Origin of the sequence: Brevundimonas sp. (assembly GCF_013912005.1) — a bacterium.
Lineage (GTDB): Bacteria > Pseudomonadota > Alphaproteobacteria > Caulobacterales > Caulobacteraceae > Brevundimonas.
The window spans coordinates 1-56,322 of sequence record NZ_JACESB010000006.1 but is presented as its reverse complement, the minus strand read 5'-3'; the positions used below and the strand labels follow the sequence as shown (position 1 = coordinate 56,322).

The 56,322-nt window shown below is 68.6% G+C and carries 50 protein-coding genes, 1 tRNA gene and 2 rRNA genes (1 of these 53 only partly in view); 18 read left to right on the top strand and 35 right to left on the bottom strand.

Annotated elements, in window-relative coordinates; all coding sequences use genetic code 11:
• Positions 1-525, top strand: partial view of a FecR domain-containing protein gene (locus tag H2038_RS06335; RefSeq protein ID WP_292110518.1) — the 3' portion only. Its footprint begins 477 nt before the window's first position; the window shows 525 of its 1,002 coding nt (coding positions 478-1,002); the start codon falls outside the window, past its left edge; its stop codon occupies positions 523-525.
• A 78-nt stretch (positions 526-603) separates the two neighbouring features.
• A complete protein-coding gene (locus H2038_RS06330) occupies positions 604-3,582 on the top strand; it encodes a TonB-dependent receptor (RefSeq protein ID WP_292110515.1) in 2,979 nt (992 codons plus the stop codon).
• A gap of 1,023 nt (positions 3,583-4,605) precedes the next feature.
• Here H2038_RS06330 and H2038_RS06325 read toward each other — a convergent pair.
• The 4 genes from H2038_RS06325 to H2038_RS06310 all read right to left on the bottom strand — a co-directional run bounded on the left by H2038_RS06325 (position 4,606) and on the right by H2038_RS06310 (position 8,763).
• A complete protein-coding gene (locus H2038_RS06325) occupies positions 4,606-4,857 on the bottom strand; it encodes a cysteine peptidase family C39 domain-containing protein (RefSeq protein WP_092312250.1) in 252 nt (83 codons plus the stop codon).
• Between the two features lie 573 nt (positions 4,858-5,430).
• Positions 5,431-6,390, bottom strand: a complete 960-nt coding sequence (locus tag H2038_RS06320; protein WP_292110511.1) for a hypothetical protein — start codon at positions 6,388-6,390, stop codon at positions 5,431-5,433.
• Between the two features lie 23 nt (positions 6,391-6,413).
• Positions 6,414-7,352, bottom strand: coding sequence for a hypothetical protein (locus tag H2038_RS06315; protein WP_292110509.1), 939 nt, complete (start codon positions 7,350-7,352; stop codon positions 6,414-6,416).
• 136 nt (positions 7,353-7,488) lie between these two features.
• Positions 7,489-8,763, bottom strand: coding sequence for a hypothetical protein (locus tag H2038_RS06310; RefSeq protein WP_092312244.1), 1,275 nt, complete (start codon positions 8,761-8,763; stop codon positions 7,489-7,491).
• A 92-nt stretch (positions 8,764-8,855) separates the two neighbouring features.
• Between H2038_RS06310 and H2038_RS06305 the strand changes: the two genes are divergently transcribed.
• From H2038_RS06305 to H2038_RS06285, 5 genes are all read left to right on the top strand, one after another.
• Positions 8,856-10,037 carry an acetate/propionate family kinase gene (locus H2038_RS06305; protein ID WP_292110505.1) on the top strand — a complete coding sequence of 394 codons (1,182 nt, stop codon included), beginning with the start codon at positions 8,856-8,858 and terminating at the stop codon, positions 10,035-10,037.
• 165 nt (positions 10,038-10,202) lie between these two features.
• Positions 10,203-10,433 carry a DUF2933 domain-containing protein gene (locus H2038_RS06300; RefSeq protein ID WP_092312238.1) on the top strand — a complete coding sequence of 77 codons (231 nt, stop codon included), beginning with the start codon at positions 10,203-10,205 and terminating at the stop codon, positions 10,431-10,433.
• The gene (locus H2038_RS06295; RefSeq protein ID WP_292110500.1) at positions 10,430-11,077 is read left to right on the top strand and encodes an isoprenylcysteine carboxylmethyltransferase family protein; all 648 of its coding nucleotides are present in this window, start codon (positions 10,430-10,432) and stop codon (positions 11,075-11,077) included. Before H2038_RS06300 ends, H2038_RS06295 begins: the two co-directional genes overlap by 4 nt.
• 24 nt (positions 11,078-11,101) lie before the next feature.
• Complete coding sequence (locus H2038_RS06290) at positions 11,102-13,486, top strand: cation-translocating P-type ATPase (protein ID WP_092312231.1); 2,385 nt, start codon at positions 11,102-11,104, stop codon at positions 13,484-13,486.
• Positions 13,467-13,769, top strand: a complete 303-nt coding sequence (locus H2038_RS06285) for a hypothetical protein (RefSeq protein ID WP_092312228.1) — start codon at positions 13,467-13,469, stop codon at positions 13,767-13,769. Before H2038_RS06290 ends, H2038_RS06285 begins: the two co-directional genes overlap by 20 nt.
• Before the next feature lie 8 nt (positions 13,770-13,777).
• Here H2038_RS06285 and H2038_RS06280 read toward each other — a convergent pair whose 3' ends face one another.
• From H2038_RS06280 to H2038_RS06225, 12 genes are all read right to left on the bottom strand, one after another.
• Positions 13,778-15,295, bottom strand: coding sequence for a thymidine phosphorylase family protein (locus H2038_RS06280; RefSeq protein ID WP_292110494.1), 1,518 nt, complete (start codon positions 15,293-15,295; stop codon positions 13,778-13,780).
• The gene (locus H2038_RS06275; protein ID WP_092312222.1) at positions 15,292-16,650 is read right to left on the bottom strand and encodes an MBL fold metallo-hydrolase; all 1,359 of its coding nucleotides are present in this window, start codon (positions 16,648-16,650) and stop codon (positions 15,292-15,294) included. Before H2038_RS06275 ends, H2038_RS06280 begins: the two co-directional genes overlap by 4 nt.
• Positions 16,651-16,652: 2 nt before the next feature.
• Positions 16,653-19,034: a xylulose 5-phosphate 3-epimerase gene (locus H2038_RS06270; RefSeq protein WP_092312219.1), complete on the bottom strand. Its 2,382-nt coding sequence runs from the start codon at positions 19,032-19,034 to the stop codon at positions 16,653-16,655.
• A 118-nt stretch (positions 19,035-19,152) separates the two neighbouring features.
• Positions 19,153-19,464: a hypothetical protein gene (locus H2038_RS06265; protein ID WP_292110488.1), complete on the bottom strand. Its 312-nt coding sequence runs from the start codon at positions 19,462-19,464 to the stop codon at positions 19,153-19,155.
• Between the two features lie 75 nt (positions 19,465-19,539).
• Positions 19,540-20,532 (bottom strand): ribose-phosphate pyrophosphokinase, encoded by a 993-nt coding sequence (locus H2038_RS06260; RefSeq protein WP_177221892.1) that lies wholly within the window; start codon positions 20,530-20,532, stop codon positions 19,540-19,542.
• Positions 20,533-20,641: 109 nt separating this feature from the next.
• Positions 20,642-21,745 carry an ABC transporter permease gene (locus tag H2038_RS06255; protein WP_092312210.1) on the bottom strand — a complete coding sequence of 368 codons (1,104 nt, stop codon included), beginning with the start codon at positions 21,743-21,745 and terminating at the stop codon, positions 20,642-20,644.
• A 2-nt stretch (positions 21,746-21,747) separates the two neighbouring features.
• Positions 21,748-22,845 carry an ABC transporter permease gene (locus H2038_RS06250; protein WP_092312207.1) on the bottom strand — a complete coding sequence of 366 codons (1,098 nt, stop codon included), beginning with the start codon at positions 22,843-22,845 and terminating at the stop codon, positions 21,748-21,750.
• On the bottom strand, positions 22,842-24,539 hold the full coding sequence (locus H2038_RS06245; RefSeq protein WP_092312204.1) for an ATP-binding cassette domain-containing protein: 1,698 nt from the start codon (positions 24,537-24,539) through the stop codon (positions 22,842-22,844). The genes H2038_RS06250 and H2038_RS06245 overlap by 4 nt, the downstream gene beginning before the upstream one ends.
• A gap of 2 nt (positions 24,540-24,541) precedes the next feature.
• Complete coding sequence (locus H2038_RS06240; RefSeq protein WP_092312201.1) at positions 24,542-25,513, bottom strand: efflux RND transporter periplasmic adaptor subunit; 972 nt, start codon at positions 25,511-25,513, stop codon at positions 24,542-24,544.
• Between the two features lie 76 nt (positions 25,514-25,589).
• Positions 25,590-28,739, bottom strand: a complete 3,150-nt coding sequence (locus H2038_RS06235) for an efflux RND transporter permease subunit (protein ID WP_092312198.1) — start codon at positions 28,737-28,739, stop codon at positions 25,590-25,592.
• Positions 28,739-30,028 carry an efflux RND transporter periplasmic adaptor subunit gene (locus H2038_RS06230; RefSeq protein WP_177221891.1) on the bottom strand — a complete coding sequence of 430 codons (1,290 nt, stop codon included), beginning with the start codon at positions 30,026-30,028 and terminating at the stop codon, positions 28,739-28,741. The genes H2038_RS06235 and H2038_RS06230 overlap by 1 nt, the downstream gene beginning before the upstream one ends.
• On the bottom strand, positions 30,025-31,329 hold the full coding sequence (locus H2038_RS06225; protein WP_092312195.1) for a TolC family protein: 1,305 nt from the start codon (positions 31,327-31,329) through the stop codon (positions 30,025-30,027). The genes H2038_RS06230 and H2038_RS06225 overlap by 4 nt, the downstream gene beginning before the upstream one ends.
• Positions 31,330-31,690: 361 nt before the next feature.
• Between H2038_RS06225 and H2038_RS06220 the strand changes: the two genes are divergently transcribed.
• A complete protein-coding gene (locus tag H2038_RS06220) occupies positions 31,691-31,822 on the top strand; it encodes a hypothetical protein (RefSeq protein ID WP_281246056.1) in 132 nt (43 codons plus the stop codon).
• A 157-nt stretch (positions 31,823-31,979) separates the two neighbouring features.
• Here the strand turns inward: H2038_RS06220 and H2038_RS06215 are convergent, their stop codons facing one another.
• The 7 genes from H2038_RS06215 to H2038_RS06185 all read right to left on the bottom strand — a co-directional run bounded on the left by H2038_RS06215 (position 31,980) and on the right by H2038_RS06185 (position 37,309).
• Positions 31,980-32,378 carry a copper resistance CopC family protein gene (locus tag H2038_RS06215; protein ID WP_092312189.1) on the bottom strand — a complete coding sequence of 133 codons (399 nt, stop codon included), beginning with the start codon at positions 32,376-32,378 and terminating at the stop codon, positions 31,980-31,982.
• 12 nt (positions 32,379-32,390) lie between these two features.
• The gene (locus tag H2038_RS06210; RefSeq protein ID WP_092312186.1) at positions 32,391-32,708 is read right to left on the bottom strand and encodes a hypothetical protein; all 318 of its coding nucleotides are present in this window, start codon (positions 32,706-32,708) and stop codon (positions 32,391-32,393) included.
• A gap of 18 nt (positions 32,709-32,726) precedes the next feature.
• Positions 32,727-34,109: a copper resistance protein B gene (locus H2038_RS06205; RefSeq protein WP_245777268.1), complete on the bottom strand. Its 1,383-nt coding sequence runs from the start codon at positions 34,107-34,109 to the stop codon at positions 32,727-32,729.
• A complete protein-coding gene (locus H2038_RS06200; protein WP_092312183.1) occupies positions 34,106-35,893 on the bottom strand; it encodes a copper resistance system multicopper oxidase in 1,788 nt (595 codons plus the stop codon). Before H2038_RS06200 ends, H2038_RS06205 begins: the two co-directional genes overlap by 4 nt.
• Positions 35,894-36,029: 136 nt before the next feature.
• Positions 36,030-36,596: an RNA polymerase sigma factor gene (locus tag H2038_RS06195; RefSeq protein ID WP_092312180.1), complete on the bottom strand. Its 567-nt coding sequence runs from the start codon at positions 36,594-36,596 to the stop codon at positions 36,030-36,032.
• Between the two features lie 6 nt (positions 36,597-36,602).
• Entirely contained in the window at positions 36,603-37,043 is a 441-nt protein-coding gene (locus H2038_RS06190) for a periplasmic heavy metal sensor (RefSeq protein ID WP_092312177.1), read from the bottom strand.
• Positions 37,043-37,309, bottom strand: a complete 267-nt coding sequence (locus H2038_RS06185; RefSeq protein WP_092312174.1) for a hypothetical protein — start codon at positions 37,307-37,309, stop codon at positions 37,043-37,045. The genes H2038_RS06190 and H2038_RS06185 overlap by 1 nt, the downstream gene beginning before the upstream one ends.
• A 128-nt stretch (positions 37,310-37,437) precedes the next feature.
• On the opposite strand from H2038_RS06185, the gene H2038_RS06180 reads away from it, so the two are divergent.
• The 5 genes from H2038_RS06180 to H2038_RS06160 all read left to right on the top strand — a co-directional run bounded on the left by H2038_RS06180 (position 37,438) and on the right by H2038_RS06160 (position 41,000).
• Entirely contained in the window at positions 37,438-38,073 is a 636-nt protein-coding gene (locus H2038_RS06180) for a DUF2231 domain-containing protein (RefSeq protein WP_245777267.1), read from the top strand.
• Positions 38,048-39,208: an acyltransferase gene (locus H2038_RS06175; RefSeq protein WP_292110463.1), complete on the top strand. Its 1,161-nt coding sequence runs from the start codon at positions 38,048-38,050 to the stop codon at positions 39,206-39,208. Before H2038_RS06180 ends, H2038_RS06175 begins: the two co-directional genes overlap by 26 nt.
• The gene (locus H2038_RS06170) at positions 39,208-39,705 is read left to right on the top strand and encodes an SgcJ/EcaC family oxidoreductase (RefSeq protein ID WP_092312168.1); all 498 of its coding nucleotides are present in this window, start codon (positions 39,208-39,210) and stop codon (positions 39,703-39,705) included. Before H2038_RS06175 ends, H2038_RS06170 begins: the two co-directional genes overlap by 1 nt.
• A gap of 81 nt (positions 39,706-39,786) precedes the next feature.
• Positions 39,787-40,266 (top strand): DUF411 domain-containing protein, encoded by a 480-nt coding sequence (locus tag H2038_RS06165; protein WP_092312165.1) that lies wholly within the window; start codon positions 39,787-39,789, stop codon positions 40,264-40,266.
• An 8-nt stretch (positions 40,267-40,274) separates the two neighbouring features.
• On the top strand, positions 40,275-41,000 hold the full coding sequence (locus tag H2038_RS06160; protein ID WP_245777266.1) for a PepSY-associated TM helix domain-containing protein: 726 nt from the start codon (positions 40,275-40,277) through the stop codon (positions 40,998-41,000).
• Between the two features lie 37 nt (positions 41,001-41,037).
• Here H2038_RS06160 and H2038_RS06155 read toward each other — a convergent pair whose 3' ends face one another.
• From H2038_RS06155 to H2038_RS06140, 4 genes are all read right to left on the bottom strand, one after another.
• Positions 41,038-41,517 carry a DUF305 domain-containing protein gene (locus H2038_RS06155; protein ID WP_292110458.1) on the bottom strand — a complete coding sequence of 160 codons (480 nt, stop codon included), beginning with the start codon at positions 41,515-41,517 and terminating at the stop codon, positions 41,038-41,040.
• Between the two features lie 29 nt (positions 41,518-41,546).
• The gene (locus tag H2038_RS06150) at positions 41,547-42,194 is read right to left on the bottom strand and encodes a DUF305 domain-containing protein (RefSeq protein ID WP_092312162.1); all 648 of its coding nucleotides are present in this window, start codon (positions 42,192-42,194) and stop codon (positions 41,547-41,549) included.
• 361 nt (positions 42,195-42,555) lie between these two features.
• Positions 42,556-42,792, bottom strand: a complete 237-nt coding sequence (locus H2038_RS06145) for a helix-turn-helix transcriptional regulator (RefSeq protein WP_092312159.1) — start codon at positions 42,790-42,792, stop codon at positions 42,556-42,558.
• A gap of 11 nt (positions 42,793-42,803) precedes the next feature.
• Entirely contained in the window at positions 42,804-43,106 is a 303-nt protein-coding gene (locus H2038_RS06140; RefSeq protein ID WP_177221890.1) for a heavy-metal-associated domain-containing protein, read from the bottom strand.
• Between the two features lie 135 nt (positions 43,107-43,241).
• Here H2038_RS06140 and H2038_RS06135 point away from each other — a divergent pair, with 135 nt between their 5' ends.
• From H2038_RS06135 to cueR, 3 genes are all read left to right on the top strand, one after another.
• Positions 43,242-43,778 (top strand): DUF305 domain-containing protein, encoded by a 537-nt coding sequence (locus H2038_RS06135; protein ID WP_292110451.1) that lies wholly within the window; start codon positions 43,242-43,244, stop codon positions 43,776-43,778.
• Between the two features lie 77 nt (positions 43,779-43,855).
• Positions 43,856-46,339, top strand: a complete 2,484-nt coding sequence (locus H2038_RS06130) for a heavy metal translocating P-type ATPase (RefSeq protein WP_092313794.1) — start codon at positions 43,856-43,858, stop codon at positions 46,337-46,339.
• Positions 46,336-46,764, top strand: a complete 429-nt coding sequence (gene cueR, locus H2038_RS06125; protein ID WP_092313791.1) for a Cu(I)-responsive transcriptional regulator — start codon at positions 46,336-46,338, stop codon at positions 46,762-46,764. The genes H2038_RS06130 and cueR overlap by 4 nt, the downstream gene beginning before the upstream one ends.
• Positions 46,765-47,013: 249 nt before the next feature.
• Here cueR and H2038_RS06120 read toward each other — a convergent pair whose 3' ends face one another.
• The 5 genes from H2038_RS06120 to H2038_RS06100 all read right to left on the bottom strand — a co-directional run bounded on the left by H2038_RS06120 (position 47,014) and on the right by H2038_RS06100 (position 53,178).
• A complete protein-coding gene (locus H2038_RS06120) occupies positions 47,014-49,269 on the bottom strand; it encodes an AAA family ATPase (RefSeq protein ID WP_292110444.1) in 2,256 nt (751 codons plus the stop codon).
• A 185-nt stretch (positions 49,270-49,454) separates the two neighbouring features.
• On the bottom strand, positions 49,455-50,180 hold the full coding sequence (locus H2038_RS06115) for a GIY-YIG nuclease family protein (protein WP_292110441.1): 726 nt from the start codon (positions 50,178-50,180) through the stop codon (positions 49,455-49,457).
• Complete coding sequence (dcm, locus tag H2038_RS06110) at positions 50,181-51,344, bottom strand: DNA cytosine methyltransferase (protein WP_292110438.1); 1,164 nt, start codon at positions 51,342-51,344, stop codon at positions 50,181-50,183. It abuts the gene before it with no gap.
• Between the two features lie 786 nt (positions 51,345-52,130).
• The gene (locus H2038_RS06105; RefSeq protein ID WP_177221863.1) at positions 52,131-52,298 is read right to left on the bottom strand and encodes a hypothetical protein; all 168 of its coding nucleotides are present in this window, start codon (positions 52,296-52,298) and stop codon (positions 52,131-52,133) included.
• Positions 52,299-52,347: 49 nt separating this feature from the next.
• On the bottom strand, positions 52,348-53,178 hold the full coding sequence (locus H2038_RS06100) for a hypothetical protein (RefSeq protein ID WP_092310775.1): 831 nt from the start codon (positions 53,176-53,178) through the stop codon (positions 52,348-52,350).
• On the opposite strand from H2038_RS06100, the gene H2038_RS14865 reads away from it, so the two are divergent.
• Both H2038_RS14865 and H2038_RS14860 read left to right on the top strand, forming a co-directional pair.
• Positions 53,110-53,463: a helix-turn-helix transcriptional regulator gene (locus H2038_RS14865; RefSeq protein WP_366926486.1), complete on the top strand. Its 354-nt coding sequence runs from the start codon at positions 53,110-53,112 to the stop codon at positions 53,461-53,463. The genes H2038_RS06100 and H2038_RS14865 overlap by 69 nt on opposite strands.
• Positions 53,464-53,942: 479 nt before the next feature.
• Positions 53,943-55,571: a recombinase family protein gene (locus H2038_RS14860; RefSeq protein WP_366926487.1), complete on the top strand. Its 1,629-nt coding sequence runs from the start codon at positions 53,943-53,945 to the stop codon at positions 55,569-55,571.
• On the opposite strand, the gene H2038_RS06080 is transcribed toward H2038_RS14860, so the two are convergent.
• From H2038_RS06080 to H2038_RS06070, 3 genes are all read right to left on the bottom strand, one after another.
• Positions 55,528-55,604: transfer RNA gene (locus H2038_RS06080), tRNA-Met, on the bottom strand. The two genes, H2038_RS14860 and H2038_RS06080, sit on opposite strands and share 44 nt — an antisense overlap.
• Positions 55,605-55,663: 59 nt before the next feature.
• Positions 55,664-55,778 (bottom strand): 5S ribosomal RNA (gene rrf, locus H2038_RS06075).
• 83 nt (positions 55,779-55,861) lie between these two features.
• Positions 55,862-56,322: ribosomal RNA gene (locus H2038_RS06070) — 23S ribosomal RNA — on the bottom strand; the annotation flags it as partial.

Here is a 56,322-nt window from a genome sequence, read left to right as displayed (position 1 = left end):
CTGGAACGCGGCGCGGCCTATTTCGAGGTGGCGCATGACGCGGCCGTCCCCTTCCAGGTCGCCCTGGCGGACCAGCGGGTGATCGTGACCGGCACCCGCTTCGTCACTGCGCTCACCGACGCGGGCGGCGAGGTGTTCCTGCTGGAGGGCCGGGTGTCCGTCAGCGCCAGGGACGCCGGCGATCCCGACGCCCTGGCCGGCGCGGTTCGCCTGCTCCCCGGCCAGAGGCTGCGGCTGACCGCCGACGGCCCGGGCCGGCCGGAACAGGTCGACGTCGAGACCCCGACCGCGTGGCGCAAGCGCCGGCTGGTGTTCCGCGACGCCCCCCTGTCCGAGGTGGTCGCCGCCGCCGGCCGCTACGCCGACCGGCCGCTGGTGGTCGCCGACGCCCGGCTGGCCCGCACCCGGGTGACCGCGGTCCTGCCGCTGACCGGGCAGGGAACCCTGGTCGAGCGGATGGACCGGCTGCTGCCGATATCGGTCGAGACCACGACGGACGGACGAACCCTGATCCGCGCCGAATAGGCGCTATCGCAGAGCTGTCACGCCACGACGCTAAGGGATCGGGCTGCTCCCGCCGCCGTCTCGACTGGGTATCGCCGCGTGAAACCGCTTGCACCATCGCTGCCGGTCGGCGTGGCGGCGGCGTTCGGCCTGGCGTTGGCGGCCTCGCCGGCTGCGGCCCAGGACGCCGACCTGCGCAACCTCGACATCCCGGCCCAAGACGCCTCCGCGGCCCTGGTCGAGCTGTGCCTCGCCGCCGACTGCGAACTGGTGTTCCTGGGGCCGCGCCCCGGGCTGCGCACGCGCGCCGTGCGCGGACGGATGTCGTGGCGGACGGCGGTGCGGCGCATGCTGCAGGGATCGGACCTGCGCTACCGCTTCGTCGGCCCGCGCGGGGTGCGGGTCTGGGCGGAGGTCCGGGCCGCGCCCCCGCCTGCGCCTCCGCCGGCCCCGCCGGAGGCGGAGCCGACCGAACTGGAGCCGGTGGTGGTGCTCGGCCGGTTCTCCGAACAGATCGACGAAGCCGTGCGCCGCAAGCGGGAGGCCGACGTCATCTCGGACGGGGTTTCAGCGGCCCGGATCGGCGAGGCGCCCGCCGCCAATCTCGCCGAGGCCCTGCAGCGCGTCCCCGGCGTCGCCATCGAGCGCGAGGTGGGCGAGGGACAGTTCGTCAGCGTCCGGGGTCTGGGGCCCCTGTTCCAGTCGGTCACCCTGAACGGCGCGCCCGTGGCCTTCAACGAGAACATCCGCAACTCGACCCAGAGCGGCCGTCAATTCCGCTTCCGCGCCCTGTCCGCCGATCTTCTGGCCGGGGCCCGCCTGACCAAGTCCGCGACGCCCGACCTGATCGACGGCGGCATCGGCGCCAATATCGACATCGAGACCGTCGGCGGGCTCGACGGCGAGCCGTTCCTGACCGTGCGCGCCGGCGCCGGTCTCGAACGGCGCACGGGACGGCTCGGGCCGGACGTTTCCGTCGCGGGACGGCTGGTCTCCGCCGACGGCGAGCGCGGCGTGGTCGCGGGGGTGGCGCAGGAGGAGCGGTCGGTGCTCTACGACCGCTTCCAGATCCAGCGCTACCGGGATCTGGCGCTCGAGGGCGTCACGGTGGCCGCGCCGAACGACGTGCGCACCACGGTGGAGCGCGAGGATCGTCGCCGGCGCAGCGCCTTCCTAGGCGCCGACTGGCGCCTGTCTCCGACCCTGTCGCTGGATGTCGACGCCCTGGCCTCGACCTTCGACAACGCGATCCGCGAGGACCGGCTGGTGTTCGGCCTCGGCGAGCGGCTGCAGGCGCCGGGCGCCTCGGCCCGGGTGCGGGACGGGGTGGTGGTGGCCGGAGCGGTCGCGGACGGCGAGATCGACAACAACACCGAGTTCTCGGACCAGTCCCACCTGAACCTGGCGGCGTCCGTCGGCGCCGTCTGGCGCCGGGGGAACTGGCGGATCACGCCGCGGCTCAGCGGCTCGCTGGCCCGCTCCGTGCTCGACACGCCGCTGCAGCGCATATCCGCCACGTCCGCATCCGACGTCGCCTGGGCCTTCGACCTGGGAGACGCCGCAACCCGCCGGCGGGCGGCCCGCCTGTCGACCGGTTTCGACCTGCTGGACCCGGCCCTTCTCGGACCGCCGCGCCTCCACGTCCGGGCGGTGGAGTCCCGGGACGACGACGTGACGGCGAGGCTCGACGCCCGGCGACCGCTTCAGGGCCGGGGGCCCGGCGGCCTGTCGGCGGTGCAGGTCGGGTTCCAGATCAGCGACCGCAACCGGGACTACCAGCGGCGCGACCGGGAAGCGGCGCTGCGGCCCGGCTTCGATCCCGCCGCCGGCGCCTATGCCGCCGCCACGCCCGACGCCGTGTTCGAACGGCTGCTGACGGTCCGGCCCGGCCCCTGGATCACCGCCGGATCAGACTGGTTCGAGACCGCCTTCGTCATTCCCGGCGAGTTCGACGGAGTGTCGCCCCGCCCCCGGGATCTGGCCCCGACCGGAGCGGACCTTCAGAACTCCTATCGCGTCGGCGAACGGATCGCGGCGGCCTATGTCCGCCTCGACGTGGCCGGAGAGCTCGGGGGCCGGCCGACCTTCGGAAATCTCGGCGTGCGGCTGGTCGACGTCCGGACGGCGGTGGAGGGCTCCATCCTCGGCGTCGACGCCGACGGCGTCCTCGAGGTCCGGCCGGCCGGACACGCCGGTTCGCACCGGGTCTGGCTGCCCAGCGCCAACCTGGCCATCGAGCTGGACGAGGACCGGCTGCTGCGGCTGGCGGTCTCGCGCACGATCACCCGCCCGTCGCTGGCCGACCTGAGGTCCGCCACCGTGCCGGCCAGCACCCTGGTGCGGGCCATCTTCGATCGCGGCCAGGCGGAGATCGACGATCCCGCCCCCGGCACCATCTTCACCGGCGTGGGGGGCAATCCGGCGCTCCGGCCCTATCGGTCGACCAACTATGACCTGTCGTGGGAGTGGAGCTTCCCCCGCGGGGCCCTCAGCGTGGCGGCGTTTCACAAGTCGATCGACGACTTCATCCTGACGGTCGAGGCGCCCGAGGCCCTGGTGTTCGAGACCCGGGCCGGCGCGGCGGTGACCGCCGAGGTGATGATGTCGCGGCCGCGCAACGTCGGCCATGCGCGGACCACGGGGCTGGAGCTCGGTTTCAACCACCGCCTTCCGTCCGGTCTGGGCCTGTGGGCCAGCGCCACCTGGACCCGCGCCAGCGCCACCGACCGGACCAGCGGCGCGCGGCGCGAGCTGGCGGGGGTCTCCGACCTCGCCTGGTCGCTCAATCCCTATTTCGAGCGCGGCCCGTTCGAACTGGCGCTGTCCTGGTCCTGGCGCTCCGCCTTCCGGTCGGAGGCCGACATGCAGGGCGGCGGCGTCAGTTCGTTCGTGGTCGCCCCCGCCGGATATCTCGACGCCCAGGCCACCTGGGACATCGGCCCCGCGGCGCAGCTGGTCGTCGGCGCGACCAATCTGACCGACGCCACGGACATGGCCTGGGAGGGCGACCGCAGCCGGCTGCTGCAGCTGGGCCGCGCCGGACGCAGCTTCAGCCTCGGCCTGCGCTGGCGCCTGTGACCGACGCCGGAGGGCCGGCCGGATGGCGGAGAGCGCCGGCGGCCGGGAAGCCCTCCCGGAGCAGCGTCAGCGCGCCCGCGGCTGACGCCGGGGCCGGTGCGCAGGCCCGATCGGGACGATGACATGCTCCGACAGGCGCGCCGCAAGGTCGAGCCGGGCCGCCCAACGCAAAATCGCCGCCCTGGGGGACCAGGACGGCGATGAGACTGCGATATTGGGTGCGGGAGCTCGCACTGGTCACCATAGTATATCTGGGACCGTGGACGTTCCCGCGTGATGGGGAGCTCCGCTAGGCACCGCTTCCAGCGTTGCCGGCAAGGCGGAAAGACGCCATTCCTAGGCACGCTGGAAGCCGAACTCTACCGCCATACTTCTCGCTTGTCTGGGGCGACTTCAGGGACGCATCATGCGCAGGCAGTTCTGGTCGCGGTTGGGTCACCGTCCAGGGCGGCTGGAAGGCCCGGCTTTCCGCAACTCGAAATGATAGCGAGGCGCAGCGTGATTGAAACTGAGTCAAACATTCACGCTCCGTCTAACGCAGGGCGCTCGGTCACAGGTGTCCTCGCGACCAAAGATGACCTGGTGCGCATCGGCGACAAAATCGAATGGCTGACAAAATGGGCCATAGCTATTTGTGCCATGAGTTTGGCCGCGTGGACCGCGATAGCAGCTCAGCTGGTCGAACTCGCGGTCAGCTAACCGGGGCCATTCCTTGGCGGCGCGAAGCAGTACTGCTCCGCGCCAGGAGCGGTCATTCCCTGAGCGCCAAAAACACGACATCCAGATTGGCAGCCCCGCAGTCAAAATCGCGAAGCAGGACCCTACGGCCGCGGCTGATGAGCTGCGGCCCAAGCGCGGCGACGGGCTTCCGCTTCATCAGCGGTCTGGCCGCAAGCGCCGGCCGGACCACCCTTCCGCCAGCCGCCCGAGAGGCAGCCGCTGCGCCGGCTCGCCCGGCCGCTGGATCAGGACTTCGTCGTCCCGCACCGCTGCGATCAGGAAGAAGTTCCCGGACGCGTCCCGTCAGATGGCCGGCAGCGGGAGATCGAGAAGCCGCTCGACATCAACAGACGCCGACTTGGCGCGAGCCCCCAGACGTCTGGCCAGCCCGACGAGGTCAGCCTCGTCAGCCGGCTCGCCGTGGCCGAGCGAATGCCTCAGCTGTTCGGGAGCAGCAGGCATCTGGTGGAACGCCAGCAGCATGGCCAGACAGGCGAGGCCGGAATCCGCCTGACCGACGACCGTGCCGATGTCGGCGCTGCTCTGGTCCGTCACCTAAGCCCCCACTCGCCTTCTGCGAGTACCACGGAAAACACCGCGAGCAAGAGGCGAAGAGCCTCCATTGTCTGCGGCCAGACCATGTTGCCCTTATCGGCCGATTACAGGAATCCGCAACCGGACACGGCGAAGGTCAGAAGGCCGTCAGGAGCAGACCCACTGGATTTAGGCTCCGGCGCCTGCCCGACGTCATCAACGAAAGCCCCTCGCCGGAGGGCGCTCCCGCATGCCCGCCGCCCCTCACTCCCACTCGATCACTTGAAATTAAATAACTATTTGTTTTATCGGGATTTTCTTGTCGACAGCCTGGCTCAGGCCGATCAGAAGACCGGAAAAATCTAACGCCATTGAAAAGACTAGTGAAAACGGATGAAATAAAAAGTCGGTGATCCGGACATCTTTCGCGACCTATTGACAACGCCGGAGACCCTATCAGCAGCACATTCATAGCTGTTTACTTCGGTCGCAAGGTCGATTTCCGGGGTCCCCGGCCTCGCTTGTAGCACGGCTGACACTACAGTGAGTCTAGGCTTGCTATCAGCCCTGCTGGCCCACTGCGCCTTCGCGCATCTACGACCACACCTCCAATGGCGAGAGTGAAATAGCCCGCCGGGCTTCCAGGTCCGTCATGAACTCGGTCCAGCGGTCCCTGCCCATCCGCACCGAACTGTAGCCCGCGGCCATGGCGGAGAAGCGGGACAGCACGATCGCCAGATCGTCGATGAAGCCATCGACCAGGGTCGAGACAGACCTGCCGTAGGCGAGATAGATGGCGTCCCGATAGTTGGCCTTGCCGCGATAGCGGGACGCCTCGTGGAGGAAGCAGATGCTCTTTCGGACGAAGGCGGCGTCGCGCAGTTCCCGGGCGGCCTTGGTGCGAAAGTCCTCGACCTCCAAGGCTTTGAAGGCCGGGGAACTCCGGACCCGCTGCTCCTGGTTCCATCGTTCCCAGGCCGCGGTGCCGGACAGGTACTCCGCACTACACCCCCAAGCCTGTTCGAGCGTTGTTGGCGTGATGGTCAACGAATACTGTCCGCGCGATCGGGGCGCCGCCAGTTCTGCGTCGGCGTCGGTCTTCTTCACACTGCTCAGTCGATCGGCGAAGGGCGGCATCGCCAGCTTGGGGTTGGCGAACTGCCGGTCCCACTGCAGGGCCGTCATCGCGTGAGTCTCCGGAAAGGACCCGTCTGCGGCCGCGATCATCGCCGAGGCCGCGCCGTAGACGCCATAGTACCAGGTCACGATGCCGACCCGGGCGACATCGGCCTTGTTCGGGACCGCCGTCAGGGCACGCAGGGCCGCGAGCTGATTGAGAGAGAAAAGGAGTTGCTCGAAGACCGAGTTAAGTTGCGGCTCGGCCAGGTCGCGTCGCTGGACGCGCTGGTAGAAGGTCCGCGCGTTCTGGAAATCCACCCCAAGTTCCGTAGTCAGGATCGCCAGGGCCTTCATCCAGTTGAGAGTCGACGGCAGCGCGAAAACCGCGTCGGGGATGTCCTTGGGCGTCTCCGTCAGCGTCCCGTGCTCGCGCATCCGAGCATAGAGCGAGGGCGCACTCACCAGCGGCCTTCCCGGATTTCGACATCGAACCCGTGGGTCACCGAGCCGAAGGTCCGCAGCGCGTCCCTTCTCGCCGTGTCGAGTTCAGCTGCCGCCGCCTCAGTTACCATGAATACGGGGCAGTCCTCCTGGCCGCAGTCGCAATGCCGCACGCCACCGTCGGCCAGCCGGGCCCTGAACAGCTCGCGCGTGAGGTCGAGCTTCTCGACGACGGTCGCCAACGTTGCCCGGACGGCGGCCGACCGGATGTGATGGCGTGACGGGATGCGCCGCACCTCAAGCCCTTCCCGCGTTCGCCACACGCCGGTGTTGAGCGCTTCGATGGTGTCGCTGATCGCCTGTTGGAAGGCCGGCAACTGGCTTTCACCCTGGAAGGGCGTGCGGAAGACGGGACGATCGAACACCGCCGCCATCAGCTGCAGTGCGTCATCGTCAGTCAGGTCCGGGAAATCGCCAATGAACCGGCGTAAATCCTCAGCGCCGTCGGGGAACGCCACGCCTTCCACGAACCGCCGCAACAGGAACTCGGCGTCATGGCGCAGATGCTCCTCGAACTCGCCGCCCGACCAGGCGTCGGCGTGCGTTACGCCGAGCGACCGGCCAAAGATTCTGACGTGGTCCCGTCGCTCCGACGAGATGTTGGCGCGACAGATGAAGCGTATGGCGTCGGGCTTTCCGGTCGGGGCATCGGCGGGCCGCCGCATGTCCCGTTCGGCCTTGGTCTTGGTGAGGCTGCTGCGATTGACGCACTGCACGACGGTTCGGCGATTAGGTTCATCATCGAAGACCTGCGTCCCGATGATGTCGCGGCCCAAGTCACTCCCTGTCTGGCCGTGCCAGGCGACATCGACCCAGCCCGCCCGCAGCAGGTAGGCGAAGACCAGGCGCTCGAAATCCACGCCGCCGAAGTCTTCGAAATGGATCGGCTTGACCACTGTTGTCGGCATCGCACTCACCCGTCTGGAAAGACGGGCGAGGCTCGGACACCTCGCCGATGATGGCAACTGGGAGTTGCCGCAACGGTCGACTTAAGGGCTGGGCTTACCGCCCGCATCCCCTCCGTCGCCGCCCCTACGCCGCATAGACCGGCGCGAAACCGCCGCCGGGAGTCCTGAAGTTGGTGGTCTGGCCCTGATAGAGGCGGGCGGCGGCAAGAAGGGGCCTGGCTCGGTAGGTGTAGAGGCGGACGTCCAGCTTCAGAGACCGCACCTCGCCGTCCACGCGGAGCCGGCGCTCACCGGGCGGGGCAACCTCCTGGGCGATGTAGCCGCCCTTGCTCACATGCGCCCAAACCCCGCGGGTGATCTTGTCGCCACGGTAGACCGCCTTGCCGCCGTGCCCGCCCGCGGGCTTGAAGAAGAACTGCTTGCGGTCGGCCCACATCGCTTCAGCGTTTTCCTTGGTCACGAGAATGGTTCTCGGAATCGCCGCCAGCGCCCGCTCGTGTCGATCCGGAAGCGCCAACGCGCGCACAGCCGCCGGGTCGGAAAGCAGCACCAGGTTCCGCTTGTCGGCCAGCAGAGCGTGATTTCGGGCGTTCGGCGTCACCACCACCGCCCCATCGAGGTAGGCGTCACGAAACGGTCGGTGGTCTTCCGCCTCGAAAGCGAAATCCACGAGCCGGTTGTAGACCAGGTCGATCGCACGACCCCGGTGCGACAGCCGGCCGCCGGCGTGGTCGAACTCCGTCGGATCGGCGATCACCGCCTCGACCCCGCGCCGTTCGAACAGCGACTTCGCCAGCAGGAACTCCGGATAGAGGTACTGCTCCGTCGGCCTGTCGTCGACAATGGCGATCAGGCCGGGCTGCCCAGCCCTCCCTTGCGACGCCCATTCGTCGAGGAACATGCGCCAGACCGCCGCCTCGAACGCTCCGGACCCGTCAACCGGAAAGGCCTCTCTCACCTCGCGACAGCAAGCGCTCTGCGCCCGCGCCAGGATGGCGTTGAGGAAGGCGCCGCCGGCGTTGGTGTTGATCTCGATGAGCCGCGGCCCGTCGTCGCCCAGATGGAAGTCGTACCCCATGAAGGCGCCGCGAGGGCCAAAATCCCGCCGAGCGATCTCGGGCGCCCAGCTCAGCACCTGCTCCTGGTAGCTTGGGGTCTCGGCCGCCGCTTCCAAGGCCTCCACGACCACGGTCATAGCCGCGAGGTCCTCTTTGGAGACGAAGACGGGCGCGTTCGAGAATAGATGCGGACGCTCGGAAAGCAGGGCGTCGATCAATTGCGGATCTGAGGTTTCGCGGCGAAGGGCGGTCTCGAGCGCCGGCCGTTCGAGCGTGATGCAGAAACACGCCCGATTGAGCACCTCGTCCCGGCTCGGCCGACCGGCGTCGTCGTGCGTCATGCGACGTCCTCTTCCCTGTCTTCACAAACCCCGGCCCAGGAACGAACCTGCTTGTCCGGGTTCGTAAACCGAGCCGTCGAGTCGGAGCGACAGTGGCTGGTCTGATCCTCGCCATCAATGCCGGTTCATCCAGCCTGAAGTGCGCCCTCCATGACGAGCTCGGCGAACGGCGGGTCTGGAGCGCCTCCGTCGCTGGACTGGCCGGCGAACCGCGCCTGAGCGTCCGGCGGGAAGACGCGACAGAGTCTCGGCACGAGCCGCTCTCAGGCGGGCCGATGTCGGCCTCGCGAGCTCTGGACCTGCTGCTCGAGCGCCTGCGCGCCGCGAAGCGGCTCGGAGAGATCACGGCGGTCGGGCACCGGATCGTGCATGGCGGTCGGGACTATTTCGAACCCACCCCGTTGGACGGACGGGTGCTGGCGAACCTGCGGCGGCTTGCGCCGCTGGCCCCAGCGCATCAAGAGGTCAATATCGCCTGCGTCGAGACGGCCATGGCGGCGATCCCCGGCGTTCCGCACCTGGGATGCTTCGATACGGCCTTCCATCACTCCCAGCCCCGGCTTGCGCGCCTCTACGCCCTGCCCCGCGCCCTCAGCGGCGACGGCGTGATGAGCTACGGCTTTCACGGCTTGTCTTTCGCCTGGATCGCGCAGGCGCTGCAGACGGTCCTCGGCGAGCAGGCGGGCGGCCGGACCATCGTCGCCCACTTGGGCTCCGGAGCTAGCCTCTGCGCGCTCCATGACGGGCGCAGTATGGCCACGACCATGGGGATGACGCCCCTGGATGGGCTGCCGATGAGCACCCGCAGCGGCGCGCTTGATCCGGGCGTGGTCCTGCATCTGATTAGCGATCGGGGCCTGTCGCCCGACGCGGTCGCCGATCTGCTCGCCCACCACTCCGGCCTGCTGGGCGTCTCCGGCCTTTCCGGGGACATGGAGGTCCTGCTGGACAGCGGCGCCTCGGAAGCCCGCGAGGCGGTGGACCTGTTCGTCTACCGCGCCGGTCGCGCCATCGGCTCCCTCGCCGCCGCGCTGGGCGGCCTGGACACCCTGGTGTTCACCGCCGGCATCGGAGAGAACTCGCCGGAGATCCGGCGGCGGATCTGCGCGGCCGCGGGCTGGCTCGGCGTCCGCCTGGACGAGGCCCGGAACACCGCAGGCGACCGACGCATCAGCGCCGGAGACTCGGCCGTCAATGTGCTTGTGCTCCCCACAGACGAACAGTCGATGATCGCCCGCCTTGCCGGCGACTGGCTCCGTCGAAACCGAGGGTGAATTCCGCTTCCGCCAGGGGCCGCGGCGGGGGCAATTTCGGTTTGCGTCAGATCAAGGCGGCCCGTGGGGTCCCGGTTCAGCCTGCGTCGAGGGAGGTGCCGCTGCGGACACCCTGGCGAGGGGCTCACCGTTTCGCTGCGTATCCTTTGGAGGGAGGGCCTTGAGATGAGGACGAACCTGGGACTGGCGGCGAAGGTCGTGATCGGGCTCTTCGCCCTGACGCTCCTGGCCCTGCTGGCCTTCGAACATCGAATGCACCTGCTGGGATGGGCGCCTCTGCTGCTGCTCCTCCTCTGTCCGCTCATGCACTTCACGATGCATGGGCGACATGGCTCGCACGGGGGCCATGCACAGGCCCCCCGCGCTCAAGACCCCGACAGCGGGCGCGCACCATGACCCAGACACCCCAAGCCTACGGCCTCTGGTCCCTGGTGATCGTCAATTCCGTCCTCTTCATTTTCTTCGCGCTCAGCTTCTTCAAGCCGCGGACGAGCCTCGACTGGCGGGCGTTCGGCGCCTTCAGCGCCTTCATCGTGGCGCTCTTCACCGAGATGTACGGCTTTCCGCTCACCATCTACCTGCTGTCGGGCTGGCTGCAGACGCGGTTCCCGGGCGTCGATTGGCTGTCGCACGATGCAGGCCACCTGCTGGAGATGACCATCGGCTGGAAGGCCAACCCCCACTTCGGCCCGTTCCACATCCTCAGTTTCGTCTTCATCGGCGGGGGCTTCTGGCTGATTTCGACCGCCTGGTCCGTGCTCTACCGGGCCCAGAAGGAGGGCGTGCTGGCGTCCACCGGCCCCTACTCGCGGATGCGTCATCCTCAGTACGTCGGCTTCGTGCTGGTGATGTTCGGCTTCCTGTTGCAGTGGCCGACCCTCCTGACCCTGATCATGTTCCCGATCCTGGTCGTGACCTACTGGCGGCTGGCGTTGGCCGAGGAGAAGGCCGTGCTGGCGGAGTTCGGCGACGCCTACCGCCGCTACAAGGCCGTCACGCCGGCGTTTCTACCTCGACTGGGCGCGCCCGCGGCCGCCTGACCCGCCTTCCGTCCAGGAGTTCCCTTGCGCACCGCGACCGTCGACGTCACCAGCTTCAGAACCCCGCTCGATCCCCTCGTGGTCGAAAAGAAACTCCGCGCCTTGCCGGGTGTCGCCCAGGTCGCGGCGAACTTCGCCTCGGCCTCGGCGACCGTCACCTACGACGAGTCCAGGACGAGCGTCGCGGCGCTGCGCCAGGCGGTGCGCGATTGTGGTTTCCATTGCCGGGGCGAGGTCCTCCCCCGCCACGTCTGCGCGCCGGACGCCGACACCGCCCCGCCGGCGCTCGTCCACGCTGCGTCGCATCACGACCACGCCGCGCACGGACCCCGGACGGCGAAGGGCGGCGACGCCCACTCGGCCCATGACGACATGGGTCACGGCCCCGGCGCCGACATGCAGGCGATGGCGCGGGACATGCGCAATCGCTTCCTGATCAGCCTGCTGTTCACGATCCCGATCTTCTTCCTGGCCCCCATGGGCATGGACTTCATGAAGATGGAGCCGCCCTTCGGCCTGCCGCTCGAGCCGACCTTGTTCGTGCTCGCCAGCGCCGCGATCCTTTATCCGGGTTGGCCCTTCTTCGTGGCGGCAGTTCGGGCGCTGCGCCGCGGCGCCCTCAACATGGCCGTCCTCGTCCTGCTCAGCGTGGGCACGGGCTATCTCTTCAGCATCGGCTCGACCTTCTTCTACGACGCGCCCCAGTTCTATGAAGCCTCCGCCCTGCTGCTGGTGTTCATCCTTCTCGGCCATTGGCTTGAGATGCGGGCGAGGGCCGGCGCATCCGAGGCCATCCGCCATCTGATGGACCTCGCGCCGCCGACGGCCCGGGTGCGGCGGAACGGAGTCGAGATCGAAATCGCGACCTCGGCAGTGATCGTCGGCGACGAGGTCATCGTGCGGCCCGGCGGCAGGATCCCCGTCGACGGGACCATCGAGGACGGCCGTTCGGACATCGACGAGTCCATGCTGACCGGAGAATCCCTGCCCGTCGCCAAGGCGGTCGGCGACACCGTGGTCGGCGGCTCGATCAACGGCGCCGGGGCGTTTCGCTATCGCGCCACCCGGATCGGGGCGGACACCGCCCTCGCCCAGATCGTCAAACTGGTCCAGGAGGCCCAGAACTCCAAGGCCCCGGCCCAGTTGCTCGCCGATCGCGCGTCGCAATGGCTGGTGCTGGCGGCGATCGTCATCGGCCTCCTGACCTTCTCCATCTGGTTCTGGGTGATCGGCCAGTCGCTGCTGTTCGCCATGACCCTGACGATCACCGTCTTCGTTATCGCCTGCCCGGACGCCTTGGGCCTCGCCACCCCCATGGCGGTCATGGTTGGCACCGGCCTCGGGGCCCAGAACGGAATCCTCATCAAGGACGCCGCGGCCCTCGAGGAGTCGGTCAAGCTGGATGTCGTGGTCTTCGACAAGACCGGCACTCTGACCATGGGCGCGCCGAAGGTGGTGCAGGTCGTGCCCGCCGCCGGGCTCGACGAGACGGCCCTGCTCACCCGGGCCATCGCCATCGAGCAAGGCTCCGAGCATCACATCGCCAAGGCGGTGCGCGAGCGCGCCGCGGGTCTGCCGGTGGCGGTCGCCACGGACTTCCAGTCCTTCGGCGGCAAGGGCCTGATGGCGACCGTCGAGGGCCGTCAGCTGCTGTCCGGCAACCGCATCCTGATGGCCGAGCACGGCGTCGATCTCGGCGATCTCGCCGCCGAGTCCGAGCGCCTGCAGGGCGCCGGCCGCACCGTCGTCCATATCGCCGAGGAGGGCCGGATCATCGGCCTGATCGCCGTCGCCGACGCCGTGCGTCCCACCGCGCGTCAGACGATCGAGGCGCTCCAGGCGCTGGGGGTCAAGGTGGCGATGATGACCGGCGACAACCTCGGCACCGCCAAACGCATCGCCGATGAATTGGGGATCGACATCGTCCTGGCCGAGGTACTGCCGGGCGACAAGGCCGCGAAGGTCAAGGCGCTGCAGGACGAAGGAAACAAGGTCGGCATGGTCGGCGACGGCGTCAACGACGCGCCGGCCCTCACCCAGGCCGACGTCGGCTTCGCCATCGGCGCGGGGACAGATGTGGCGATCGAGAGCGCCGATGTCGTGCTGATGCGCTCCGACCCGGCCGACGTGGTCAAGGCGATCGCCCTCTCCCGCGCCACCCTGCGCAAGATGCACCAGAACCTCTGGTGGGCCGTCGGCTACAATGTCATCGCCTTCCCGTTGGCGGCCGGCGTCTTCTATCCGTTCACCCTCAGTCCGGAGATCGCCGCCCTGGCCATGTCCGGCAGTTCGGCCCTGGTCGCCATCAACGCCCTGTTGCTGAAGCGGACGCGGCTCGGGCCCCGGGCGCATGTCCGCCAGGGACATCCGCATCAAGACGGAGCGGCCCATGGCCAAGCCAGCGCCTGACGTCGCCCTGGCCCGGCGGGCGAAGGCCCTCGACACCCTCTCGGTTGTCGGCGCGGCGCCCGCCGGCCTCGGCTTGGGCGCGCTGGCGGCGGGCGTTCTGAAGACCGCCGCGGCCCAGCCGTTCGCCGTCGGCCTGTTCGCCCATCTCGGGGCGATGACGGCCCGGCGCAGGCTGGACGCAGATCGGCCGGCCGCGTGGTGGGAAGAGGCGCTCTACTGGGGCTGCTGGGCGGCGATCCTCCCCTTGGCGGGCTACCTGGCCCTCGTCTGGTTGACGGTCTAGCTCCGCCGTCAGGCCTCGATCTCCACGAGATCCAGGTTCGCCGCGGCGTAGTCCAGGGCGTAGGCGAGCTCGCCCGGCGTCTGGGCATGGACCGTCAGCAAGGGGTCCCCAGCCGCGATCTCCTGGCCAAGGCGAACTTCCACCGCCAGCCCCGCCGCCTTGGCGTCCGGCGCGCCGGCGAGCTTCGCCAACCGGGCGACCTTGCGGTTGTTGATGTGGACGACGCGGCCGGAGCGGGTCGCCGCAAGCGGCCGCCGGAGGGCGGCGGCAGGCGGAACCCGCAGCCCGCCCTGGGCCTCACAGATCCGCTGGAACTTCGACCATGCGCGCCCGTCGGCGAGCGCTTGCGCGGCGGCTCCGAAGCCGTCGCCTTCGGCCGCGGCGCCCGCCAGCTCCAGCACGGCGCCGGCCAGGGTGCAAGCCCGGCGCCGCAGGTCGTCGGGCGCGTCTGGATCGTTCTGCAGGACCGCGAGAACATCCAGCGCCTCCAGCGCCGGTCCCACGCCCCGCCCGACCGGTTGGGAGCCGTCGCTCTGCAGGCAGACGGCCGTGAGGCCGAACCGCGAGGCGGTCTCGACCAGGCGCTCGCCCAAGGCGCGGCCCGCTTCCTCGCTCCGGACTTTGGCGGTCGGGCCGACCGGGATGTCGAGAACGACGTGGGTGGAACCCGCCGCGATCTTCTTTGACAGCACCGAGGCGATCAGCTGGCCTTCGGTGTCGATGTCCAGCACCCGCTCGACGCGGATGAAGATGTCGTCCGCCGGACTGAGACGGACCGCGCCGCCCCAGGCCAGGCATCCCCCTTCGGCTTCCACCACCCGGCGCATCGCCGGAATGTCGAGATCGACCTTGGTCAGGGTTTCCATCGTGTCGGCCGTGCCCGCCGGCGAGGTGATGGCGCGCGACGAGGTCTTCGGCATGGTCAGGCCGAGGGCCGCCACGATGGCGACGACGATCGGCGTAGTGCGATTGCCCGGAAGGCCGCCGATCGAGTGCTTGTCGACCACAATCGGAGCGTTCCACGACAGCCGGTCTCCGGCCTCGATCATCGCTTGGGTCAGGTGGGAGGTCTCGTCGCCATCAAGCGGCCAAGCCGCGGTCGCGGTCAGGAAGGCCGAAAGGTGGATTTCGCTGTAGCGGCCGGCGACGACGTCGCGCACGATCCCGGCCATGGCCTCCGCGTCGAGGCGATGGCCGTGGATGCGCCGGCGAACACTCGATAGCGACTCCAGCGTCGGCGGATGGCTGACGTGGATGGGATCGCCCTCCTGAACGCCCAGCAGCGTCCAGGCCGCCTCCGACAGGGCCGCTTCGTCCGGAGCCAGCAAGGCGTCGCCATCGACCTGGAAGAGAGTCGCCTGGACCGCCCTGTCCCCCGCTGCGAGCAGCACCTGCGATCGGGCGGCCAGGCCCTCGGAGCGGCAGACGTGGCAGTCGCTCCGCATGATCACCACCGGCTCGTGCTGCGTATGCAGCCGCAGCCGGCGGGCTTTCAGCGTCGGCGCGCGATCGGCCAACCCGGTCAAAGTTCGAACACCTGGCCTTGAAGGGGAACCGACGCCTGCCAACCGAGGTCACGGTCGATCCTCACCCGGAGCGCCTCCGAGGCGGAAGCCTCGCCGTGCACGATGAAGGTCTCTCTGGGTGGCCGCTCGAAGCCTCCGAGCCAGCGCAGGATTTCGTCGGCGTCGGCGTGCGCCGAGAGCATGGGCAAGTCGGCGACCTCGGCCTGCATCGGGACCCACTGGCCGTGGATTTTTAACTCCCGGGCTCCGTCGGCCAAAGCCCGGCCGCGGGTGCCGGCGGCCTGGAAGCCGGAGATGACGATGGTGTTGCGCCGGTCGGGTCCCAAAGACTTGAGATGGTGGAGCACCCGGCCGCCGGTCGCCATGCCGCTGGCGGAGATGATGACCTTGGGCACGGTGTTGGTCATGATGGCCTTCGAGTCCTCGACATCGCGGGTGTAGGTGGCGACGGCGCAGACCGCCTCGCACACCTCCGGCGGCAGGCGGTGGTCTTCGCGATAGGCGTGCAGCAGGGCCGTGGCGTCGATGGCCATGGGGCTGTCGAGATAGACCGGGATCAGGCCGAGCCGGCCGGCCTGCTTCAGGCGCCACAGATGATAGAGCAGCGACTGCGCCCGACCGATCGCGAAGGCCGGAATGATCACGCTGCCGCCGCGCGCGGTGGTGCGCTCGATCACCTGGCCGAGGCTCTCGGTGGGGTCGCTGCGTTCGTGCAGGCGATTGCCATAGGTCGACTCCACGACGAGGTAATCCGCCTGCGGGACCAATTCCGGGTCGACCATCACCGGGTCGTCGTAGCGCCCCAGGTCGCCGGAAAACACGACACGGCGGCCGCCCCATTCGATCTCCGCCGTCGCGGCGCCGAGGATATGGCCGGCGCGGCGCAGCGTCAGCCTCGCGCCGGCGGGCAGGTCGATCGGCGTGTGGGTCGCGACCGGCGAGAAGAACTCCATGGCCCGCTCGGCGTCGCGCAGGCCGTAGAGCGGCAAGGCCGGCTTGTGTTTCGAAAAGCCCTTGCGGTTGGCGTACTCGGCGTCCTTCTCCTGCAGGTGACCACTGTCCTTCAGGATCAGTTCGGCCACCTCCCGGGTGGCCCGCGTGGAGACGATCGGCCCGCGAAAGCCATCGCGGACCAGCTTGGGCAAGTAACCGGAGTGGTCGAGGTGGGCGTGGGTCAGCACGACCGCGTCGATCGAGGCCGGATCGACGGGAAGCTTCGCCCAGTTCAGCTCACGCAGGTTCTTCAGCCCCTGGAACAGGCCGCAGTCGACGAGGATGCGGCGGCCATCGTGCTCCAGCAGGTGCTTCGAGCCGGTGACGGTCCCGGCTCCGCCCAGCGAGGTGAGGGTCAGCATCTTCAGGTCTCCATGGTCGAAAGGGCGGCCGGATCGCCGCGCCCGTCGAGGGCGGCCCGCTCCGGGCCCGTGAACAGATCGTCCCGCGCCCAGCCGCACAGGCCAGCCGCCGCGTCCACGGCGTGCGCCCAAGTGCAGCGGTTGGCGAACAGCAGGCCGGCGACATCGAGCGTTCCGCCGCGGCTGATGTAGCCCAGCGCCGTGGTCGAGCCTGGTCCGCCGTCCAGGCGGCGCAGCAGGCCCAGCATCGGCTCGGGCCGGGTGTGGCTGAGGATCACACGCGGCAGCGACGGGGGGAAGAACTCGGCCAGCCTCGCATCATCGACCGTCTGCGCGGCCTCGAGCGGATCCCGGGGCGCGCGGAAGCGGCCCGGCTCGATCAGAGCGGTGACGCAGGCCTGGCGCCCGCGCGCCTGCAGCCGCTCGGCCGCCTTCAGCGCTTCCTCGGCCTGGTAGGCGCCGATGGCGACGAACTGGATCTCGGCCTCGCGCGGGTCGCCGGCGAGATGGGCCGCGCCCGTCCGGACCAGCGCCTCCGCCTCGGCGCCGGTGAAACGGTGCGACATGGCCCGCTTGGGCGCCACCACGCAGGCAATCTGGCCGCGGCGGCCATAGACGTCCTTAAGGGCGGCGACGGCGCTGTTCGCGTCGACCGGGAACAGCACCCGGGCGGCGTCCGACATCTCGCCCAGCAGCGCCTCGCCGATCGTGGGATCCTGGTGCGACTGCTCATTCTTGGCGTTCTCCCAGGTGTGGGAGGTTACGATCAGGGGCACGGAGATCCACCCCGGCCCCTGGTCGAGTTCGCGCTGATGCCGGGCGAAGATGATCTCCTGGCGCAGGCCGCCGAGCATCTTCATCGCGAACGCCTCGTAGCTCACGATCAGGTTCAATCCGCCCTTGTTGCCAAGGGCCGCGCCGGCCACCGCCTCCTCGTTAAGTGCGGTGATGACGCCGCCAGCGATCGCTTCGGGGGTTCCGCGTTCGGGCGTGTTGACGCGGTGGCGGAGACGCTCGAGCGTCCGCCCCATGTGATTGCTGCGCAGTTCGTCGGGATTGCCCACCCGCACGCGCAGGGCCGGGTTCGCTTCCACAAGTTCCACGAACCAGCCGTCGATCGCCTCCATGGCGCAGCCCGGCGCGGCGTCCGGCTGGGCCCAGCTCGGCTGGGGCAGGATCGGGGCGGGCGGATGGCGCACTGCGGCCGGGTGCCGGCTTTCCAGGGAGCGGCCTTGCGCCTCGTGGGTGGCCAGCGCGCCGACGGCGTCTTCCAGAACGGCGGGCGGCACGAACAGAACCCGGGCCGCGTCATGAAAGGCCTTGCGCGCAACCCTGTCGTCGCGGGGCGTCGCCGCCAGCGGAAGATTGTGCGCCGGGTTCGTGCCCGCGCCTGGAAGGCCGAAGCCCTTGACGGTCTCGGCGATCACATAGGGCATCGCCGCCGGATACCGGCGAGACGGGTCGGCGGCGAAGCGGGTCAGGCGCTCCTCGGCTTCGAGAACGGCCCAGGCGATGGCGGCGGGATCGCGGCCGTCCACCACAAACGGATCGAAGCCGCTCAGGCGGAGGTGGGCCGCCAGCCAGGCGGCGCCGCCTTCCTGGGCGATCTGCGTACGCTCCTCGATGCGGCGGCCATTGAGGATCATCACCGGGATCGTCAGGCCGCAGTCGTCGGCGCGCCACCAGCGGGGCGACCAGTCCGAGCCCCTCTGCTCCTCGAAGGCCCCGTCGCTCAGGAAGGCGACGAGACTCTCGCCCGGCAGAGGCATGTGGACGTACTGGACCTCGGCGAACCCGAGGTAGCCGCCCTCCGAGATCGCCCCGGCGGTGTTGGCGCCGGAATGGCTGCCGATCGGGACCGCCGGTCGACCGTCTGGCCCGATGGCGTAGGAATAGAAGTCGGCCACCAGGCGGGAAAGTCCCTCCTCGCTGCGGTCGTAGCGACCGCGCTGCGCCGGCGAGACGTCGCCGGTCAGGGCGTTGACGGCCTCTATCGCGGCCACGCAGTGGCCCTGCCCCATCACCCAGGAGCGGGTGACGCCAGAAAGCGCGTTGGCGACCAGATAGCCGACGAAGGCCGGGACCATGTTGAGGGAGCCGCCGGTATGACCTTCCGGCCGTGGTTTGAAGGCCTCGGCCGGCAGGTCGGCGCCCGTCAGGTCGACGCGCCGCGCATAGGTCATGTGGGCGACCATCCACATGCCGGCGCTGGTCAGGCGGTCGGCCGCGGCGAGCAAGCGGTAAAACCGGTCGAGGCCGGCTTCGTCGCGGTGACACAGACGCTCGGCGAGGGCCTCGATCCGGCCGACGGTCTCCGGCGCGTGGCGGATGACCCCGTAGCCCGCGGCCCAGGCTTCGAACGCGGCGGATCGGGTCGGCGGCATGTTCGCACCCCAGGATGGGCCGCTCGGGGAGGCCCGGGCGGCTCGTAAAGAACTACGGCCGCGCGACGGCCTCCCCCTCGCACGTGGTGACGAGATCGGAGGGTCGGGGCCTTTGGCGCTATTTCTCGGCGTCGGCGGCCTTGGCCTTCGCCATCAGGGCCTCACACTCGCGGTGCTGCCGATCCATCTCGGCTTCCGACAGGGGCTTGGGCGGCGTCGCGGCCCCGGTCTTGTCACGCAGGTGATCGTGCCGCTGGCGCGGCTCCATGCCCGCGGCCACCACTGCCTTGCACCGTTCGTGCCTCTGGGCGGCGGTCTCCGGCTGCGCGGCCGGCGGCGTGATGGACGGGGCGAGGTCCTGGTTCTGGGCGAGGGCCTGGCCGGCGGTCAGAGAGCCGGCCAAGGCCAAGGCGAGGAAGAGCGTGCGCATCGGTGTCGTCTCCTTGGATGCCCGATCTTTCAGGCCCGGCTCGGGGTGCGCATTGCGTTGGATCAAGGGGGGTGTTCACCCGCCCGTCGTCCAGCCGGGCGGATCGCTGGCGGGGAAGGATTCGACGCCGGCCAGTTCGACGGGGTCGACCGGTTCCGGCGGCCGCCGGCGACGCACCGGCCCCTCCGCCTCCCCGCCGCGCGCGAGCGCCGCCGACACCAGGGGCGCAAGCGGGATGGCGTTGCTTGGATGGGGAACCGAGTCGGTCGACACGATACGCCCGGCGACGGCCGACAACTGGTCGTAGGCGTCCGCGGCGAACACGCCGTGCACGACGGCGCAGACCGGGCGCGCCAGACCTTGCGCGGGCAACTGCCGGGCGGCTTCGATCAGGGTGCGTCCGGACGAGGCGATGTCGTCAATCAGCACCGGTCTTCGGGCGCGGAAGCGGGAAAGATCGGGGACGGCGATCTCGACGTCGCGGTCTCCATGCCGGATCTTGCGCAGGACGACGTGTGGGGCGCCCACCCGCGCGGCGACGGCGGAGACCCACTGTTCGCTTTCCTCGTCGGGGCCGATGATCAAGGGGTCGCGGACCTCCGCCGCGATCCAGTCCGCGAGCACCGATGCCGCATGCAGCACCTGGCCGTCGATGTCATAGAGGTCGGAAAGGGCCCTGTAGCGGTGCAGGTGCGGGTCGATCGTGGTCAGCCGGTCGAAAGTCGCGCTGACCAGCCGGGCGAAGCTTCGCGAGGTGATCGCTTCACCGGGCTTGAAGCGCCGGTCCTGGCGCATGTAGGCGAGGTAGGGGGCGACGAGATTCACCTCGGTCGCGCCGAGGTCGCGCGCGGCGTCCGCGGCGAAGATGAGCGGCAGGAAGGCGTCATCCGGCCGCGCCAGGGTGCAGACGATCTCGACGCCGCAGCCACGCACGTCCGAAAGAATCCGGACATAGCTCTCCCCGTCCGGGAAGCGGCGGGTCTCCAATTCGCCCAGCCGCCATCCGCCGGCCGCCGCCAGGTTGGCCGCGAAGGTTTCATTGCCGGGCATCGGCAGGATCACACGCATCAGCGCCTCGCGAAGACCGATGAAGGGCTCGGACGGAATTCCGGGGCCCCAAGACTCCTTACGCGGGTCCAGAGTGCCTCCCCTTGCGCCGGATCAAGGTGTCGGATGCTCACCACTGGCGTCGGAAGATGAGCCATCCGCCGCCGAGCAACGGCAGGCTGATGCCGACAAGGGCCGCCGCATGCGGCCAGAGCTCCCTCATCCCCGCCCCTTTCAGAAAGACGCCGGTGACGCTCTCCAGCGCATGGAGCAGGGGGCTCGCCTGGGCGGCGACCTGCAACCACCGGGGCATGCTGTCGACGGGCGCGATGCTGCCGGAAAGGAAGAGCAGCGGAAACAGGCTGAAGAAGCTGGCCAGCATCGCCTGCTGCAGGGTGCTGGTGAGGGTGGCGACGAAGACCCCGATCGAGACCGCGCTCAGCAGGAACAGGAATTCGAGAAGGAAGAGCGTCGCGAGATCTCCGGCCATGGGCACGCCGAGCAGGCGGATCACCAGCAGCGAGGGGAACACCGAGCCGAGGGTCACGAGGATCGGTGGAATGATCTTGCCCAGGAACAGTTCGTGCGCACGGATCGGCGTGACCCGGATCTGCTCCAGGGTGCCGTTCTGCTTTTCGCGCACCAAGCCGGCCGCCGGCAGGATGACCGCCAGCATGAAGCCGGCCTGGGCCAGCATGTTGAGGGCCGAGAAGCGGGTGTTGGTCAGGTCGGGATTGTACCAGACGCGCACCGACGGCTCGACACCGCCGCTCATCGGCATGGATCCCATGGCGCGCCCGCGGGTGAAGCGGGCGGCCATCTCGATGATGTAGGCCCGAGCGCGGGCGCCGACGGTGGCGTTCGAGCCGTCGACGATGACGCCGAACCCGGCGCCACGGCCGCCGTCCACCCGCGCGCCAAACCCGGGCGGAATCTCCACAACCGCGTGCAGCGTCCCCTTCCGCAGTTCGTCGGCCGCCTCGCGCGCGGTCGCGAACTGACGCCTCAGGATGAAACTGTCGCCAGCCGTCATCTCCTCCACCAGCCCCCGGCTCGCCGCGCTGCGATCGTGATCGACCAGCCCCAGTCCCAGGTCGCGCACGTCGAACCCGATGGCCATGGTGCACATGACGACCTCGACCGTGGTCAGCCAGAACACCAGGAACAGCACCACCGGATCGCGCAGCATCTGCGCGAACTCCTTGCCGATCAGGCCCTGGAGCCGGCCGAGCATGGTCAAGCTACCCGCTTGTTGAACAACAGGCTCGACAGGCCGAGCACCACGGCGGTGTAGCCGACCAGCACCGCCACGTTGAACCACAGGTCCGCCAGCCCGGCCCCGCGCATGACGATGCCGCGGGAGATGTTGACGAAGTACATGGCCGGGACTCGCGCCGAGTAGCCCTGGAACAGCTCGGGCATGGTGAACACCGGATAGATGAAGCCGGAGAACAGGAAGGCCGGCATGAGGGTCAGGATCAGGGTCACCAGCATGGCCGCGACCTGGGTCTTGACGAGCGTGGAGACGAGCAACCCGATGGAGACCGTGCAGATCACGTAGAGGGCGCCCAGGGCGATCAGCAGCGCGAAGCTGCCGTGCATCGGAACTTTGAACCACAGGAAGCCGGCGGCGAGCACCAGGGCCAGTTGGGCGAAGGCGATGACGGCGTAGGGCAGCAGCTTGCCGACCATGAACTCGAACTTGCCGAGCGGCGAAGCGTAGATCTGCGCGATGGTCCCCAGTTCTTTCTCGCGGGCGACGGCGAGCGCGGTGAGCAGAGGCGGAAAAGCCATCAGGATCACCGCGAACAGCCCCGGTACGATGAAGTCGCGGCTGCGCAGCTGCGGATTGTACCAGACCCGCACCTGCGGCTGGACCGGCAACTCGAGCGTTCCTTTCGGGAAGGCGTAGATGATGGCCCGGCCATAGGCGGAAACGATGGCGGCGGTGGAGGCGTAGGTGCCGTCGACCAGGAATTCGACCGGAGCGTCCTGCCCCTTCCGCAGGCGGCGGCCGAAGTCGGGCGGGATCACCAGGACGGCGCGGGCCTTGCCTCGCATCACCAGATGCTCCGCCTCCTCTTCGCTCTGGGGGCTGGCGGCGAGCCGGAAATAGCTGGTGTTGACGAACTGGTCGGCAAGGGCGCGGCTGGCCGCGCTCCGGTCGTGATCGACGACGACCAGCGGCGCCTCCTCGACATCGAAGGACAGGGCGTAGCCGAACAGGAACAGGATCACGAGCGGCATGAAGACCGCGATCCAGACCGTGATCGGATCGCGGACGATCTCCAGTGTCTCCTTGCGTGAGAAGGCAAGCGTGCGCGACAGCTTCATGCCGCCCTCGCCTGCCCGCGCGCGCGGGCGATGAATCCCAGGAAGACATCCTCGACCCGGGCCTCCGAGAGCCCCAACTCGGCCTGCAGGGTCGACAGCGGGCCAAGCGCGATCATCCGCCCGTCCATCATCAGGCCCAGACGGTCGCAGTAGGTCGCCTCCTCGAGATAGTGGGTCGAGACGATCACCGCGACGCCCTCGGCCGCGAGGGCGTCGATCAGCCGCCAGAATCGGAACCGGGCCAGTGGATCGACCCCGGAGGTCGGCTCGTCGAGGAACAGAACCTTGGGCCGATGCACGATGGCGCTTGCGAGCGCCAGGCGCTGGCGCACGGCGCTGGAGAGGCTGCGAACCAGTCCGTCCCGCGGCGCGTCATAGCCCGCCCGATCGCAGGCCCGGTCGATCCGCCTCACCTGCTCGCCGCGCGGCGTCCCGTAGGCGCGGGCGAAGAAGTCCAGGTTCTCCTGCGCCGTCAGGTCGGTGAACAGGGAGACCTTCTGCGAGACATAGCCGATGCTGGCGCGGACCCGCTCGCTCTGGCGCGCCACATCCAGCCCGGCGACCAACCCGCGCCCGTCGCTGGGCGGCAGCAGGCCGCAAAGCATGCGGATCAGCGTGGTCTTGCCGGCGCCGTTGGGACCGAGGAGGCCCAGCACCTCGCCCGCCTTCACCGTCAGGCTGACATCGTCGACGGCGACGAAGTCGTCGAAGCGCCGGGTCATGCCCTCGGCCGAGACGCGAACCTCCGCCGATGGCGCGCGGGGCTCACGGGCCTCCTTCGCCGCAGTGACCGGCGCGCTGGCCGCGGCTACGACAGTGAAGGCGTCCTCCATGCTCGGCTCCACCGGCTCGAGAACCGGCGCGCCGGGCAGTCGAAGCGGAGCGTCGCCGGCCAGCTGGATGCGGAACGTGTCGGCGGTTCTCTTCTGGAAGCTCAGCACCTCGGGCGCGGCGGTGAGCTGCCGCTCCAGCGCGGCGGGATCCGACGCGGTGGCCCGATAGACCCGCCCGCGTGCGACGCCGCGAAGCTCGGCCGGCGATCCGACCGCCAGAGGGCGGCCGTCCCGGAGCAGCAGTACCCGGTCGCTGGCGTCGGCCTCGTCCATGTAGGAGGTGGCGAAGACGATGGAGCGGCCCGCCGTCCTCGCCGCATCGAGTATCTTCCAGAGTTCCCGCCGGGAGAGCGGATCGACCCCCAGGCTCGGCTCGTCGAGGATCAGCAGCGGCGGCTCGTGGATGAGATTGGCGCAAAGGGCCAACTTCTTGCGCATTCCGCCCGACAGCGCCCCCTCGCGCCGGCCTTCAAAGCGCGCGAGGCCGGCCATCGCCAGCAGCACCCCCTTGCGTTCCAAGTAGGCCGCTCTCGGGACGTCGCGGATGGCGGCGGCGAAGGCGAGATTCTCGGCGACGGTGAGGCGATCATAGAGCGAAAACCCCTGCGACATGTATCCGACCTGGGCCTGCACCCGCCCAGGCGCCTTGCGCACGTCCGAGCCGAGCACACGGCAGCGGCCCGAACTTGGCCGCAGGATGGCGGCCAGCATCTGCAACAGGGTGCTCTTGCCAGCGCCGTCCGGTCCCACCACGCCGAGGACTTCGCCGGGGCTTAGATCGAAGCTGACACCCTCCAGGACGGTGCGCTTGCCGAACCGGCGCGCCAGGCTGTCCGCCGTGATCACGGGGGCGGCCGACATCCCTATTCCGGGACCTGCAGGGTGGCCGGCCAGCCCGCCGCCTCATCCCAGAGAATCCAGGCGTCGGCGGGCATGCCGGGTTTGAGCAGACCGTCGGGGTTGGGCGCTTCGAGGATCACGCCGTAGACGGTGCGGCTGCGCTCGTCCGGGACGTGCACGTCCCGGGGGGTGAACTGCGCCTGCGAGTCGACGCGCGCCACCCGGGCCTGGAAATCCCGCCCCGGAAAGGCGTCGACCCGCAAGCGGGCGGGCGCGCCCAGCCGGACCTTGCCGAGGTCCGCCTCGGTGATGAACACCTTCAGCCGGATGGTCGACAGGTCGGCGAGCACGGCCACCGCCTCGCCGGGCCCGACCACCTCGCCGGGCTCGACGAGCCGCTCCAGGACCGCGCCGGTGATCGGCGCGGTCACCACCGTCTTGCCGCTCTGGGAACGAGCCAGCGCCAAGGTCTTGCCCGCCGCGTCGGCCTGGGCGAGGGCTTCGGCCCGCTGTTGTCGCAGAACCTCGACCCGGTGGAGAGCCTCGGCGTAGGCGTCGCGCGCGGCGTCGAGACGCTGGGCGGGAAGGTAACCCTGGCTGCTCAGGGTCTCGTAGCGTGACAGATTGGTCCTTGCGGTCTCGGCATGGTGCGTGGCCAGGTCGATCTGGGAGTCCAGCTGAGCGCGGGTCCGCACCGCCGCCGCCTGCTGGGCCTCGGCGCGCTCGGTCATCAACTCGTAGTCGGTCCCCACGATCCGGGCCAGAAGACCTCCGGCCTGGACCGTCTCGCCTTCGACCGCGCGGATCTCCGCCAGGCGTCCGGACGCTTCGACGCCAACGCGCACCTCATCGGCCTCGATCCGGCCACTGCCGTAGATGACCTGCGGCGGCTGAGGCTGGGGCTGCAGCCGCCAATAGGCGAGGCCGGCCCCGCCGGCGAGCGCGACGAGGGTGATCGCGACGACCGTAACCCAGGTTTTGGCGTTCAGCTTCATGGCCGCCTCCCAAGGCCAGCCAACATCCGGCTTGGCGCGGGCGCCTTGCGCTGGATCAACCCGGCCGCGGACGAGGTCACGACGCGCCGCCCCCGCTGCGCACCGCGGGGCGGGCGCGTCGCCGTCGCAGCAGCAGATAGCCGGCGGGGATGACCAGCATGGACAGCAGCGGCGCGGTCAGCATGCCGCCGATCATGGGCGCGGCGATGCGGCTCATCACCTCCGACCCGGCGCCGTGGCCGATCAGGATGGGGAACAGGCCGGCCAGGATGACGGCTACCGTCATCGCCTTGGGTCGCACCCGCAGAAGAGCGCCTTCGCGCACCGCCGCCTCGACCTGTTCGGGCGACGGGGTCGGGCCCCGTTCGGCCAGGGCGTGCCGAAGGTATATCAGCATGACCACGCCGAACTCGGCCGAGACGCCGGCCAGGGCGATGAAGCCGACGCCGGTCGCCACCGACTGGTGGTAGCCGAGCAGGTAGAGCAGCCAGACCCCGCCGACGAGGGCGAACGGCAGCGTACCCATGATCAGCAGCGCCTCGTCGAGCCGCCGGAAGGTCAGGTAAAGCAGGCCGAAGATGATCAGCAGGGTGGCCGGAATCACCAGCGCCAGCCGCTGGCCGGCGCGTTCGAGATACTCGAACTGGCCCGCGTAGGCGATGCTGACGCCCGGCGACAGCCGCACCTGCGCGCCGACGGCGCGCCTCAGGTCCGAGACCACCGAGGTGAGATCCCGCCCCCGCACGTCGACATAGACCCACGTGGACGGCCGGCCGTTCTCGCTCTTCAGCATCGGAGGCCCGTCGGCGACGCGCAGGGCGGCCACGGTCCCGAGGGTGATCTGCTGGCCGGACGGGGTCAGCACCGGTAGGGCGCGCAGGTCCTCGACGCTGTCGCGCAGTTCCCGCGGGTAGCGGACGCTGATCGGATAGCGGGCCAGGCCCTCGACGGTCTGGCCGATGGTCTCCCCGCCGATGGCGCCGGCGACGATCGACTGCACGTCGGCGATGTTCAGGCCGTAGCGGCCGGCGGCCGCGCGGTCGATGTCGACGTCGATGTAGCGGCCACCGGTCAGGCGCTCGGCCAGGGCCGAACTGACCCCCGGCACGTCCTTGGCCACCCGCTCGACCTCGGCCGCGATCCGATCCAGCTCCGCGAGGTCGGCCCCGGAGACCTTGACCCCGATCGGGCTCTTGATGCCGGTGGCCAGCATGTCGATCCGGTTGCGGATCGGCGGCACCCAGACGTTGGACAGACCCGGAACCTGGACGGCGCGGTCCAACTCCTCCACCAGCTTCTCCGGCGTCATGCCGGGTCGCCACTGGTCCCTCGGCTTGAACTGGATGGTGGTCTCGAACATCTCCAGCGGAGCCGGATCGGTGGCGCTCTCGGCGCGGCCGGCCTTGCCGAACACCGTCTTCACCTCGGGCACGGCGGCGATCATCCGATCCGTCCGCTGCAACAGGCTGGAGGCCTGGGCGGCGGACAGGCCCGGCAGGGCGGAGGGCATGTAGAGCAGGTCGCCCTCGTCCATGGCCGGCAGGAACTCGCCGCCCAGGCGCGACAGCGGCCAGGCCGCCGACACCAGCACCAGCAGGGCGACCGCGAGCGTCAGCCGGGGTCGCCGCATCGTCAGATCGAGCGCGGGCCGATAGAGCCGCGTCAGGACGCGGTTGACCGGATTGTCCTGCTCGGCGGGAATGCGGCCGCGGATCAGATAGCCCATGAGCACCGGCACGAGGGTGACCGAAAGGATCGCCGCCGCCGCCATGGCGTAGGTCTTGGTGAAGGCCAGTGGCGCGAACAGCCGCCCCTCCTGGGCCTGCAGGCTGAACACCGGCACGAAGGACAGGGTGATGATCACCAGGCTGAGGAACAGGGCCGGGCCGACCTCGGCGGCGGCCTCCGTGACCACCCGCCACCGGGCCTCCCCCAGCAACCGTTCGCCGGGGTGGTCGTGTTCCCAGCGTTCGATGTGCTTGTGGGCGTTCTCGATCATGACCACGGCGGCGTCGACCATGGCGCCGACGGCGATGGCGATGCCGCCCAGCGACATGATGTTGGCGTTCACCCCCTGCAGGTTCATCACCAGCAGGGCGGCCATGACCCCGAGCGGCAAGGTCAGGATGGCGACCAGGGCCGAGCGGGCGTGCCACAGGAACAGGCCGCAGACCAGCGCCACGACGATGAACTCCTCCAAAAGCTTGCCGCTGAGGTTCTCGATGGCCCGGTCGATCAGGCCGGAGCGGTCGTAGACGGGAACGATCTCGACACCGGCGGGAAGGCTCGGTTTGAGCGCGGCCAGCCGGTCCCGCACCTGGTCGATGACGGCGCGGGCGTTTTCGCCCGAGCGCAGGACGACGACGCCGCCGACGACCTCGCCCTCCCCGTTCAGCTCGGCGACGCCCCGGCGCATCTCCGGTCCGACCTGGACGGTGGCGACGTCGCCCAGGCGCACGGGCACGCCGCTCGCGGCGGTGCGGATCGGCACAGCCCGAAAGTCGTCCAGGTTGGTCAGATAGCCGCTGGCGCGCACCATGTACTCGGCCTCGGCCAGCTCCAGCACCGAGCCGCCCGTCTCCTGGTTGGCGCGCTGCAGGGCATCGGTCACAGCCTGGTGGGTGACGCCGTAGCCGGCCAGTTTCACAGGGTCGAGCACGACCTGGTACTGGCGCACCATGCCGCCGATCGTGGCCACCTCGGCCACGCCGGGCACGGTCTTGAGCTCATAGCGCAGGAACCAGTCCTGCAGGCTGCGCAGTTGGGACAGGTCGTGGCGACCGGTCCGGTCGACGAGGGCGTACTGGTAGATCCAGCCGACCCCGGTGGCGTCGGGGCCCAGGGCCGGCCGGGCGGTTTCCGGCAGCCGGGCCTGGACCTGGTTGAGATACTCCAGCACCCGCGAGCGGGCCCAGTAGAGATCGGTCCCGTCCTCGAACAGGACGTAGACGAAGCTGTCCCCGAAGAAGGAATAGCCGCGCACGGTCCGGGCTCCGGGCACCGACATCATGGTGGTCGCCAGCGGATAGGTGACCTGGTTCTCCACGATCTGCGGAGCCTGTCCGGGGTATGGGGTGCGGATCACCACCTGGACGTCGGAGAGGTCCGGCAAGGCGTCCACCGGCGTGCCGCGCACCGCCAGCAGGCCGGCGGCGAACAGCGCGGCCGCCAGGATCAGCACCAGGACGCGGGCGCGCACCGACAGGCGAATGAGGGCGGCGATCATTAGTGCGCTCCCCCGTGCCCGGCGTGGCCGGACGCCTGGGCCGGACGCGGGGACGCCGCGGTTCCGGACAGCGGACGAACCGCGACGCCGCTCAGGCTGGCCTCGGAGTCGATGAGGAACTGGCCGGAGGCGACCACCCGCTCGCCCTCGGCGAGGCCCTGGAGGATCTGGGTCTGCCCGCCGGCCTCGCGGCCGATGCGAACCTCGGCGGCGCGGTAGCGGCCGTCCCCTTCCGCAAGCATGACCAACGTCCGGGTTCCGGTGCGGATCACCGCTTCGGACGGGACCAGCAGGGTCTCCTCGGTTCCGCCGCCGAAGACGACCTGCCCGAACATGCCGGGCCGCAGCCGTCCGCCGCGGTTGGCGAGCTCCACCCGGGCGGTCAGGGTGCGGCTGTCGCCGGACACCTCCGGCAGCAGCGCGCCGAGCCGGCCGCTGAAGCGCTCCCCCGGGAAGCCGACGAAGGTGACTTCCACCGCCTGCCCGACACGCAGCCGCGAGGCCTGCGCCTCGGGAACGGCGGCGTTCAGCCAGACCGTCGACAGGCCGTTCACCTCCGCCAGGGTCTGGCCCTGGGAGACCGTCATGCCGGCACGCACGCTGAGCGTGCGGATCACGCCGCCGGACGGGCTGGTCACCGTCACCGTGGTGCGCGGGCGACCGCTGCGCTCCACCGCCGAGATGAGCGCCTCCGGCATGCCCAGCAGAAGCAGCCGTTGGCGGGCGGCCTGGACCAGGCGCGGGTCGCCGGCGCTCCGGACGGCCAGGTACTCCGCCTGGGCTCCGCCCCACTCCGGGACCAGCAGGTCGGCCAGGGGCGCGCCGGCGGCGATCACGTCCCCCGGCGCCCGGCCATAGACCCGCTGCACGAAACCGCCGGCCCGCGCCTGGACCACGGCGACGTCGCGCTGGTTGAAGTCGACCACCGCCGTGACGGTCAGGTCGCCCGCCAGGACGCCCCGCTGGACGACGGCGTAGCGCGCGCCCAGGGCCTGGGTCAGGGCCGGATCGATCCGCACGCCGGCCTGCTGCCCGGCCTCCGCCTCGTCGGCGTAGCGGGGGACCAGGGGCATGTCCATGAACGGTGACTTGCCCGGCGCGTCGAAATGCCGGTCCGGAGCCATAGGGTCGTACCAGTAGAGCACGCGTCGCTCGGGCGCCTGGGCCGCCGGGGACGTCTCGCCGGCCGGCAGGACGCGGACCACGGCCACGCCGACGGCGGCGCCGAGGATTAGCAGGCCGGCCGCGCCGAGGGCGAGCCTCGACCGGTTCTGGGCAATGCGGGTCATTGGGGGTCCTCCCCGTAGGTGAGCGAGATGCGGACCGCCTCGCGGACGACCAGCGCCTCGCGGTCCAGGGTTTCGAGGCGGGCGTCGGCGAGCCCGGTGAAGGCGTCGATGACGTCCGCCAGGCCGGCCCGTCCGGCGCCGTAGCTGGAAGTCTCGAGCGAGGCGCGGTCGCGGGCGGCCGGCAGCAGCACGTCGCGGGCTCGCCGCCACTGGTCGTGGTGCATCCGGTGCTCGGCGAGGTCCGCCTCAAGAGCGGCGCGCAGACCCCGCGTCGCCGCCTCGCGTTCGATGCGGACCCGGCGGGCGTCGGCCGAGCGCGCCGCGATCACCGGATCCTGGCGGCGGTCGGCGAACAGCGGCAGGCTCACGCGCGCGCCGACCGAGACCATATCCCCGTACATCGGATCGCGCCGGCCGTAGCCAAGTTCGAAACTCCAGTCGGGCTGGCGTCCGGCCCGGGCGAGATCGGTTTCCGCGTCGGCGCGATCGGCGACCGCGGTCCAGGCGCGCAGGGTCGGGACCTGCTCCAGGCCGGCCCGAAGCCGTCCCTCGTCCAGAACCGGCTCGGGCGGCGGGCCATCGGCCTGCGGATCGGGCTCGCCGGTCCAGCGCGCGAGCTCGGCCCGGGCGCGCTCTTCGGCCGCGACCAGGGCGCTGCGACGGTCCTCCAGGGCGGCCTTCAGGCGGATGGGCGAAAGGGCGCCGGCCGGCCGGTCCTGACCCGAGGCGACGGCGGCAGGCGCGGCGTCCCACAGCGGTTCCAGGGCCGCCAGCACCTCGTCCAGTGCCTCGCGCCGTCGCTTGGCGTAATGCAGGTCCGTCCAGGCCAGGGCCGCGGCGACCCGGACCTCGCGACGCGTGATCTGCGACTGCATTTCGGCCACGCCGATATCGGCGGCGGCAATCTGGCGCTCGGCGCGGCGCCGGGCGCCGCTCGGCACGGCCTGCATGACCCCGACCCGGACCATGGTCATCTCGTCCCGACCGAACGAACCGGCCATGGGGCCGGAGACCGGAAGGTTCTCGACCGCGACGGAGAGCTCGGGGTCGGGCAGTTGCCCGGCGGCGGGCGCAGCGGCCCGGGCGGCGTCGACCGCCAGGCCGCGGGCGCGGACCTCCGGCGCGTCGGCCGCGGCGCGCTCAAGCGCCTGGCCGTAGGTGAGCGGTCCGGCCAAGGACGGGGTGGCGAGCGCCAAGGCGAGGACGGCGGCGACGGCGGCCTGGCGACCCGCCGGCGGGTCGGCGATGCGGGAATGGCCGCGCCCGCCGACGCGCGCCCTCCCGCAGAAGAGAGCAGACATGGGATATCCGTGGTGTGGGGGCGCGAGCGCGCCGTTTCTCGGCCCGGACAGGGCCGGGCGGACCGGGAGAGGCTTAGGCCACGGTCCTGGGCGGCCTCAGAATCCCAGGCCCCTGGACCTCGTCCAGGCTCCGCTGCGAATCCGCACGCAGCCGCACCGTCGCCGCAGCCGGGATGGGCGTCCCGACGACGGCGGGAAGCACCGCGAGGGGCGCCGCGCATCCCATATTGGCTATGCAGGCAGGGGTCCTATCCGAGCACGGCTGACCGCGCCCGGAGCGGTCCGAGTCCGTCATGCCCTCCATATCCGCGCAGTCGTCCATCGTCGCGGCCGCCTGGGCGGCCGACGGCGGGGTCGTCGCGTGAGCGCCGAACTGGCCGGCAAGACCGGCCAGGGCGAAGGCGACGAGGAGGGCTCGCAGCAGCGTCCACATGTTCGAAGTTGGCGCGCCTTCCATTTCGAAGTCAAAGAAATAGAACAGGACTACGGATAAATACGGAGGCGCATCAATGATTTATGTCGACAGGAAGACGGCGTGGCTTTACGCGCCGTCGCCGTCCTCCCCTCATCATCGCCGCCTCGAATACGCGCCTGCGACAGAAGACCACAGGTCGGTCTAGACCTGTCTCCGTGCCGCGGGCGATCCGCGATCAGTGGACCATGAAGCGGACAACGCCGTTCATGACGTGGCCGTCGGCGCCTTGGGCCGACCAAGTCAGCACATGGTTGCCCTTGGCCAGCGCCGGCAACGGCACGCTGACCGCCGCGCTCGAGGCGGCGTCGGTCACGGCGATCGCCGCCGGGTCGGCCTCACCGCTCTTCAGGCTCACGGCGGTCAGCCGCATTGGATGCCGGAAGGTGATGCTGAAGGCGGTCGGGGCGGTTGAGCCCATCCAGCCGTCGGCCGGGGTCGTGCGGACCTCGGCGGCCTGGGCGGCGGCTCCGGGGGCGGGGTGGTGCCCGGCATGCGGATCGGTCTGGGCCTGGGCGACGCCGGCCAGGACGAAGGCGGAAAGGGCGACGAGGACGGGAGAAAGCAGCTTGCGCATGAGGGCGGTTCCTTAGGTCTTCGGAGAATCCATGCCGGGCATGTCTGGCGGCATGTCGCTCATGTCGTGTCCGGCATGAGGGTCGGTCGGGGCCGGCTCGGTCGCCGGCGGGGGCACGGGCGCCGGTCGCGGCCGCTGCGGCGCAGCTTTCGGCGCGGGCGCGGGCGCGGCGGTCGCCGGGGTCTCGACAGCGAGGTCGGCGGGCGCCGCGGTCGCGGGCGGCGCGGCCGGAGCCGGCTCGGGCTGTTGCGCCGGCGGGGTTTCGGCCGCCGGTTGGCAGGCCGCCAGGGCGACGGCGGCGGCCAGCGGCGCCAGGAAGACGGGTTTCATCTGCAGTCCTTTCACGATCTAGAACCAGGCTCTCAGGCCGACGACGATCCGAGTATCCTCGGTGTTCCGTCCGGCGGCCTCGAGGTAGTCGGCCGTGCGGCCGAAGCGCTTCGTCCATTCCACGCCGATGTAGGGCGCGAATTCCTTGCGGATCTCGTAGCGCAGACGCGCGCCGAGCTGCACCGAGGTCAAACCCGCACCGATCGACAGCTCGGGGATGTCCTCGGCCGAGAGATTCACCTCGGCGCGCGGCTGCAGGATCCAGCGATTGGTGATGCGCTGATCGTACTCGCCCTCGGCGGCCGCGGTGAGCTCCCCCTTGTTGGACAGGAACAAGGCGGCGTCGACCTCGAACCAGTAGGGCGCCAGCCCCTGGACGCCGATCACCAGGTCGGTCCGGTTCTCTACCGGCCGCCAGGTCTGGCGCAGGCCCGCCTGGACGTCCCAGAAGGGCGCGACGGCGCGGCTGTAGAGCGCCTGCACCCCCGCCTCCTCGACCTCGTCGCCGAAACCCCCCTCCCCTTCCGACTTCCACCAGAACCGGTTGATGTCGCCCCCGCTCCAGCCCTCGGCGTCCCAGGCGAACCCTTCCTCGCCGTCACCGAGGTTCGCCTCGAGCCGATCGAAGACCACCGCCGTGGTGCGGACGTCTCCGTTCTCCGCGCGCATCTGCTCCCGGGCGGCCGCCATCTCTGCCGGATCGAAGAGGAGGTCAGCGGCGTGCGCCGGGCCCCGCGACGCCGCCGGGGGGGCCGGATCCTCCGGCGGCCGGCCCGGGGTGTCGGCGCTGGTCGGCACGTCCGGCGGCATTGCCATGCCGGCCATGTCGTGACCGGCATGGGGGTCCGCCGCGACGGGAGCCGGCGTTCCTGGCATGGGGTGGTCGGCGTGCGGATCGCTCGGCGGAGCGGCCTGGGGTCGCGCCGGGGCGCCCATGTCATGGCCAGCGTGCGGATCGGCGCTCGGCGCCGGCGTCTCCGGCATGGCATGACCCGCATGCGGATCGCTCGGCGGAGCGGCCTGGGGTTGCTCCGGGGCGCCCATGTCATGGCCAGCGTGCGGATCGGCGCTCGGCGCCGGCGTCTCCGGCATGGCGTGACCCGTATGCGGATCGCTCGCCGGTGCGACTTGGGGCTGCCCCGGGGCGCCCATGTCGTGACCGGCGTGCGGGTCGGCGGCGGGCGATCGTTCCGGCACATAACCGGTCGGACAGGCCGGCGCGCCGGGTTGTCCGAGGCGCGCCGCGTCGGCCGTCGGCGCGCCCCGGCGGACGCAGCCGGCCCGCGGGGGCGCCGCCTGCCCGGCCTGGGGCGTCGAGAGATGGCCGGCATGCGACTGGGCGAAGGCCGGCGGGGCCGCGGCCAGGACGAGCAGATGCAGTGCGGCGGAGGCGCGGATCACGAGGCGGCTCCTTCGAGGGGGCGGACGGTCACGACGTTGAACATCCCCGCGTGCATGTGCATCAGCAGGTGGCAATGGAAGGCCCAGTCGCCGGGATTGTCGGCGGTCAGGTCGAAGGTCACCTTGCCGCCGGGCGCGACGTTCACCGTGTGCTTGAGCGGCTGATGGCCTGCGGGACCACCCGTCACCAGTTCGAAGAAGTGGCCGTGCAGGTGGATGGGGTGGGCCATCATGGTGTCGTTGACCAGGGTCACCCGCACCCGCTCGTTGCGTTCGAAGCGGATCGGTTCGACCAGTTCGCTGAACTTGCGGCCGTCGAAGCCCCACATGAACCGCTCCATGTTGCCGGTCAGGTGGATCTCCATCGTTCGCGACGGCGGGCGCTGATCCTTGTTGGGCTGCAGGGAGACGAGGTCGGTATAAACGAGCACCCGGTGTGGAACGGTCTCCAATCCCGTCGGCCGTTCGCCAAGGCGGTTGGCCGGATCCATCGAGACCATGTCCACGCCGACGCCCACCTCCATGTCCGGCGGGGCGTTGTCGGGATCGCGCATGTTCATGCCGGCCATGGACATGGCCCCGTCGCCGGACGCCGGGTCGGGGCTCGCGCTCCCATGAGCCATGCCGCCCATGGCGGCGTGATCCATGCCGGCCATGGCGCCATGGTCCATGCTACCCATGCCCATGTCCCGCATTGTCAGGTTGGGGACCTGGCGCAGCGGCGGGACCTCGGCGGTCATGCCCGGCCGGGGGGCGAGGGTCGCCCGCCCCATGCCGGAGCGGTCGATGGCCTCGGAGACGATGGTGTAGGCCCGATCCTCGGTCGGCCGGACGATGACGTCGTAAGTCTCGGCGACCGAGATCTGGAACTCGTCGACCTCCACCGGCCGCACGTTCTCGCCGTCGGCCTGGACCACGGTCATCGCCAGACCGGGGATGCGGACGTTGAAGATCGACATGGCCGAGGCGTTGATGATCCGCAGCCGGACCCGCTCGCCGGGGCGGAACAGGCCGGTCCAGTTCTCCGCCGGGCCATGACCGTTGATCAGGTAGGTGTAGGTCGAGCCGTTGACGTCGAGGATGTCGCGCGGGTCCATGCGCATGGATCCCCACATGCGCCGCTCTTCCAGACTCATCCGGTCGCTGCCGTCCAGCAGCCCGGCTAAGGTCGTGCGCTGGCGGTTGAAGTAGCCGGGGCTCTTCTTCAGCTTCTCGAGGATTTCGTGCGGACGCATGAAGCTCCAGTCCGACAGGACCAGCACGTGCTCGCGGTCGTAACCGACCGGATCGGCGCCCGCCGGATCGATGACGATGGGGCCGTAGTGCCCGAGCGCCTCCTGAAGCCCGGAATGGCTATGGTACCAGAAGGTGCCCGACTGGATGATCGGGAACTCGTAGACGAAGGTCTCGCGCGGGCGAATGCCCGGGAAGCTGATGCCGGGCACCCCGTCCATCTGGAAGGGCAGCAGGATCCCGTGCCAGTGGATCGAGGTGTCCTCGTCGAGGGTGTTGGTGACCGACAGCCGTACGGTCTGGCCCTCCCGCAGACGCAGCACCGGCGCCGGCAGCGTGCCGTTGATGGTGACCGCTTGCCCGGTCCGACCGTTGACCGTGAACGGCGTCCGGCCGATCGTCAGGCCGATGTCCGGGCCGGTTAGCGTCGGCAGGTCCGCTCTCAGGCCTGCCGAGTCGGTCTGAGCCCAGGCCGGCAGCAAGGCCTGCAGCGCCCACAGGCCGCCGCCTGCGGCGGCTCCGCCCAGCAGGGCGCGACGATCGAACTTCATACCTGGCTCCAGACTGGCGGCGTCCCGCGGCGAACCCCGGCCTTCTTCCGGTCTACGCGCGCGCGGCGCGGCGCCCTCGGGCAAGTTGACGCAACGCGCGATCAAAGCGTCGTGCGGCCGACCGTTCCCGGCCCGCTCAGATCGCCCCGGCCGCGGGCCCCAGCGCTTCGGCCAGCTTGCGTCGCGCCCTGGCGACGCGGGTCTCCACCGCCTTGACCGAGACGCCCAGGATGGCGGCGGCCTCGGCCTGGCTGCGCTCCTCCAGCGCGGTCAGCAGGAGCGGCGCCTTGAGCCGGGCCGGCAGGTCGGCGATGGCCGCCTCGAGCCGGCCGAGCGTCTGGCCCAGTTCGTACTGTTCCGCCGCGCCCCGGGCCTCATCGGCGACGGCCAAGGCTTCGCGGTCGGCCAGGTCGGCGGCGCCCAGCAACCAATGTCTGACCCGCCGTCGGCGGCTCCAGTCCCGGCACTTGTTGAGCGCGATGGTCCTCAGCCAGGCCTCGAAGGGGCGTTTCGGATCGAAGCGGCGGATCGCCAGCCAGGCCGCGGCGTAGGTCTCCTGCACCAGGTCGTAGGCTTCGTCCGCGTCGCCGACATAGCGCCGGACGAGCCGATAGAGACTGGCCTTGGTGGCCAGCATCAGGCGTTCGAAGGCCTCCGGATCCCCGGCTGCGGCCCTGGCCGGCAGATCCTCCTCGGCCGTCACCGCCGCCTACTCGCCCGCGACCGCCAGCGCCGCGATCACGCTGTGATCGAACCGCTCGGCCTGGGCCGGCGTCATCACCGTCCGCATCTCGAAGATGTGGGCGACCGTGGCCTGCTGGAGGTCGCCCATCGCGTCGTGGAAGTGATCGATCGCCGGCTGCACCTTGCGGCTGTCGCCGTCGCTCTCGGCGATGGCCTGCGCCAGTTCCCGGTTGGCGGCCTGGACCCGCTGTTCAAGGGCGATCCGGCGTGTCGCGAAGCGCGACTCGATCGCCTCGATTCGGGCCAACTGGCCCCGGTCAAGGTCGAGGTCGCGATGGACGATCTCATGCAGCGAGGGCGGCGTCTGCCGCTGCAGTACCCAGGTCGCGCCGCCCCAGGCGCCCATGCCGCTGGCGGCGATCGCCAGCACGGTGGTCACGGCGATGGATTTCCAGCCGATTGTCATCAGTGAACCTCCAGGCGCGCCAGGGGCAACAGAGCGGCGGAGGAGAACACCGACATCTCCGAGGCCGGCGGCCGGGCCAGGCTGGCCCCCAGGCCGCCGTTGGCCACGCCCACGCTCAGGGCGAAGATCACCGCGACCACGCGCACACGCGCCGTGGCCCGCTCGGCCCGCATGGCTCGAACGCGGCCCCAGACATCGGCCTCCAGCTGGTTCAGCGACGGGCCGCCCGGCGGAACCCGCGCCAGCCATTGATCCAGATTGTCCATGATCGTCGTCCTTCACGCCCCATTTCGAACTACGCGCGCCGGGGCTACGGCCCTCGCCGCGCGGCCGACGAGGGGGCCGAGAGGCCAGCGCGTAACACTGGATAGCAAGCCTTGGTGCGGAGGGGGAAATGATGTTGTCGCGGTGGATTCCGGCAGTCCTGGCGATCGGAACCCTCTTCGTCACGGCTCCGAGCTGGGCGCACGAGGATCACAAGAAGGCGCCCCCGCCGACCGCCGCGGCGGCGCAGCCCGGCGCGCCGGCGGCCATGGACCACGCCGCCATGGATCATACCGCCACGGAGGCGGCCGCCGAGCCCAAACCGATGCCGCAGCGCCTCGTCCGCTGGCTCGGTCGCTGGCATCCGGCCGTGGTGCATTTTCCGATCGCGCTGTTCCTGGTGGCCGCGGTTCTCGAGGCGGCGGCGGCCTGGGGACGACGCGCCTGGCTAACGGACGGGACGCGGGTGCTGATCGCCCTGGCCGCGCTGTCTGCCATCGGGGCCGCGGCCCTGGGCTGGTTGGCGATGGGCCTGCCAGGTCCGGTGGAGGACGCCACCCACACCCTCCATCGGTGGCTCGGGACCGGGATCGCGGCGCTCGGGCTGCTGGCCTGGTGGGCCAAGGAGCGATCGATGCGTCGGCAGTCTGGCCGCGCCGCGCGCGGCCTCTACGCGGCGGCGCTGGCCGCGGTGACCCTGGCGGTCCTGCTCAACGCCTGGCTCGGAGGCGCGCTGACCCATGGCGTCAACCATCTCCGCTTCTAGACGCCATCCCTTCCCCGATGTCCTGGACCCGCTGACCAGCATCCGCTTCTTCCTGGCCCTGGGGGTGGTGCTGTTCCACTACCAGCTCTACTGGACGCTGCCGCCGTCGGCCTCGGGCCTGCTGGACCGGACCCGTCTCGGGGTCGACATCTTCTTCATCCTGTCGGGCTTCATCCTCACCCACGTCTATCTGCAGGGGAACGCCCAACCCCGATACCGGCGCTTCCTGGCGGCGCGGTTCGCCCGGATCTATCCCGCCCACCTGGCCATCCTTCTGGGCATGCTGGCCCTGGTGCTGGCGGCGCCCCTGGCGGGGGTGGGCCTGGAGCCGGGTCGTTTCAACGCCCCGGACTTCGTCCAGACCTTGCTGCTGGTCCAGGCCTGGTTCCCGCGCCAGTCGTTGGCGTTGTGGAACGGGCCGGCCTGGTCGCTGTCCGCGGAATGGTTCGCCTACCTGACCTTTCCGGCCTTCGCCTGGATCGCCCTTCGTCTGCGCGACCGACCGCTGGTCCTGACCGGCCTGGCCGCCCTGTTCTTCCTGGCCCTCGACCTCGTCTACCGCAGGGTCTTCGGGGTGGTCCTGCCGCGGGCCGAAGACAGCATGGGCATCCTGCGCATCGCGCCGGAGTTCCTGTTCGGGATAGGCCTCTACTATCTGGGACAGCGGGTGGCGCTCTCCCCCCGGGCGGCGATCGCCGCCGTGCTGGCAGCGACCGCCGCCCTGCTCGCGGCCATGCAGATCCCGCTCGACGACCGCCTCATCGTCGCCCTCTCGGGGCCTTTCCTGCTGGCGCTCGCCCTGCTCGCCAAATCCGGCGCCCGCACCTTCCTGTCACAGCCGCTCTGGCTGTTCGCCGGCGAGGCGTCCTACGCCCTCTACCTGGTTCACCTGCCCGTGCTGATGGTCTGGCGTAACGCCGTCCAGAGGCTCGCCGGTCTCGGCGGCGACTATCGGATGGGTCTGGGGGAACTGGCGCTCCTGCTGACCCTGACCCTGGCCGCGGCGGCCGGAATCCACATGGCGATCGAGCGCCCTGGCCGACGGCTGATCCGCCGGCTCGTCGAACGGCGCGAACCTGTCCCCGGGCTGGAACAGGCGCGCAGCGTCCACAGCGACCAAGGAGAACCCTTCTGATGTCCCGCATGCTGATCGCGGCCCTGAGCCTGCTCGCCGTCCTTCTTGTCGCTCCGCCCGTCCTGGCCCACGCGACGCCAGCGCCCCAGGCCGCCTCCCAGGCCCAGAGCGAGGTCGCTGCCGTGCTGGAAGGCTACCGGGCCGCCGTCGAAGCGCTCGACGGCGAGGCCGCTGCACAGTTCTTCTGGCCGGAGGCGCAGGTCTACGAGCAGGGCGGCGTCGAGGGCCGCTTCGCCGACTATCTCGCCCACCACCTCGGGCCGGAACTGGCCGCGTTCTCGGCGTTCACCTTCGAGGACCGGCGACTCGAGACGACGGTGGCCGGCGACCTCGCCTATGCGACCGAGACCTACCGCTACCGGATCGTCTTCAAGGATCCCACCCGGGCGACGGTCGAGCGGCGCGGCGTCGCCACCAGCGTGCTCGAGCGCCGCGATGGACGCTGGCGGATCATCCGCTATCATTCGTCTTCGCGGGCGCCGCGCCCGGCCGCCTAGACCTTTCCCACACGCCAGCCCGTCCAGGCCGCTGAAGTTCGCGGTCGTTTCGGCGCCTCGTCACCAACACCGAGCCTCCCGATGCCCCTGCCCGTTCTCGCCCGCCGCGCCGTCCTCGGCTGCGTTGTTCTGGCCGCCGTCGCGCCGGCCGCCGCCTGCGGCCAGGCGCGGGAAAACCACGCGATCGCCGTCTACAAAACCCCGACCTGCGCGTGCTGCGACGCCTGGATAAGCCATCTGCGGGGCGCCGGCTTCATGGTGTCGGTCAACATCCTGGCGGACCTGCGCGGCCTGCGCAGCAGTCACGGCCTGGCTGAAACGCTGGCGTCCTGCCACTCCGCCCGCGTCGCCGGCTACTTCGTCGAAGGCCATGTGCCCGCCGCCGACATTCGTCGCCTGCTCGCCGAGCGGCCCGAGGCGGTCGGGATCGCCGTTCCGGGCATGCCGCCGGGATCGCCCGGGATGGAGACGCCGGGCGGCGACCGCGAGCCCTACGACACCCTGTTGGTGCTGAAGAATGGCGCAACCCGCCTTTTCGCCCGCCATAACGCCCAAGCCTGAGGACCACGATGAAGGTGCTTCGACTCTCGACCCAGCTGCACAAGTGGATCGCGCTGGCTGTCGGCATCCAGGTGCTGTTCTGGGTCGCCGGCGGGCTGGTGATGACCGCCATCCCGATCGAGACCGTGCGCAGCGAGCACCATGTTCGCGAGCGCGAAGCCGTCCCCATCGCCTTCGACAGTCTCAGGAGTCCCGGCGACATCGCCCGCGCTCGCGGCCTGGCGGTGGCCGGCGCGGAGCTCAGGTCCACCCCGCGCGGCCCCGCCTGGATCCTGAAGCCCGCGAAGGGCGAACCGGTGACAGTGTCCGCCGTGACCGGCGAGGCCTTCCCACCCCTCGACGCCGCTCTGGCCCGGCGACTGGCTCAGGGCGCCTATCAGGGCGAAGGCGCGCCGACCGCCGCCGTCCTGCTCGACAAGGCCCCCCAGGAGACTGGCCGCGAGGGGCCGATCTGGCGCGTCGACTTCGACGACAGGGAACGCACCACCTTCTACCTGTCGCCGCAGACCGGTGAGGTGGTCACCCGCCGCTCGGCGGTGTGGCGCTTCTACGACTTCTTCTGGCGGCTCCACATCATGGACCTGGAGAAGGGCGAAAACTTCAACCACCCCCTGATCATCATTGTCACCTTCCTGACCTTCACCATCGTGATCACCGGCTTCATCCTGCTTTGGATCCGGCTGGCGCGGGACTGGTCGATGTGGCGATCGCGTCGCCGCGCCGCGGCGGGCTGAACGCCCGATCTCCGTCCCGCAGGGGCGACCGCACCGGCTAACGCCGCGCCAGGATGGCCTCCATCTGGTCGATCTCCCGCTGCTGGGACCGCACGATCCCGTCGCAGAGGCGGATGATCTCGGGATCCGTCAGGCGGGCCTCGCGGCACATCAGGATGGCGCCCGAATGGTGCGGGATCATCGAGCGGAGGAATTCGTCGTCGCCGATCGCGGCCTGGGTGCGCATGCCCCAGAGGCTGACGGCGAACACCGCCGCGGCCCCGGCGCCGATGAGCAGGTTGGCGCGCCGGGACGGGAACATCGAGCGCATGAACAGGAGCATGACCAACCCCATCGGGGCGACCATCATCAAGGTCATGTCGACGTTGTTGAGGTTGAGGCGGAAGTGATCGGGCGTGGCGATCATCGTGTACATGACCAGGTACATGATCACGAAATCGATCGCGAGTTCAATAAAGAGACCGCGGTACGCCCCTTTCATCTCCTGGCCCGGGTGTTCGGGATGGCTGTTGGCCATGGCGGGCGCCCTCCGGTTTGATCGCGGTTTCAGCCGCCGTGCTCCGAAAGCCAGGCCTCCAGCTCCCGGATGTCCTTCATGGACTCGTCGATGATCTTCCGGGCCTTCTCGCGAATGGCTGGATCGTCGCTCTGCTCAAGGACGATGCGGGACAGGTCCGCAGCGCCCTGGTGATGCGGGATCATCTTGCGGGCCCACAGGACCTCGCCCTCGCCGCTGGCGGCCATCATGGCCTGGTTCATCCTGTCTTCGGCCGCCCGGAACGGATCACCGGCCGGCCCGGCGCCCGTCGAGGGCGCGTGTTGTTCCAGCCATCGCTGCAGGTCGGCGATGTCCATGGTCTGCATGTCGACGGTCTTCTGGGCCATGCGCCGGATGTCGGCGTCCTGGGTGCTCCCCAGCGCCACGCGCGACATGTCGACGGCCCCTTGGTGGTGCGGGATCATCTTGCGCGTCCAGGTCTCGTCGAGCGTCGCCCCGCTCGCCGCCGCCATTGCCTGGTGCATCTTCTGTTCGGCGGCAGCGTAGGGCGTGGCCGGCCCGGCCGCCTGCGCCGGCGCGGCCGGCTGTTGCGCCTCGACCTTGGTCGCGCCGGGCTCGGCGCCCGGGCCGCAGGCGGCCAGAAGGACAAGCGGGGCGCCAAGATGAGCGACGGAACGGACGAGTCGGAGGGGCATGGCGGCTTACGGCCGGATGGCGTACGCGGCGTTCCGTGGCAAACGGGACAAAACCGTTCCGCGATCCGGCTCCCTTTGTTGCGAACGCCTGAACAACCCCGCCTTCCGGCGACGGTTCCGGAGTGCGAAATATAGTCGTCGTCGTCCGCCAGCGACGAGGGGCCGCGACGGCCGCTGCGTACAGACCCGTCCACCCGGATGCCGGGCATGCGCGGACGCCGACGGTGATGTAGAAGAGTCCCCGGCGGGTTCCGGAACGATAGCGGTCGATCTTGAGCCAGGGGACGTCTTCGGCGTCGGCGGCGATCGGCTGTGAAACGCCGGGCTTCCGTACAGAAGTTCCAGGCCCGCCCCCTCCCCTTCAGATCGGATCGATCAGGCCGGTGCGGACGGCGAGGGCCACCGCCTCGATCCGGGTGCGGACGCGCAACTTCGCGCAGGCCTTTTCGAGATAGCTGTCGACCGTTCGCGGCGACAACCCAAGAATGGCGCCGATGTCTGAGGAGCTCTTGCCGCGGCTGACCCAGGCCAGGCATTCGGTCTCGCGCTGGCTGAGCGCCAGGGGTTCTTCGGGTTTCGGGACGGGTTCCGGATGCATGGAGCATAACCTCATGGTTGCGCCCCACTCCCCGTAAATCGCGCCGGTTTTGCAAGCAACGTCAGAGTCTTGCGGGTTGTCCGCGGCTTTCTTGCGGGCCGGGAACTGGCTTCTCCGGTCTGGGGGGCGTAGGCCTCGGTCGAGCGGCTGAAGTCGCGCGCGAGCCGGGCGGGGTGGCCGGCCCCCTCGACCCGCAGGGTTCCCGAGGCGATCTCGATCTCCAGGCGGGCGTCGGGCGCCACTTCCGCCACGGCAGCCCTGACCGTCGCGGCGCACCCGCCGCACGTCATCCGTTCAACCTTCAACTCGATCATCGTCATCTCCTTTGTCGATCGACGATGAGGCAGGTGGGGTTTCCCAGCGTTGGAAGGTCAAGGGCTCCCCGCCGGAACACGGGACGCCGCAGCGGCGTTGGCCCGGAAGACAACGTTCTTCCGGAGTGTCCGAGGATGAAAATGAGCTGGGGCCGTTTCGCGGCGATGATCGCGACCTCGACGGTCGTGATGTTCTTCCTGATGTATCAGCTGGTCTACAGCCTCGACCACGCGCTGTTCAGTCTGAACCGGCTGATGGCGTCGCTGATCATGGGCTGCGTCATGGCCGTAATCATGCTCGGCTTCATGTGGAGCATGTACGAGGGCCGGCGCGCCAAGCTGGCGATCGTGGCGGCGGCCGCGGTTCTCGGCGCGCTGCTGCTCTACATGAACCGGGCGCAGACCCTCGTGGACGACACCACCTTCATGCGCGCCATGATCCCGCACCACTCCATCGCCATCAACAACGCCAGCAAGGCGCAGATCAGCGATCCCCGGGTCCGGGAGCTGGCGGACGAGATCATCGCCAGTCAGGTCCGCGAGATCGAGGAGATGAAGAGGCTGATCGCGGACATCGAGCTCAACGGCGAGCGCGCCGATCGGCCGCTCCCGCCGCGCCCGGCGGTGCTGACGCCGGACATGGAGCCGAAGATTCGCGAGGCGGTGCGATAGGCGAATTTTGGAGCTTGACCTTCCCATGACTGGAAGGTCCATCCGAGGCGGGACCTGGAATTCCGGAGACCGTCCCGATGACCACCACGACCCTGCGCACCCTTGAGATTCCCGTGCTCGGCATGACCTGCGCCAGCTGCGTCGGCCGGGTCGAGAAGGCCATCCGCGCCGCGCCGGGGGTGAAGAGCGCCACCGTCAACCTCGCCGCCGAGAGGGCGCGGGTGGAACTGGACGAGGTCGGCTCACCGGCCGCCGTGACCCAGGCGATCCGCTCCGCCGGTTACGAACCGATCGAGCGAACCCTAGAACTGAAGATCGGCGGCATGACCTGCGCCAGCTGCGTCGGCCGGGTGGAGCGCGCGCTGAAGGCGGCGCCCGGGGTGCTGGACGCCAGCGTCAACCTCGCCACTGAACGGGCCACGGTCCGGGTGCTGGAAGGCGCCGCCGACCTGCGCGCCCTGACCGACGCCGTGGCCGGGGCGGGCTACACCGCCGAAGCGGCCGCCCCGCCGGACGCGACCAGCGGGGATCGCGAACAGGCCGCGCGCGCCGCCGAGATCCACAGCCTGGGTCGCGCCGTCGCCATCGCCGGCGCCGCCACCCTGCCCCTGTTCGTGGTCGAGATGGCGCTGCATTTCGTGCCCGGCGCCCACGACTGGCTGATGGGAACCCTCGGCATGACGCCGTGGCGGATCGTCAGCTTCGTGCTGGCCACCTTCGTGCTCTTCGGGCCGGGCCTGCGCTTCTACCGGAAGGGGGTTCCGAACCTGGTCCGGCTGACCCCGGACATGAACTCGCTGGTCGTGCTCGGCGCCACCGCCGCCTGGGCCTTCTCCACGGTCGCGACCTTCGTCCCGCGGTGGCTGCCGGCGGGGACCGCCAACGTCTATTTCGAGGCGGCGGCGGTGATCGTCACCCTGATCCTCGTCGGCCGCTGGTTCGAGGCCCGCGCCAAGGGCCAGACCAGCCAGGCCATCCGCCGTCTGGTCACCCTTCAGGCCAAGACCGCCCGCGTCGAGCGGGACGGATCGGAGATCGAGCTGCCGATCGATCAGGTGACGCCCGGCGACGTCATCGCGGTCCGGCCGGGCGAACGAATTCCCGTCGACGGCTCGGTCCTGTCCGGGGCCTCTTTCGTGGACGAGTCCATGCTGACCGGCGAACCGGTTCCGGTCGAGAAGGGCGAGGGGGCGAAGGTCGTCGGCGGCACGATCAACACCACCGGCGCCTTCCGCTTCCGCGCCGAGAAGGTGGGCGCCGAGACCGTGCTGGCCCAGATCGTGCGCATGGTCGAGGCGGCGCAGGGCGCCAAGCTGCCGATCCAGGCCCTGGTGGACCGGGTGACGAGCTGGTTCGTGCCCGTCGTCATCGCCATCGCCGCCGTGACCTTCGGCGTCTGGCTGGCGTTCGGCCCGCAGCCGGCGCTGGGTTTCGCCCTCGTCAACGCGGTCGCGGTGCTGATCATCGCCTGCCCCTGCGCCATGGGACTGGCGACCCCGACCTCGATCATGGTCGGCACCGGCCGCGCCGCCGAGCTCGGCGTGCTGTTCCGCAAGGGCGAGGCGCTCCAGGCGCTGCAGGGCGTCGAGGTCGTCGCCTTCGACAAGACCGGCACCCTGACCGCGGGCCGGCCCGAATTGACCGACCTCGCCGTCGCCGACGGCTTCATCGAGGACGAGGTGCTCGCCCTCGTCGCCGCGCTCGAAACGCGCTCGGAACACCCCATCGCCCGCGCCATTCTGAAGGCCGCCGAGGCGCGCGGGCTTGCCGTGCCGGAGCCCGAGACCTTTTCCTCCCGTCCCGGCTACGGCGCCGAGGGCCGCGTCGCCGGCCGCGCCGTTGAGGTCGGCGCAGACCGTCTGATGCGCGACCTTGGCCACGACCTGTCCGCCTTCGCCGATCAGGCCGAACGGCTGGGCGAGGAGGGCAAGAGCCCGCTCTACGCCGCCGTCGACGGCCGGCTGGCCGCCGTCATCGCAGTCGCCGATCCGATCAAGCCCACGACGCCGGCCGCCATCGCCGCCATCCACGCGCTGGGCCTGAAGGTGGCGATGATCACCGGCGACAACCGCCGCACCGCCGAGGCCGTGGCCCGGCGCCTCGGCATCGACGAGGTGCGCGCCGAGGTGCTTCCCGACGGCAAGGTCGCGGCGATCCGCGCCCTTCAGGACGGCGACCGTCGCGTCGCCTTCGTCGGCGACGGCGTCAACGACGCCCCCGCCCTGGCGGCGGCCGATGTCGGCCTCGCCGTCGGCGGCGGCACGGACGTCGCCATCGAGAGCGCCGACGTCGTGCTCATCGGCGGCGATCTGCGCGGCGCCGTCAACGCCATCGCCCTGTCGCGCGCCACCATGCGCAACATCCGCCAGAATCTCGTCTGGGCGTTCGGCTACAATGTCGTTCTGATCCCGGTCGCAGCTGGTCTGCTGTTCCCGCTGTTCGGCTGGCTGCTGTCGCCCATGCTGGCCGCCGGCGCCATGGCCCTGTCCAGCGTCAGCGTCCTCACCAACGCCCTGCGTCTGCGCGGCTTCAGCTCTCGCTTCGAAGGAGTCCACTCATGAACATCGGCCAGGCCTCCCGGGCGACGGGCGTGTCGACCAAGATGATCCGGTACTACGAGTCCGTCGGCCTGATCCGCCCGGCGGACCGGACGGACAGCAACTACCGTGACTTCGGCGAGCGGGACGTGCACGAGTTGCAGTTCATTCGCCGCGCCCGCGACCTCGGGTTCTCGGTGGCGGAGATCGGCCATCTGCTGTCGCTCTGGCGTGATCGCGATCGCCCCAGTCGCGAGGTCAAGGCGATCGCCCAGAAGCACGTCGCCGATCTCGACGCCCGCATCGCCGAGATGAAGGCGATGGCCGACGCCCTGCGCACCTTGGCGAAGTGCTGCGCCGGCGACGACCGGCCGGACTGTCCGATCCTCGTCGATCTCTCGACGCGACAAACTGGAGCGCTCAAGTCCAACGTACGTATCGCCCGATAACGGGCTCGTCATAAGGTCTGACCTCGCCCCCCGTAACGCCAAACGTTTCGACGACATGGTGGATGACCAAGGGGCGATGGCGGAGGCGTCTCGCCTTGAAGCTGACATTCCCAACGGCCGAAATGAGTCAGGCGCGGACCTTGCCAACGATGGTGCGCCAAGAGTCGGCCTTTGACTCTTAGCTGACGTTCGGCAGGTCTGCTCTGCGCCGTGAGGAGTTCAGAGGTCGCACCCACATTTGATGGCTGATCAACCTTTGGCCAACGCCTCAAGCCCAGCGTAATGTAGGGGAGCCACGTGTTTGATCATCTCCAGAAGGTATGCGGTGTTCTTCTGCGTTTCGGAGACCAAGGCCGGATCGAAACCCTTGCCGGTGAAATGCGACAGGTCGTTGGTGAACTTGTAGATCGCCGTCTTTTTGTGCGGGTCGAAGTCCGTCTCATCGAGCTTGCGATAGAGCGAATTGTTCGAAGGCAGATGGAAGTCGAGGAAGGTTTCGAGGACTTTCCGGGCGATGTTCGGCACGTGGTAGCAACTCAGGATCGTGCCATCCGACTGGAACGTGTAGAGCACCTTGAAGAGGTAATGGTACTCGGTCGCATGCTCGATCAAGAGCGGGTCAAGCGTCGTGATGCGGGCGGAGCGTCCGGCCGCTGTCTCGGAGCACAGGACCATCGCGTACGACTTCTTGCCGAGGGAGTTCGGCAGGTTCTGGAACCAGTTGATTACGAGCCGCAGGAACTCGTGATTGTGGGTCAGGATGAAGAGCTGTTTGGCGTCTTGCGTGACGTTTTTCAGGAACGAGAAGGCCTGATAGATCGCGCCTGAATCGAGACTGGAAATGGGGTCGTCGATGACGACTACGCCCTCAGCCAGGTCGAAGTCCTGATCCTTCAGCTGGACGAGGAAATAGAGGAAGGCGATGGCGGTCTTCTCCCCCTCGCTGAGGCGCTTCGCCGGCTTGCCCCGGCGCAGGACGACATAGCCCTCCTTGCTGTTCTCGAAGACGAGATCGGTGCGGCCGAGGAACTGTTTCAGGTGCGTGGTAAGCTCCTCGCCGCCTTTGTGCTCGTTCGAGATCTGGGCCTGCTTGTCGATGATCGACTGCGTGATTGCAGCAAGGCTTCGTTTGTCGGGCAGACCGTCCCCGCCGTCCGTGAGCAACGTCTCCTCGGCTTTGTAGGTGGCGATCTTCGCCGCCACCCCCTCGACCTGTGCCTTGACGGTCAGGAGATAGTGGGCCTCGATGGCATTTCGGGCCGCCGCCTTCTCGGCTTCGAATCCTTTCGTCTTAGCGTCGTGCCTGTCCATCACATCGGCGATCGCTGTGAGGGCCGCCTTCAATGCCTCTGCATCTGATTGGGCCGCGCCGTCATAAGCTTCTGTACGCCGCGTCAGCTTCTCAGCGAGCAGGCCGTCGACGACGGCCACCCTCGCCTTGACGGCCTCCAGTTCAGTCTCGAAGGCCGCGACTGCGGTGTCGTAATCAGTGCGAAGCTCTGAATAGAGCGCAAGGCGGTCAGGGAGGACGAATTCCCCCAAAGCCTTTTGAACTTCCGCGATCCACACCCGCTCTTGGTCGATCTCGGCTTTGAGCTGCTGGTCCTCGACGCTGAAGTGATCTGCGAGCGCCTTCAATCGCACCGCCGGCAGCGGCTGGGCGCAAAACTCGCACGTCTCGCTGGCGTGGTGCTTGTGAAGGGCAACGCCCTCCTCAACCCAAACCGCGATATCCGGATGACTGGCAAGCCGGGCGATGACGGCCGATTGCGCCGACCGCGTCGTGAGCGCCTTGCACCGTTCCGCGAGTGCATGTGCGGCCCCGACCGGCCCGATGGTTTTCCCGGAGTCCGGTTCGATAATGCCGGGGACGGGGAGCTTGCCGACTTCCGGCATCTGCTCCTGCCGCACGGTGGCGCGGTGGATTTCCAGCTCGGGATCGCTGAGCGATTTGGCATTCGAGAGCTTGCCGAATGCCATCTCGGCGTCGGGCTTCCGATAGGTCCGAAGTGTTGAGCCGCTGGTCGCCTCGCCGATTGTCTTGGCGATGGTCGAGAAGATCTTCCCGCGCTCACTCTCCAGCTTCGTGACGGCGGCGGCGATATCCTGAAGCCGTTTGGTCCGGTCGTCGCGAGTCGCGATCTCGGCTTTGATCTCAGCCGCAACGGCCTTGTTCTCCTCGCCCAGGATCAGGATGTGCCGAAGGGGACCGTCGAACCGGCCAATGTTGGCCTCCACGAAATCGCTGTTGAAGACGCGGACGTTCCGCACGTACTGCTGGCCGTGGGTCAGCGACCCCGATTGCGTATCGACTGCAAATTCGAGACTCGGGTAATCCTTGTGCTCGCCCGCCTGAAGACAGGCGAGAAGGCGCGAGAGGGTCGTCTTGCCGGAGCCGTTCTCGCCGTAAATGACGTTGAACCGCTCGAAGGCTTTCAGCTCCGGCGGTGCGGCGTAGTTGTCGAACACGCCGAGACTTTTGATCTTCTTGATCTGTGTAAGCACGCGCCCTCCCAGGACGTGCTAGCACAGGTTGCGCCGTTCTCCGAGGGAGGGAAAGCTGGCGTCGCCGCCGAACGTCCGTCATACGGCGCGGCTCCGAGGTCCGTTGCTGGGGCAGGTCTGCCGGAAGCCGTGCTTCATTACCCGGCCAGTTCCGCACCGGGATGGCTCAGTATGGGAGTGTCAGGCTAGGTGCCGCCGTCGAGCACGTCTTCATGTTCAACCGAGGCGGCTCCGCCGAGGGCCTCGTAGCGCCTCTCCGCAAGCCACTGCAATCGTCGCGCCTGCGTCTTGAGAACTCGCCGGAGGCCCCCTTGGACTTTCCGCTCGGAGATCACCTGCGCCAAACGTGAGATCACGAGAGCGCGCCGTGCGATGCGAAAGTCTGGATGGGAGCGGAGTTCGAAGACCCGATCCGAGACGATCCGCCCGCGCAACGATGGCGGAGCCTCGACAGCCAGAACGCCCGGCGGAGGATCCTTCTCGTTTAGGATCGCCTTGAAGGTCGACCGTTCCACCGCCTGTTCGGTGATCAGCCGCTCTAGAGCATCAAGGCGACGTTTGGCCTCGACGTTTTTGCCACTGACTTGCTGGAGATCCGGAAGCGGCCAGACTTCGATCTCATAGACTTCAAAAGGGTCGAGGACGGACATCGCCACGGCGTCCGTCCGTTGATTGGTGAGGTGCCGCCGAATGCGGGTGCGCAGCATCTCATTAGTCTGGCCAACGTAGATGGGTTCGCCGTCGTAGTCGAAGAAGGCGTAGACGCCCCACTTATAATTCCCGACCCGCACCCTCAGGCCTGATGGATCGTCAAAACCGGAGTCGAGGAACGCAGCCAGGTTGGCGCGCAGATCTTCTGTTTCAAAGGGAGGCAGGTGAGAGCCGTCCTCCAACTGCAGAGGACCCGCCATTCAGGCGACCTGACGCAAAGCCGGAGCGGCCGCCAGCACGGGCTCGAAAACGTGTCGGGCTAGGTGCCGGACGACGGGAGCTGCAACGCCATCGCCCGTCAAATGATAGGCTTCATTGTAGCGGCTCGGGAGAATGTAGCTGTCCTCAAGGCCCATCAGGCGGGCTGTCTCCCTCGCTGAGATGAGCCGCGATCTGACACGCGGACCGTCGACGACGAGAATGATCTGGCGGCTGGAGCCGCCCGCCGGCGTTCGCAGACATCCCGCCACATCGTCGAACCGGACCTCGGCCCGCTGCACCTTGATCCTTTGGCCGTCGGGACGGGTCCGGCGGTAGACACCGCCCACCATGCGCCGCCCGGCGCGCTTGGCGGCCTCGACCTTGGCCAGGTTCACCGGCGACATCATGTCGAGCAGCTTCTTGGTTTCGAGCTGATTATGCCAGACGACGCTGTCGGGGGCGTCCTCGATCAGATCCGCAAACGTGCTTTGACGCCGTTCGGGAGTGGGGACATTCCACCAGACGAGGTTCTCACGAACCTCTGGAGAGAGAGTTTCGATCGCGCGGCTCAGAGCGCGGGTGTGGAACGGGCCGATCGCTTCCGGCGACAAAAGTTCCGGTGGGATCGGGACATCTGCCCGGACGCCGATGACGAACAGGCGGGGGCGAGATTGGGGGACGAAGAGGTCCGCGTTGATGACGAGGGCGCCATACCGATACCCGGCCTCTGAGAAGGTTCGGCAGATGGCGCGAAAGTCCTCGCCGCCGTGCGACGTCAGCGTGCCGCACACGTTTTCGACAGCGACGAGATCCGGTGCTCGTCCATCGTCCACTAATCCCCGGATCAGGTCCCAGAAGGGATAGAAGGTGCCGGACCGCGCACCGGCGAGGCCCGCCCCGGCACCTGCCAATGAGAGATCTTGGCAGGGGAAGCTGCCCCAGACGAGGTTTGGGGTGCCTGGCAAGGCGCTCGCTTCAAGGTCGCGTATATCCCCGATGGTCAGCTCACCACCGGTCCCCCAGTTGGCTTGATACGTGAAGCCCTTCTTGGCGTCGAAATCGTTGGCGAACAGGCAAGTCCACGCATCGCCAAGTCCAGCACGTGCCATGCCTCCACCAGCGAAGAACTCATAGAAGGACATCTGTCCGTTGCGCGCGGTCATCTTCACTCCGGGCCGAGCAGCATGCGAGATTCGGCAGATAGGGAATCTGACTGCTGCGAGATGCGTCGTCCAGTTCATTGTTTGTTCGTCCGCACGGCTCCTGTGGTTCGAGCTCTTTTGTCTACTTCCAGGCGCGGAGCCGATGTCCGCTCGTGGCGCAAATCGGAACATCTCATGGACGGTGCCCCCGGCACGCTCGAAATGGTCACTCAGGCAGCACCGGCATCGAGATCCGCCTCAGCGCAAACGAGGCACGACGCACGTGATCAACGGCCTGCTTCGCCATAACGCGAAGCCGCTCCACGAGCGCACTTTGTGATCGTTGACGCTCCCATGATCGTCGCCTCAGATGGGCCATTTCGTCCAGGGCGGGTCAAAAGTAGCTCACTCGAACTCCCCGATCTGTAAGGAGAATATCGGCGTGAAGCGAAGGTGAGCTACTAGTAGCCTCCGCCCATACTTTTTTTTCGTATTATTTATCAGCGACTTCCAAGGCCGCAGGTGTGCGTAGTGTGTGCACGCCTCGAAGAGGCTTCTTCCTTCGCCCCTGTGGGGCCGGACAACCGCATCGAGCCAGCGACTGAACTATCTTCGTTGGGGGCCTGACAGCGGTCCTGGCGCGGCCACTCAGCGCCGGTCGACTACTGAGGTTTGGGCTCGCCAATCGGCAGAAACTGAGGGGCCTAAGGCAAGTGATCGAGCCCCCCCTCGAGGAATGTTCGAGCGGGGCAGCGCTGGAAGTGGACAGCGCCTATGATCGCGTCGCCCCCGCACCGAACAGGCGCTCTATTGTCCTGTTGCTTGGTCCCGATTTCCTTCGGCGGGTGGGGCGGAGTGCACGGCGTCTGCCGGTTCTGTCAGCTTGCTCACAAGCCTCCGGAACAGAGGGATGACGACGAAGCCGACGATCAGCGCGGTCAGGCCGCCGAGCGCGAAAATCGCGACGTCCAACATCGGAGCACTCCTCTGAAACTCGCGGCCCGCGCGGCCGGACGTGGCCGGATCAGTGTACCAAACCACTGCTCCGGCGACGAGGTTCACGCTCGGCCTTGCCGGTTTCGAGCCGCGAAAGCGACAGCGCCTGAAGCTTCGACGGCCCCTCCAGCCTCCAGAGCATTGAGAACAGCATGGGCGTTCCGTCGGGGTCAGCCTGCAAGCCCACGACGCAGTCGTGGAGATGCTCCAGCTCGGCGACCTCGTCGTACAGCGCCCAGGGATCGCCCAGCGCCTCGCGCAGATGGGCACGCCTTGTCAGCTTCAGGCGCCTTTGAAGGGCCTTCCATCGTTCCTGAAGCAACGTCAGTCGGGCGCGCACGCCGGGCCGGCTGCTCTGCGGCAGCCGCGGGTCGAGGTAATTCTCGATCATCAGCTCGGCCCCGTGGCAGGCGTGCTGAACGGCGCGGATATGCTGGCTCAGCCACTGCCGGTGCAGGTCAGAGATCAAAGCGTCGTCGTTGTCCCTGAGCCATGGTGAGAGGTCCACCACGATCTCGCCTGCCCATCCGTTCTTCTGGACCATCGGCAGGCACTGGCTGAGCAGCTTGAGGCCCCGCTCGACCCTCTTTCTGTCGGGATCCGAAAACTCGGAAACGAAGAACTCGAGCCGCCGGGGATTGTACGGGGTCGAATGGAGCTTGCGCATCCAGAGCAGCAGCACCTGGCGGAGCGCCCGGGCACCCTCGTCTTCGAGCCCGGCCTTTGTGGCGCGCCTCATTAGCTCGATGGAGATCAGAGCCAGCAATTCGTTCAGGCGGTCGCCTTCGAGATGCGAGCCCGGCCCGATCAGGGAGCCGATGGCTCCGTAGTCCTCTTCGTACCTGTCCGTCTCGTCCATCAGTGCGCCACCTCATCAATCACACTGATAGTGTGTAGCTCCGGAGATTGGCCTGACGCAACCAAGGTCGTGGCCAAATCTCCGGACCTCATCGCTATGGGCGCGCGCGTCAGGGCCGCACGGCTGTCGGCCGGCTTGAGCCAGGAAGAGCTCGCCGAACGGTCAGGCCTGCACCGGAACTACATCGGCGGTATTGAAAGGGGCGAAAGGAACGTCGGCGTGCTGGCCCTCGTCCACCTTGGACGTGCCCTCAACGTGAGCCCGGCGACATTCCTGGCGGATTAAACGGCTGGTCACGATAGTCTGCTCTGTCCCAAGCCGTGCCTCGAGTCGACTGAGCCCAAAGCCCCTGCCCGTTCTGGTTCCAAGCTGCCCAAGGAGGCGTTAGCACTCGATCGCCGACCATAGTTAGGGAATTGGTAGGATTTCTCAGCCTACCAAGTCGAAGGCCCCCTCACGTTCCCGTCGCACACGAAAGTTGCGACGCTGTATCCGTGAGGGTGAATGTCCCTTGTACATCAAGCTGCCAGCCTTCCCTTTTCCTCTGAAGAGGCGACGGCAACTCAGGCACCGGCCTTCCTTGGCGATCTTACGTCTTATGTCACCGCTCGCGTCGCGGAGATTTCTCATGACGACGAGGTTTGCCCAACTCTGCGCATGATGGGCGCACAAGCACTGGTTGATGACCTCGCTCGCGCTCTTGCGCGAATGCTGTTGGAAGCCCAGCCTGTAGGGACCCATCCCCCCTCGGAGCCGAGCCGCTGATGCGCGCAGCCCTGTACGCCCGCTACTCAAGCGATCTCCAGAACGCCGCATCTATCCAAGATCAGTTCGCCATCTGTCGGCTGTATGCCGAGCGCCAGGGAGTGGAAATCTGCGCCACTTATGAGGACGCCGGCATCTCTGGCGCGTCCAGCGCCAACCGCCCTGGTTTGCAGGCATTGATGGCGGGCGCCGAAGCTGGCGAGTTCGATCTGGTGATCTGCGAGGCCTTGGATCGATTGTCTCGATCCCAAGCAGACGTAGCGGCCACGTTTGAGGATCTCCGGTTTCATGGAGTCCGTATCCGCACGATCGCGGAGGACAATATCACGGAGCTTCACGTCGGCCTGAAGGGGACGATGAATGCGCTTCAGCTGCAGGAAATCGGCCGCAAGACGCGGCGCGGTTTGCAGGGCGTCGTCCGGTCTGGCCGTCACACGGGCGGTCGCGTCTACGGCTACCGCATTCGGCGCGAACTCGATGCACTTGGGGAGCCAGTGAGAGGCCTGCGGGATGTGGACGAGGTTGAGGCCGATGTGGTGCGAGAAATTTTCCGGCGCTACGCTACCGGCGCGTCCCCGCGCGCAATCGTCAGTGACTTGAACACCCGAGGTATTCCTGGCCCCCGGGGCGGAAAATGGAATGCCTCCACGATCAATGGCAACGCTGATCGCGGCAACGGCATCATTCATAACGAACTATACCGCGGCGTGCTCGTTTTCGGGCGTCAGACTTGGATGAAAGACCGCCGGACGGGAAAGCGGCGCGCTAGGTCCGGCGACCTCGATGACATTGTGCGCACAGAGGTCCCACAGCTACGCATCATTTCTGACGATCTCTGGCAGAAGGTCCGCGAGCGATACGAAGAGAACAGGCTGGGGCCACAAGCGTCCTCTCCTCGCGGGTCGGTCCGGCCGAAGCATCTCTTAAGCGGCAAGCTGACCTGCGGTGTTTGCAGTGGCAGCATGATCCGAAGTGGAGACGCGCAGCGATTCATGTGCTCTCGGCGCCGGGAGCAAGGCGAAGCGGTTTGCACCAATGGTCGCAGCATCAAGGGGGCCGAGATCGAGGCTCGTGTTCTGGCTGCCATCAAGGACCGGCTTCTGGCCCCGGACAGAATAGCGATCGCCGTCGAGGAAGCGCGCATCGCCGCCGAGCGAGATGCTCGAATGTTCAGCCTGAGGCGAGGCAAGGCAGAAGCTGAGCTGGCCGAAGTGAAGCGTCGCGCGGAGCGACTGGTTGATCAAGTTGCCGACGGCGTGATTGCCGGCGTGGCCGTCAAGGAACGCCTTGAGGCGCTGGAAGCCCGACGCGCCGAACTCGAGGAAGAACTCGCGGCGTCGCCAGCGCCGGAGGTCCTTGCTCTACCTCCCTGCATTACTGAACGCTATCGAGCGATGGTTACGTCGCTGGAGCGCGCCTTGCAGCGCAACGACAGCGAGGCCGCCGTCGAAGCTCGCAATCTGGTACGAAAGCTAATCGAGACGGTGGTGGTCCGTCCGCTACGCGAGCGGGGGAAATTTGCGCTCACCGTACAAGGCAAAATCGCCGCCCTGGTGAACCAGGACGGCGAAGATACTATGAAAGTGGGTGCGGGAGCAGGATTTGAACCTGCGACCTTCAGGTTATGAGCCTGACGAGCTACCGGGCTGCTCCATCCCGCGGCAAACGGTAGGCAGTGAGGAAGAACGGTTCGAGAAGCAATCATCTGTCCGACTGGTAGACCCGGCGGCGACCTACTCTCCCGCGCCTTAAGACGAAGTACCATCGGCTCTGGAGGGCTTAACGACCGAGTTCGGAATGGGATCGGGTGGGGAACCTCCGACATAGCCACCAGGTCAACCAGGCGGACAGAAGGATTGCGAGAAGACATTGTCGGCTTCGGCGTCAGCCGAAGCAATCGAATGAGTTTTGCTGAGAAACGATCAAGCCGATCGGATTATTAGTACCAGTAAGCTTCATGGGTCGCCCCACTTCCACACCTGGCCTATCAACGTGGTAGTCTTCCACGATCCTCAGCGAAGCCTTGTTTTGAGGTTAGTTTCCCGCTTAGATGCTTTCAGCGGTTATCTATTCCATACATAGCTACCCTGCTGCGCAGCTGGCGCCACGACAGGTCCACCAGAGGTATGTCCATCCCGGTCCTCTCGTACTAGGGACAGATCCTCTCAAGCTTCGAACACCCACGGCAGATAGGGACCAAACTGTCTCACGACGTTCTGAACCCAGCTCACGTACCACTTTAAATGGCGAACAGCCATACCCTTGGGACCTGCTCCAGCCCCAGGATGTGATGAGCCGACATCGAGGTGCCAAACTTTGCCGTCGATATGGACTCTTGGGCAAAATCAGCCTGTTATCCCTAGAGTACCTTTTATCCGT

Coding starts and splice junctions, on each gene's coding strand:
- H2038_RS06320 (WP_292110511.1), bottom strand. CDS start 6,390: ATGCGCGAGCACGGGACGCTGACGGAGACGCCCAAGGACATCCCCGAC.
- H2038_RS06310 (WP_092312244.1), bottom strand. CDS start 8,763: ATGACGCACGACGACGCCGGTCGGCCGAGCCGGGACGAGGTGCTCAAT.
- H2038_RS06300 (WP_092312238.1), top strand. CDS start 10,203: ATGAGGACGAACCTGGGACTGGCGGCGAAGGTCGTGATCGGGCTCTTC.
- H2038_RS06295 (WP_292110500.1), top strand. CDS start 10,430: ATGACCCAGACACCCCAAGCCTACGGCCTCTGGTCCCTGGTGATCGTC.
- H2038_RS06285 (WP_092312228.1), top strand. CDS start 13,467: ATGGCCAAGCCAGCGCCTGACGTCGCCCTGGCCCGGCGGGCGAAGGCC.
- H2038_RS06275 (WP_092312222.1), bottom strand. CDS start 16,650: ATGCTGACCCTCACCTCGCTGGGCGGAGCCGGGACCGTCACCGGCTCG.
- H2038_RS06270 (WP_092312219.1), bottom strand. CDS start 19,034: ATGCCGCCGACCCGATCCGCCGCGTTCGAAGCCTGGGCCGCGGGCTAC.
- H2038_RS06265 (WP_292110488.1), bottom strand. CDS start 19,464: ATGCGCACGCTCTTCCTCGCCTTGGCCTTGGCCGGCTCTCTGACCGCC.
- H2038_RS06260 (WP_177221892.1), bottom strand. CDS start 20,532: ATGCGTGTGATCCTGCCGATGCCCGGCAATGAAACCTTCGCGGCCAAC.
- H2038_RS06255 (WP_092312210.1), bottom strand. CDS start 21,745: ATGCTCGGCCGGCTCCAGGGCCTGATCGGCAAGGAGTTCGCGCAGATG.
- H2038_RS06250 (WP_092312207.1), bottom strand. CDS start 22,845: ATGAAGCTGTCGCGCACGCTTGCCTTCTCACGCAAGGAGACACTGGAG.
- H2038_RS06245 (WP_092312204.1), bottom strand. CDS start 24,539: ATGTCGGCCGCCCCCGTGATCACGGCGGACAGCCTGGCGCGCCGGTTC.
- H2038_RS06240 (WP_092312201.1), bottom strand. CDS start 25,513: ATGAAGCTGAACGCCAAAACCTGGGTTACGGTCGTCGCGATCACCCTC.
- H2038_RS06235 (WP_092312198.1), bottom strand. CDS start 28,739: ATGATCGCCGCCCTCATTCGCCTGTCGGTGCGCGCCCGCGTCCTGGTG.
- H2038_RS06230 (WP_177221891.1), bottom strand. CDS start 30,028: ATGACCCGCATTGCCCAGAACCGGTCGAGGCTCGCCCTCGGCGCGGCC.
- H2038_RS06225 (WP_092312195.1), bottom strand. CDS start 31,329: ATGTCTGCTCTCTTCTGCGGGAGGGCGCGCGTCGGCGGGCGCGGCCAT.
- H2038_RS06215 (WP_092312189.1), bottom strand. CDS start 32,378: ATGCGCAAGCTGCTTTCTCCCGTCCTCGTCGCCCTTTCCGCCTTCGTC.
- H2038_RS06210 (WP_092312186.1), bottom strand. CDS start 32,708: ATGAAACCCGTCTTCCTGGCGCCGCTGGCCGCCGCCGTCGCCCTGGCG.
- H2038_RS06200 (WP_092312183.1), bottom strand. CDS start 35,893: ATGAAGTTCGATCGTCGCGCCCTGCTGGGCGGAGCCGCCGCAGGCGGC.
- H2038_RS06190 (WP_092312177.1), bottom strand. CDS start 37,043: ATGACAATCGGCTGGAAATCCATCGCCGTGACCACCGTGCTGGCGATC.
- H2038_RS06185 (WP_092312174.1), bottom strand. CDS start 37,309: ATGGACAATCTGGATCAATGGCTGGCGCGGGTTCCGCCGGGCGGCCCG.
- H2038_RS06180 (WP_245777267.1), top strand. CDS start 37,438: ATGATGTTGTCGCGGTGGATTCCGGCAGTCCTGGCGATCGGAACCCTC.
- H2038_RS06175 (WP_292110463.1), top strand. CDS start 38,048: ATGGCGTCAACCATCTCCGCTTCTAGACGCCATCCCTTCCCCGATGTC.
- H2038_RS06170 (WP_092312168.1), top strand. CDS start 39,208: ATGTCCCGCATGCTGATCGCGGCCCTGAGCCTGCTCGCCGTCCTTCTT.
- H2038_RS06165 (WP_092312165.1), top strand. CDS start 39,787: ATGCCCCTGCCCGTTCTCGCCCGCCGCGCCGTCCTCGGCTGCGTTGTT.
- H2038_RS06160 (WP_245777266.1), top strand. CDS start 40,275: ATGAAGGTGCTTCGACTCTCGACCCAGCTGCACAAGTGGATCGCGCTG.
- H2038_RS06155 (WP_292110458.1), bottom strand. CDS start 41,517: ATGGCCAACAGCCATCCCGAACACCCGGGCCAGGAGATGAAAGGGGCG.
- H2038_RS06150 (WP_092312162.1), bottom strand. CDS start 42,194: ATGCCCCTCCGACTCGTCCGTTCCGTCGCTCATCTTGGCGCCCCGCTT.
- H2038_RS06145 (WP_092312159.1), bottom strand. CDS start 42,792: ATGCATCCGGAACCCGTCCCGAAACCCGAAGAACCCCTGGCGCTCAGC.
- H2038_RS06140 (WP_177221890.1), bottom strand. CDS start 43,106: ATGATCGAGTTGAAGGTTGAACGGATGACGTGCGGCGGGTGCGCCGCG.
- H2038_RS06135 (WP_292110451.1), top strand. CDS start 43,242: ATGAAAATGAGCTGGGGCCGTTTCGCGGCGATGATCGCGACCTCGACG.
- H2038_RS06130 (WP_092313794.1), top strand. CDS start 43,856: ATGACCACCACGACCCTGCGCACCCTTGAGATTCCCGTGCTCGGCATG.
- cueR (WP_092313791.1), top strand. CDS start 46,336: ATGAACATCGGCCAGGCCTCCCGGGCGACGGGCGTGTCGACCAAGATG.
- H2038_RS06115 (WP_292110441.1), bottom strand. CDS start 50,180: ATGGCGGGTCCTCTGCAGTTGGAGGACGGCTCTCACCTGCCTCCCTTT.
- dcm (WP_292110438.1), bottom strand. CDS start 51,344: ATGACCGCGCGCAACGGACAGATGTCCTTCTATGAGTTCTTCGCTGGT.
- H2038_RS06105 (WP_177221863.1), bottom strand. CDS start 52,298: ATGTTGGACGTCGCGATTTTCGCGCTCGGCGGCCTGACCGCGCTGATC.
- H2038_RS14865 (WP_366926486.1), top strand. CDS start 53,110: ATGCGAGCCCGGCCCGATCAGGGAGCCGATGGCTCCGTAGTCCTCTTC.
- H2038_RS06100 (WP_092310775.1), bottom strand. CDS start 53,178: ATGGACGAGACGGACAGGTACGAAGAGGACTACGGAGCCATCGGCTCC.
- H2038_RS14860 (WP_366926487.1), top strand. CDS start 53,943: ATGCGCGCAGCCCTGTACGCCCGCTACTCAAGCGATCTCCAGAACGCC.